The following is a 56,745-nucleotide window of genomic DNA, read 5'->3' as shown; positions in this document are numbered from 1 at the left end:
GGTGCGATGTCGGCCTGTGTCAGCAGGCTTTCCATGTCGGGATGCAGGCCGCGCAGGCTTGCGCGAAGCATCTTGCGTCGTTGATTGAAGCCGGCGGCCGTAATCTGCGACAGGGTGGCCGCATCGGCGGGAAAGCGCGGTTCGGGCAGCGCATCCAGATGTACCACCGCCGAATGGATCGAAGGCGCGGGAACGAACGCCTCGGGTGGCAGGGTCATGACGATTCTTGCGTCACTGCGCCATTGCGACAGCAGGGCAAGCCGGCCATAGGCCTTGCTGCCGGGCTTTGCGACGATCCGCTCGGCCACCTCTTTCTGGAACATCAGCGTCAACGATTGCCAGAAGGGCGGCCATTCGCGCGGGGTCAGCCAACGGATCAGCAATTCGGTTCCGACATTGTAGGGCAGATTGGCCGCAATCCGGATGGGCGGTGTCAGGTGTTCAAGCGGATCAATTTCAAGCGCATCGCCATTGATAACCCCTAGACGCCCCGGATAGGCTTGGGCAATCTCGTCCAGGGCGGGCAGGGCGCGCGCATCTTTTTCGATGGCAAGAACGCGCCGTGCCCCTTCGGCCAGCAGGCCACGGGTCAACCCGCCCGGCCCGGGCCCGATTTCGAGAATGTCGCATTGCGAAAGGTCGCCAGCCTGACGCGCGATCTTGGCGGTCAAGTTTAGGTCCAGCAGAAAATTTTGTCCAAGCTGCTTTTTCGCGCGCAGATCGTGGCGCGCGATCACCTCGCGCAGCGGGGGAAGGTTGTCGATCGTGCTCATCCGCGCGCCCTTGCCATGTCCTGCGCCATTTTCAGGGCCGCGATGGTCGAGGTGGCATCCGCGCGGCCTTGTCCGGCAATATCAAAGGCGGTTCCGTGATCGGGCGACGTGCGCACGAAGGGCAGACCCAGTGTAACATTGACGCCACCGGCGAAATCCAATGTCTTGATCGGGATCAACGCCTGATCGTGATAGGCGCAGATTGCCGCGTCATATCCGGCCCGCGCGGCGGGGTGGAACATCGTGTCCGCAGGCAGCGGCCCGGAAATATCCATCCCTTCGTCGCGCAAGCGCGCAAGCAGCGGGCGCAGGAACAAATCCTCTTCGTGGCCCATGGCCCCACCTTCGCCGGCATGCGGGTTCAGACCGGCGACCGCCAGCCTTGGCGCGGAAATGGCGAAGTCGCGCTGCAGGCCCGCATGGGTGATGCGAATCGCCTGTTCCAGACGCTCTGGGGTCAGGCTGGCGGGCACGGATGCCAAAGGGATGTGGATCGTCGCGGGCACAACCCGACAAGGCGGTTCGACCGCTGTGGATGCCAGCATCATGGCCACCGGAACGTCACCCGCCAGATCGGCCAGATATTCGGTATGCCCCGGAAAGGCGAAACCGGCACCTTCCTTCAAGGCCTGCTTGTTGATCGGCAGGGTTGTCATGGCCAGCGCTTCGCGACGCATCACCAAATCGACGGCGCGGGCGATGACCTCGATCACGGCCTGTGCATTTTCGGGGTCCGCGCGGCCCGGTGTGGCCGGGGCCGGAAAGTCATGGCGCAGCACCGGCACCTGACCATCAGGCACGGCATCTCCGGGGGCCGCGATTTCGCAATAGGGGGTGCCAGCGGGCAGGTGGGCGGGGTCGCCGATCCAGGCGAAATCCACGCCCGAGGCCATGGCCGGTCCGACCAGTTCGGGGCCGATTCCGGCAGGCTCGCCACAGGTCAGCAGGACACGACGGGCCATCGTGTTACGGACGCCGGATCACGGCATCGGCGCGCAGTTCCGCCAGATAGGCCTCGGCGGCGGCGTTTGCCTTGCGGTTGAAGATGTCCTCGCGCACCATTTCCCGGCTTGGAATTCCCTGTTGGTCGGGAACGGCGGCTTCGACCCCGTCGTCGGGAAGTGCGGTGGTCGCCACATCTGCCTGCGCTTCGGCCAACAAGGCCGGCTGGCGAGAACACAGGACGACGACATCCGCCGCATTGCCGTAATTCACAATACCCGCTTCGTCGTCATCCATTGATGCCAGCCGCGTTGCGATCAGCGTTGGAATGGCATTTTGCGACTGGGTCTGGCGGTTGACCATCGGCGCGGCTTCGCTGCCCGCCTGCACATAGAGGTCATCGCAACTGCGCGTGCGTGCGGCCAGTTGCGCGGCCTCGCTGGCCGAAGGCATGCGCAACGTCATGTATTCCAGAACCTGTTCCTTTGCGCCGGGTCGCAAGGTGCCTTGGGAATCGCGCATGAAGAACAGCACCACGGCCCCGGGCACCGTCAGCGGTTGTGTGATCTGGCCTGTGGACAGATTGGTCAGGACGGGGCGCAGTGAAGGTGGCAGGTTGTCCAGCGCCACCCAGTTCAGCCGCCCACCAGCCGCGGCGGAGCCGGCGGCCGAATACTGGCGTGCGGCGGCTGCAAACTGGGCCTCGTTCGGCTGCGATGCGGCAATCGCGTTTGCGCGATCCATCGCAGCCTGTTCCTGACCGGGAGGGGTCGGGATGATCAGCTCGGACAACAGAACCCGGTCGATGATCGGTGTTTCGATCTGGCGTTTCATTTCCTGATCGATTTCGGCGTCGGTCACGTTCAGCTGTGGCAACAGGCGTTGACGGATCACGGCCCGCCATGCAACGCCGGCGCGCACGAAATCGCGATAGGCTTGCGGTTCGACCCCCGATTGTTCCAATGCGGCCGTGAACTGCGCGGCGGACATTCCGGCACGGCTGGCGAATTCCTCAAGCCCCGTTTGCAGGCCCTGATCGGTGACTTCGATCCCCAATTGCTGGGCGGCATACATGCGCAGACGATCCAGAACCAGCGCATCTTCGGCCCCGGCTTCATCCGCAGGTGATCCAAGGATCTGCATGAAACGCATCCGCTGCTGGACCTCGTAGCGGGTCACGGCCTTGTCATTGATATACACGACCGGAGCGAAAAGATTCTGCGCAATTGTCGGCTGCGCCGCGCCGAGGATCAAGGTCGCCGCCACGGCGACGCCGGAAAGAATGTGCCGCATCTGCTGGCCCCCAAATCACTTGTCGCGGCGAGACTAGCGCATGCAACTGCGACGCGCCACCGTGCCTTGCCCGTCTTTCTGGCTGCCAAAGCCGCCCAGACGCACGGACAGGTCGAAGCTGGTTTCCGGGCGCACGCTGTAACTGTCGGTGAAACGGCGTGAAAGCCCCATCTCCAGCGTCAGGCATTCATTGCGATAGGCGACATCAAGCGTGGCCTTTTGCGCTTCGTCTGCGACGAAATCATAGCGGGTTTCCGCATTCGCCCACCAGCCGTCTGCAATTTGCCAGCCGATCATCGCGGTCAGTTCATTGGTATCCTCGTCCCGGCCTTCGTCTTCGTCGCTGTCGATCCACAAATAGCCTGCCGACACCTCAAGATTGTTGCGCAGCCAGCCGAGACGCAGCTCGTTTCGCGAAAAATTGAAAGAGTCATTGAACAATGACCGGTTGGCCAGCGCCAGGCCGGTGCCGCTGTCGTAATGCGCGGCCAGCAACCAATCGGAACGTTTGCCTGCCAGCGGCGAATCGACCGGAAAATCCGGATCCGCATGGGCGCGAATGACACGTCCGCCGGTCAGCCCCAGCGACCATCCGTTCGGATCGATACGTGTCCAGCTGACCCCGATATTGGCCCGCAGTCCGGTTTCGCGCGCATCCCAGCCGGGAAAGCGATTGTCCGAGAACAGATTGCCTTCGTCGAACTCGATCAGGCGGCTGTCCTCGTTCGGGATGTCATCATCCTCGCCCCGGGGCGACCACAGCAATTGAACCACCGGTTCGACCATATGCGTGGCGCCTGACGAGGTTGCCATCAGCGGCCAGCGCAGTTCCACCCCCAACAGCGGATCCACGCGGGTGACAATCTCGTCGTAGCGGCTGTCCTGAACGATATGATACAGATCCGCATCCAGTCCGGCGATCGCCGAGCCGACGAAGCCGCCGGGCAGGATTTCGGTCCGCCGCCAATCCAGCCCCAGCGAACCGCGGACTTCGTCCTGGCCGATAATGTCTTCATCGGAGGGCCGGCGATGGGCGTGGACCGACCATTCCATCAGGCCCTCGCCGCCAATTCCGCGCGGCGTGAAACGCCGCTGCCACAGGACATCCGCGACCTGATTGGGCGAGGTGTCGTTGTCTTCGTCGTCGCGCAATGAATGATAATTGCCGACACGCCCGACGAACAGCCGGTCGCGGGTCACGCGTTCCAGGGTGATCCCGCTCCAGAGCCGGTCTGCATCGGTGATGTCATAGTCCAGCAGATAGCCACGATCCGATGCGACCTGAAGCTGAATTCCCATACGATAGCCACGCGGCAGGCTGTAGATGGCATTGCCGAACAGGTAGCCGCGCGTTTCGCCGGGTTCGATGTCATCGCGGCTGACGGCACCGTCCCATTCGGCCACGCCATTCGCCCATGCCTGCCGATAGCGAAATTCCAGCGTCCGGGTGCGATTGGCCGAGACATAGGGCGTGATCGTGACGTCGGCGCTGTCTCCGAGGGTTTGGAAATAGGGTATCTTCACGCCGAAGCCCAAGCCCGATGTCGTGCGAAACTCGGGGCGCAGAAACCCAGAGCGGCGCTCGACCGTGGGGTCGGGTGCGGTGATCGTGAAAGGCGCTGCCGCAATGGGCACGCCAAAGGCACGCAGTTGCGGGCGGTCCAGCGTCAGCAGGCTGGTTTCGGCATCATGAGTGATGCTGCGCGCCCGGATTTCCCACAGCGGTGTCGGATCGCTGGCGCAGACCTGACAGCTAGAGGCGACAACATGGGTCAGGCTGGTCATGCGTCCATTGCTGCTGCGCGTCAGCTCATCCGCGGCCAGTTGCAATTCACGGGCGATCACCAGTCGGGCGCCACGAACGACACCATCCTGCAATTCGCGGTCAAGCTGCGCGGAATCGGCAATCAGGATTGCTTCACTGTCAGGATCGTTCGCCCCGGGCTGGGACAGGTGAATCGGGCCTTCGATGGTCAGATCGCCGGTTGCGCCATCCACGATCAATCGCGACGCGACCAGTCGCGCGCCCTGATACCAGACCACCACACCACCGGCGGCGATCAGCGTGCGATCCCCCTGCAGGATCATGTTGTCGGCCAGTACGGTTGCAGCCTCATCGGTGTTGTCGGAGACCGGGCGGCTGCCGGGCAGGGTGACATTGGCCGTCGGTTCAACTGCGACCAGTTCGGCGCGTGCGGGCGTGCCATCGCCAAGCAGATCATTGTTCAGGGCGGGCGCGGCGGGTGCCAGCGCGGCCTCGCCTGCCGATGTGGCAAGGGGGGCCGCCGATATCTGGGCGTCGGTCATCGGCTCGTCATCGAATATCGTTTGGGCATGCAGGGCTTGTGGCATGCCCTGCCAAACGGCGATGCTGGCGCAAAGGCTTGTCGCTGTCGTCAGACGCTTCAGCATCATCCGTCCTCTCGTTGCAGGATCACCCCCAGCGCCAGCAATCCGCCCACCAGCGGCGGTGCCCACGCGGCCATGATCGGGGTGATCTGACCGTTATCGCCCAGCACCTGCGCCAGATTGCGCAAAAAGAACAGGCCGATTCCGGCCGCAAAGGCGATCAGGACCGCGATTCCAGTGCTGCGGCCGCGGACATGTTGCATTGTGAACGCAGCCGCAATCAGGATCATGGCCCCCATCAGGAACGGGCGCGCCAGTTCCATCTGAAACCAGACACGATGACGCGCGGCGGTGAAACCTGCGCGTTCAAGCCCGGCGATAAAGCCGGGCAGCTGCCAGACCGGAACGGCCTCGGGGCGGCCAAAACCGTCGCGGATGCGCTGAGCTGTCAGGTCTGATGCCAAGGTCAGTGTCTCGCGCGCTTCGGCCAAGGCTTCGGGATTGGGTCGGTTCAGCGCATAGTCGCGCACATCCAGCAATTCCCATTCGCCCGGCGACAATCTTGCTTCGCGGGCCTCGATGCGGCGCACGGGACCGTTATTCTGATCAAAGACCAGGAACGAAGCGTCATACAAGGTCGTGGCATCAGGGCTTGCGCGTCGGGCACGGATCACGATCTGGCCTGCCTCTTGGCCCTGTTCGATCACGGCCTGACGCAACCACATTGCGCTGTCGCCGATTGAAACGGTCTGGCTGCCCTCGCGTTCGATATTGGCCACGGCCTGATCAAAGCGTTTGCCCGTGACCGCGACCATCGGATTCAGAAATGCGACCGTAATCGCGCCAACCAGAATGGCCGCCACCGATGGCGCCGTAACAACCTTCAGCGCCGACCGCCCGGAAGCCCGGATCGCAACCATTTCCGAGCTTCGTGCAAGCCCCAGAAACAGCGCAATCCCTGCCAGCACCGTGATCAGCGGAAGAATGGAATAAAAGCTGCCCGCGATGTTCAGCCCTGCCAGTTCCGCCGCGCCCGACAATCCGATATCGCGATCGGAAAAACGGCGGATCATCTCGATCATGTCGATCAGCAGCAGAATCATCAGAAACACCCCCGCAATCAGCAGGAAGCTGCGCAGAAACCGGCGTCCGACGTAGCGTGCAAGGATCATGCCATGCCCCCCTTGGCCGTCGGTTTGTTGGCCGCCGGTCGATTGGCAAGCGCGACGCGGGGGCAAATGCGCCGCGGTCGCGCGGCCAGCCACAACAGGACCACGCAAAGCACGATGCCAAACAGCGCAGGCACGTAAAGCAGGGGCCACAGTTCAGTATCCCGTCCGACCTGATTTGCCGCCGCGTTGGTCAGGAACTGTACCGCGATCAGCCCGACGATCGCCCATGTCACCTGCCGCCACACCCCGAAACGAGAATAGCTGCCGATCAGCAGGGTGGCAAAGCCGATCATTGCGGCAATTGGCGAAAGCAGCGGCTGGGCAAGTCGCTCATGCGCCTCGCGCCGTGCATCGCCAGCGTCGTCGGATCTGGTCGCGTCCAGCAACGACTGATCCGGCGACAGCAGCGCAAGCGTGCCGAATTCTCGCAGGTCACGCTTTTTGCTGCCGGTCGTGGACAGCATCGCCCCCAGATCGTAACTCAGCTGTTCGAACCGGGTTACTGACAGGTTTCTCTTGTCATGCTGATATCGCAGGTTTTGCGTCATTCCACGCAGCAGGATCAACACCGGCCCCGTATCGTTGCGCACCACCAGCGCCTCTTCCGAGGTATAGGTCGTCTGATCCTCGGGATTGCGTGCATCCTCGATGAACAGATCCAGCAACCGCCCGTCGCTGGCGATGTCGCGAATGAACAGGGTGATCCCGTCGGTCGGATATTGGAATGTGCCCGCCCGCAGGAATTGGGCGGTGATGTTCTGCGTGATCTCGTCCTGTCGATCCGCCAGCTTGGTTCGCGCCATAGGCACAAGGCCGTGCACAAGCACCGCAACCAAAAGCCCGACGAACAGGCCGAAAACCAGAACCGGCCGCGCCATGCGCCACGGCGATAAACCCGCTGCCTGCATTGCAACCAGCTCCGACTCGCCCGACAGCCGGTTGGTTCCATAGGCGGTGGCCGCGAATGCCGCGACAGGCAACACGACCGAGATCACCAATGGCAGGGTCAGGACGGTGAATTCCAGCACCACCAATGCGGATTGGCCGTCATTCAGCAAATCATCAAACAGGCTGACGGCGCGGTTGATCCAGTAGACTGAAACCAGCACCAACGCGAAGAAGCCGAACAGGGTCAGCAACAGGCCAAGTAAATAGCGATCAATCCGGGGCATGATGGGCATGGGCTTTCTGCGCGGGTGTTCCGCCCTGATTAGCCCGAAGGGAGGCTCTGGAAAAGGGTCGGCAGTGTGTCTAGGTTCCATGACAACAACTCTTGAGGAGCAGACATGACCAAACCTGTCGAAATCGCATTCACCGAAACCGACGCCGATCAGGTCGCCGCGCATGACGGTCGTGTGGCCCTGATCATGACGCCCGAAGCCAAGTTGCCCAAAGGCCTGCCGCGCCACGCACGTGATGCCGTCAAGCGCGCGACCCAATCGGAAGCCTGGAAAGCGCTCAAGCCCGGCGCGGCGCTGGAACTGGCCTTTCCCGCAGGCATGTCAGGTGACGCGCTGCAATTGGTGATGCTACCCAAAAACGCCTCGGTCATCGAGGCCCGCAAGGCCGGCGCAACGATCGGGGCCGGGTTGGGGCATCTGCACACGCTGGTCCTGGCCGGAAATCACAAACGCGCCGATGAGGTCGCACTGGGCATCGCGTTGCGCGGATATGATTTCGGCGTGTACCAGACCTCTGACAAGGCCGATGACGCCAAGGTGGCGCCACGCGTGACTTTCATGTCCAGGGATCCCGAAGCATTGGCCAAAACCGCCGGCGCGGCGGCTGCCGTTGCCGAAGGGGTGTTTTTTACCCGCGATCTGATCAATGAACCGGCCAATGTCCTGACCACCAGCGATTTCGCCGACCGCCTGAAGGCGATGGAGGAAATCGGTCTGAGCGTCGAGGTTCTGGACGAGGACGAACTGGCCAAGCTGGGCATGCGCGCGCTGCTGGCGGTGGGGCAGGGCAGCGAAAGCCCGTCCAAGGTCGTTGTCATGCGCTGGAACGGCGGCGGCGACGAAGCGCCGCTGGCGCTGGTTGGCAAGGGCGTGGTTTTCGACACCGGCGGAATTTCGATCAAGCCCGCGGCCGGCATGGAAGACATGACCATGGATATGGGCGGCGCGGGGGTCGTTGCGGGCGTCATGCGCACGCTGGCCCTGCGCCGGGCCAAGGCGAATGTTGTCGGTCTGGTCGGTCTGGTCGAAAACATGCCTGATGGCCGCGCACAGCGCCCTGGCGACATCGTGAAATCGATGAAGGGCGACACGATCGAGGTTATCAACACCGATGCCGAAGGGCGCTTGGTGCTGGCCGATGTGCTGTGGTATGCCCAAACCCGTTTTGAACCTGCCGCCGTGGTCGACCTTGCGACGCTGACGGGCGCGGTCATCATTGCGCTGGGACATGACAATGCCGGCGTGTTTGCCAATGACGACAAGCTGGCAAACAACATCCTCAAGGCTGCGGATGCCGAAGGCGAAGGCGCATGGAGACTGCCATTGGCTCCATCCTATGACAAGCTGATCAAATCGCGCCTTGCCGACATGAAGAATACCGGAGGCCGTGCCGCCGGATCGATCACGGCGGCGCAGTTCCTGCAACGCTTTATCCGCAAGGATCAACCTTGGGCGCATATCGACATCGCCGGCGTCGCCTTGCCGCCATCCGCCACGACCCTGGCCCCCAAGGGCGCGACCGGCTGGGGCGTCATGACGCTGGATCGCCTGGTGCGCGATCAGTTCGAGGCAGATTGATCCGACACCCCCGCCGGGACATATCATGGGTAACGCACTTTTCTATCACCTGACCCGTTCGCCGGCCGAGCAACTCTTGCCGATCCTGATCGGAAAATCGTTGCAGGCCGGCTGGCGGGTCGAACTACGCGGAACCCATGCCACCCGGCTGGACCGTCTCGACCTGCATCTCTGGCAGGGCAGTGGTTTCCTGCCTCATGGGCTGGCAGGCGGTCCGCATGACGAACGCCAACCCGTCCTGCTGACGCGTGTCGGGCAACCGGCCACGAACCGACCCGAATGCCTGATGGCGCTGGACGGGGCCGAGGTCGACCCCTCGGAATGCCCACCGCTGCAACGTTGCTGCATCATCTTCGACGGCGGTGACAGCCAGGCCACCGCCCATGCGCGCGGGCAATGGAAAAAACTGACCGCGGCAGGAATTACCGCTGAATACTGGTCAGAAGAATCGGGCCGCTGGGAACGCAAGCGCTAGGCTTCTTCTTCGCGACAAATACCCATGAACGGGGGCAACGCCCCCGTTCCTCAGGCCGCCGCGTGCCCCGCCAGCCGGGCGTGCAGATCCTCGCGGCGCAGCGCGGATTTCGGCCCCTGCGCCACCGCGCGCCCGCGTTCCAGAACCAGAAACGCATCGCCCAGATCCCAGGCGAAATCGAAATACTGTTCCACCAGCACGATGGCCATGTCGCCCCGGTCGCGCAGGGCGGCGATCACCCGGCCGATCTGGGCGATGATATTGGGCTGGATCCCCTCGGTCGGCTCATCCAGCAACAGAACCCGCGGGCGGGTGATCAGCGCCCGCGCGATCGCCAGCTGCTGTTGCTGGCCGCCCGACAGGTCGCCGCCGCGACGATTGGCCATCTCGGCCAGCACGGGAAAGCTGTCGAAGATCTCGTCGGGGATCGCACGGTCCGACCGGGGCAGGCAGGCAAAGCCGGTTTCCATGTTCTCGCTCACGGTCAGCATCGGAAAGATCGCGCGCCCCTGCGGGACATAGCCAACGCCCAGCCGCGCCATCATCTGGGCGCTTGCACGCCCCAGATCCCTGCCGTCGAAACGCAGCGTCCCGCCTGATCGTGGGTGCCGCCCGGCAAGCAGGTTCATCAACGAGGTCTTGCCGACCCCGTTATTGCCCATCACGCAGGTCACCGATCCGGGCTGCGCGGCGATGTCGATGCCATGCAGGATCTGGCTGCCGCCATAGTGAAGGGTCAGGTTTGTCGCGTCCAGCATCTCAGCGCCCCAGATAGACTTCGATCACGTCGGGATTTCGGGTCACATGGTCCAGTGACCCCTCGGCCAGAACCGCGCCCTGATGCAGCACGGTCACCTTGCAATCCAGCCTGCGCACGAAATCCATGTCATGTTCGACGACCACGACCGCCCGCGTCTGTGCCAGACGTTTCAGCAGGGTCGTGGTCTGTTCGCGCTCGGCCAGCGTCATCCCCGCGGCGGGTTCATCGACCAGCAGAAGTCGCGGCTCCTGCGCCAGCAGCATGCCGATTTCCAGCCATTGCTTCTGGCCGTGGCTCAGTTCGCCCGCCCTGCGGTCGGTCTGATCGGCCAGTCCGACCTCGTCGGCCAGTTCGGCGACGCGGCGGGCGGTGTCGCGGGAGGGCTTCCAGAACAGCACCGCGAAGGGACCGCGATTGGCGCGCAGCGCCATGGTCAGATTGTCGGCGACGCTTTGATCCTCGAACACGGTGGGGCGCTGAAACTTGCGGCCGATCCCCGCGCGGGCGATCTGCGCCTCGTTCAGCTTCAGCAGCGAGATCGAGGTTTCGCCCCACAGCACGCGGCCCTCGTCGGGGCGGGTCTTGCCGGTGACGATATCCATGAAGGTGGTCTTGCCCGCGCCATTGGGGCCGATCACCGCGCGCAATTCCGCAGCGCCGATGCTGAAGGACAGCCCGTTGATCGCCTTGAACCCGTCAAAACTGACCGATATCCCGTCCACTTCCAGAAGCGCGCTCATGCCTTGGCCTCCTGTTCCTGCAAGGCACCCTGATCGGGGCCCAGATCGCGCCCGTGACGGCGCGGCGGCATGACGCCGCCCAGCCAGTCGACGATCCCGGCGATGCCGCGCGGCGCGAACAGCGTCACCAGCACGAAGGCCACGCCCAGCAGGACCTGCCACCAATCGACCCAGTTCACGCTGTAGAAGGGCAGCTCGATCGCGGGGGCCCGCCCGCCGGTGAACCAGCTGGACAACAGCGACACGACGACCGCGCCGATGATCGCGCCATATAGCCGCCCGCGTCCGCCGATCGCCACCCAGACCGCCAGATAGATCGAGGCGATGGGCGCCAGCTCGGCCGGGTTGATGATGCCTGCCTGCGGGTAATACAGCGCGCCCGCAATCGCGGTCATCATCGCGGCCAGCGTAAAGACCGCCAGCTTGAACCCTTCGACCGGATAGCCAAGGAACCGCACGCGGGTTTCGTCATCGCGGATCGCCCGGACGACGCTGCCGAACTTGCCGCTGATCACCCAGGCCGCCAGCAGATAGGCCAGCCCCAGCGCAAGGGCCGAGGCCCACAGGAACCAGACCGACAGCCGCGCCTGACCGACGCCTTCCAGACCGGGAATGTTCTGCAGGCCCGACAGCCCGTTATTGCCGCGAAAGCCGCTGTCGTTCTGAAACAGCCACAGCGCCAGCGCCAGCGTCATCGCCTGTGTCAGGATCGACAGATAGACCCCGTTCACACGGCTGCGGAAGGCCAGCCAGCCAAAGACCAGCGCCAAGACCCCCGGCACCAGCACCACCAGCGCAAGCTGGATCGGCAGGGAATGCGCAAAGCTCCAGACCAAGGGCAGGTCCGAGGATCCGACCACGCCGAAAATCTGGTTGGCTACGCCGGTCTGAAGTTCGGCCGGGGTGGGCGGGATCGGGTTCTGGGCCATGGACGCGGCCACGATGGCCTCGGTCCGCGCATACATCAGCCACTGGCCGATCATGTAGCCGCCAAGCGCGAAGAACGCCATCTGACCAAGGCTGAGAATGCCCAGATAGCCCCAGACCAGATCCATCGCCACGGCAGCCAGCGCAAGGCACAGCGTCTTGCCCAGAACCTTGACCATCGAGGTGGGGATCACCCCGCTGCCATAGGCTTGACTGAGAAGGGTGACGGTCAGGGTGAAGCCGGCCAGAACCGCCAGCACGATCAGGATCGAGGGGTTGCGCAGGATCAGGGGTTTGCGGGTCATGTCAGGCCTCGGCTGCGCGGCCACGCTGCGGGATGATCCCGCGCGGCCGGAACTGGATGAAGATCACGATGAACAGGATCATGAAGGTCTGCGCCGCCAGCGTGTTCGAGGGGTTGAAGCTTTCGATCACCTTCGACAGCACGCCGATCAGCCCCGCCCCGGCAAGGGTGCCCCAGATATTGCCGACGCCGCCCACGACCACGGTCATGAAGCTTTGGACGATATATTGCTGGCCCAGTTCGGACGTGACCTGCGCGAACAGCCCGATGGCGACGCCCGCGATCCCGGCGATGCCCGACCCAAGGCCAAAGGTCATCATCGCGATCCGGTCGGGATTGATGCCCATGGATGCCGCCATGCCGGGGTTCTGGGTCACGGCCCGCACCTCCAGCCCCAGCCGGGTGCGCTTCATGATGAACAGGAACAGGCCCAGAAACAGCACCGCCAACACAAAGATCGCCACCCGGATCGTGCTGATCGAGATGACGTCGTTTACCGTGATCGCGCCCTCCAGCCAGCCGGGCGCGGTCAGCGGGCGGGCCTGCGTGCCGAAGATGTTCTTGGCCAGCTGTTGCAGCGCGATCGACACGCCGAAGGTCGCCAACAGCGTTTCCAGCGGGCGTTTCGCCAGATGCCGGATCACCAGACGGTACAGCGCGACCCCGGCGATGAAGGTCACCGCAAAGGCCGCGGGCAGCGCCACGATCAGCGACAGCGTGCGGTCGCTGATCAGCCCCTGCACCACATAGCCGGTATAGGCACCCATCATGATGAATTCGCCATGGGCCATGTTGATCACACCCATCACGCCAAAGGTGATCGCCAGCCCGATCGCCGCCAGGAAATAGATCGAGGCCAGCGACAGCGCGTCCAGTCCCAGATCGACGCCCCGCATCGCCAGCAGGCGCGTCTGCGCGCTGCGTTGGGCGGCGGTGGCGGCATCGGTGACGGCGCTGTCCGGTTCGGCATAAACCTCGTAGAAGCGATGGGCGTCGATGGCGGCCTGCGCCTCGGCCTCGGTCGCGGCGGGGGTGACCTGACCGGCAGCCTCCAGCGCCTTGTAGGCGCTGTCGCGGGCGGCGGGGTCGGACAGATCGGCGACCGGAATGCCGCCGACCGTGCCATCCGCGATATGCGCGGCAAGCGCATCGCGTTGCGCGTCCGCGGTCAGGCGCGGCTGGGCGATGCCCTGCGCCTTCAGCAGATCATAGGCCGCGTCGCGGGACAGCGCGTCGTCGCCGGGGGACAGTTCACGCGCGATATTCGCGCCTTCGGGCGGGGCGGTCGCGGCGATCTGACGCATGCTCAGCAGCGGGTTCAGCACCGCGCGAAAATCAAGCCCGACATCCCCGCCAAGCGATTCGATGGCCGCGATCCGGGTGGCGGAATCGTCGTCATGCTGGATCGTCAGCAGGGTCCGCAGCCGGTCGCGCCGCGCCTGCAGGGTCGGGTCCGGATCGGCCGCTGTGGCGGTCAGTGCGGCCAGATGATCCGCCGTCCCCGACCGGGCGATGCTGTCCAGTGCGGCGCTGCGAATGGCGGGGTCGGGGTCGGAAATCTGGCTGGCGACCAGCGCCGATTCGATCACCCCGCGCACGCCGGAATTGGGGCGCAGCATCTTGGGGTCGGCACCGGGCACCGGCGCACCGGTGACGGCATCCGTCACGTTGTCGCCATCCACGATCAGCACGCGCCCATCCGTGGACAGGCCCAGCCGCCGATCCGCCCAGGCGCCCAGCAGGGCCACACCTTCGGCCCCGGTCGCGGCGATCTGGTCGATCAGCGGGCCGACCGTCCGCCGCGACGGCTTTTCGATCTGATCCATGTTCTGCGCCACAACGGCCCGCAGCGCGTCATTGGCACGGGCGGGCAGGGCCGGGATCAGCAGAAGGAAGGCCACAAGGGCCGCAATCAGCGGGCGGGTCGCATGGGTCACATCAGCGTCTTTCCAACAGGGAAAAGGCGAAGGGGCGTGGCCGCCCCTTCGGGTCGCGCGGGATCAGTAATTCGACTGAACCTGCACGCAGCTTTCGGTTTCGGTGTTGTACATGCCGCAGTCCTTGCCCGGCCAGTCGGCGTCCAGAACGGCGGATTCGGGCAGGAAATCGGTCCATGCGTCACCGGGCACCGGTTCGGTCTGGCTGACGATGTCGAACTGGCCGTCCTCGCGGATTTCACCGATCAACACGGGCTTGGTCAGGTGGTGGTTGGGCAGGACCTGTGCGGTGCCGCCGGTCAGGTTGGGCACCTCGACACCGACGATGGCGTCCAGAACCGGATCGACATCGGTGGTGCCGGCCTTTTCGACCGCCGCGACCCATGCGTTGAAGCCGATCATCGTCGCCTCCATCGGGTCGTTGGTCACGCGGCTTTCATCGGTGAACTTCTGCCATTTCTCGATGAAGGCGGTGTTTTCATCCGACTCGGCCGTCTGGAAATAGTTCCATGCCGCCAGGTGGCCGACAAGGTTCGCGGTATCCAGACCGGACAGTTCCTCTTCCCCGACCGAGAAGGCCATGACCGGGATGTCATCGGCGCTGACGCCCGCCGCCGCCAGTTCCTTGTAGAAACCGACATTGGCATCGCCATTGATGGTCGAGACGACGCCGACCTTCTTGCCATCGGCGCCAAGCGCCACGACATCGGCGACGATCTTGGACCAGTCGGAATGGCCGAAGGGGGTGTAGTTGACGAAGATCTCGTCCTCGGCCAGCCCGTTTTCCTTCAGATAGCTTTCCAGAATGTTGTTCGTGGTGCGCGGATAGACATAGTCGGTGCCCAGCAGCGCCCATTTCTCGACGCCCAGTTCCTCGGCCATGTAATCGACCGCCGGGATCGCCTGCTGGTTCGGGGCGGCACCGGTATAGATCACGTTCTTCGAGGATTCCTCGCCCTCGTATTGCACGGGATAGAACAGCAGGCCGTTCAGTTCCTCGATCACCGGCAGCACGGACTTGCGGCTGACACTGGTCCAGCAGCCGAAGATCGCGTCAACCTCGCTGACGGTCAGCAGTTCGCGCGCCTTTTCGGCAAACAGCGGCCAGTCGGATGCAGGATCGACAACCACGGCTTCCAGCGGGCGGCCAAGCACGCCGCCCTTGGCGTTCTGCTGTTCCACCATCATCAGGACGGTGTCCTTCAGCGTCGTTTCCGAAATCGCCATCGTGCCCGACAGCGAATGCAGGACGCCGATCTTGATCGGTTCGCCGTCCTGCGCATGGGCCGCGCCGGCCATGGCCATGGCGCTGGTCATCATCAGAATCTTCGTGAATCTGGTCATCTTCATCACCCTTTCCGCACGGCGCATTGGCCGGGGTCCCTGTTGTGATTTTCGGGAAGGTCGTTGCCTTCGCAGATGCAGAAAATGACGAAATGGTGATGCTGAACAGGATTCGGGCAGGTTTCGCACGGCGTCCTTCAGTAGTGGCGCGATGCTGGGCAGGCAGGGACGCCACTGCCTGCCGCGCGGGCAGTTTCAGGCCGCCTGCGGGGCCAGCCCGCCTTCGCGGATCAGAAAATCGACGATCTGATCGACGCCGGTGCCGTGGCGCAACGCGGCCATGATCACCGGACGCGCACCGCGCGAGGCGCGCGCATCTTTTTCCAGCAGCGCGGCATCCACGCCGACATGCGGGGCCAGATCGGTCTTGTTCACCACCAGAAGGTCGGACCGCGCCAGCCCCGGCCCCCGCTTGCGCGGGATGTCCTGCCCGGCGGCCGTGTCGATGACATAGATCGTCAGATCGGCCAGTTCGGGGCTGAAGGTCGCGGCCAGATTGTCGCCGCCCGATTCGATCAGCACCAATTCCAGGTCGGGAATGGTCGCGTTCAGATCGGCGATGGCGGCCAGGTTGATGCTGGCATCCTCGCGGATGGCCGTATGCGGACAGCCGCCGGTTTCCACGCCCCGGATGCGGTCGGCGGGCAGGACCTGCGCGCGCATCAGGGCCTCGGCATCCTCGCGGGTATAGATGTCGTTGGTCACGACCGCCATCGACAGGCGGGGCGCAAGGGCGCGGGCCAGCTGTTCGGTCAGGGTGGTCTTGCCCGCGCCGACGGGGCCGCCGATGCCGACGCGCAGGGGACCGTGGTTCGGGGTAGCGTTCGAGCTCATGATCGGAAGATCCTCGTGGTCATGGTTTCGTGGCGCATGGCGGCGATGTCGGCCCCCCATGCGGCGCTGTGCAGGTCGTCGCGCGTCGCGGTGGCGGCACGGTCGGCGCAGGCAAGGATCGCGGGTTGCAGGCCGGTCAGCATCGCCTGCCCCTGCATGGGGCCAAGCGGAAGGAACCGCACGGCGGCGCTGATCAGGGCGGCGGCCTGCGCCTGCAGGAAGACCGCGATGATCTCGGGCGCGGGCAGGGGCATGTCGGCGCAGGCGCGACCGAAGGCGACGGGCAGGGTGGCGGGCAGGGCGGCGGGGGCCGCATCGCCACCCGTCAGCGCGGCGATATTGGCGGCAAAGGCCGTGCCTTGTTCCACCGTCTCGGTCAGGCGCTGAGAGGACGGGCAGGCTGCGCGGGCCAGGTCGTCCGGTTCGGGACCGGCATCGCGCAGGGCCAGCGCGACCAGCACGGCATCGGTCCAGCCCGCACCGTGATCCAGCCAGTCGGCCAGCCATGCGGGCAGGGTCGCGCGCGTCGCGATGCCCTGATCCATCGCGTATTCCAGCCCCTGCGACCATGCGAAACCGCCCACCGGGAAGGCGGGCGACAGGTATTGCGCCAGCCGCAGGCGGGCGGCCTCAGGCGTGTTCGTGATGGTGGTCATGGTCGTGCCCGTGCCCATGTCCGTGGTCATGCGAATGGCCGTGATCATGTCCGAAGGTGCGACCATGGCCATAGGCGCCGCCTTCGGGACTGAAGGGCAGATCGGCGCGTTCGACCGCCGCGCCCAGCTGGCGCAGCATCGCTTCCAGCACGTGGTCCTGACGGATGATCAGACGGTCGGCCTCGATCCGGCAAGGGGTGTGGCGGTTGCCGATATGCCACGCCAGCCGCGCCAGATCGCCGGTGACGACCAGCACGGGTTCAGGGGCCGCACGCATGACGACCAGCCGCCCGTCGGACAGGGCGAAGGCATCGCCATCCTCGACGCTGACGACCTCGGGCAGGTCCAGCATGAAATCGCCCGCCGCGCTGGTCAGACGCTTGCGGCGCAGCAGGCGGGATTCGTAATCCAGCGCGATTTCCGCGGCGAAGGGGCCTTGGGCGTTACGGATGATGCGGTGGCAGTGAAGGGTCATGGCGAACCTCAGAACAGGAAATAGCGCTGCGCCATCGGCAGCTCGGTCGCGGGTTCGCAGGTCAGAAGCTGACCGTCGGCGCGGACCTCGTAGGTTTCGGGATCGACCTCGATCTGAGGCATCCGGTCGTTCAGCGCCATGTCGGCCTTGCCGATGCCACGCGTATTCTCGACCGCGATCAGCGATTTCGACAGCCCGTCGCCCGCGCCAGCCTCCAGCCCCGCCTGGCTGACGAAGATCGACGAGGCGCGGCCCGTATGCCCCCACATCGGGCGGCTGAAGACCGGCTGCACAGGGATCGAGCCGTTGGGATCGCCCATCTGCGCGACGGCGATTTGGCCGCCGACCAAGACCATCTCGGGCTTGACGCCGAAGAAGGCGGGGGACCACAGGACCAGATCGGCGCGCTTGCCGTCCTCGATGCTGCCGATATGACGCGAGACGCCATGCGCGATGGCCGGGTTGATCGTGTATTTCGCGATATAGCGGCGGGCGCGCAGGTTGTCGTTATGGCCCTGCTCGTCCTCCAGCCGTCCGCGCTGACGGCGCATCTTGTCGGCGGTCTGCCAGGTGCGGATGATGACCTCGCCCACGCGGCCCATGGCCTGGCTGTCGGACGAGATCACGCTGAAGGCGCCCAGATCGTGCAGGATATCCTCGGCGGCGATGGTCTCGCGGCGGATGCGCGATTCGGCGAAGGCGACGTCTTCGGGAACGCGACGATCCAGATGGTGGCACACCATCAGCATGTCCAGATGTTCCTCGATCGTGTTGCCGGTATAGGGCCGCGTCGGGTTGGTGGACGACGGCAGCACGTTCGACATGCCGACCATGCGGATGATGTCGGGGGCGTGCCCGCCGCCCGCGCCCTCGGTGTGATAGGCGTGGATCGTGCGCCCGCCGATCGCGGCCATCGTATCCTCGACAAAACCGGATTCGTTCAGCGTGTCGGTATGGATCATCACCTGCACGTCCATTCGGTCGGCGACGGTCAGGCAGTTGTCGATCGCGGCGGGCGTGGTGCCCCAATCCTCGTGCAGCTTCATCGCGCAGGCGCCCGCGCGGATCTGTTCCTCCAGCGGTGCGGGGACAGATGCGTTGCCCTTGCCCGCGATGCCGATGTTCACGGGCAGGTCGGCCACGGCCTCGATCATGCGGGCGATGTGCCAGGGGCCGGGGGTGCAGGTCGTGGCCAGCGTGCCATGCGCGGGGCCGGTGCCGCCGCCCAGCATGGTCGTGACGCCCGAATGGATCGCGTGATCGACCTGCTGGGGGCAGATGAAGTGGATATGGCAGTCGAAGCCGCCGGGCGTCAGGATGCGTCCCTCGCCCGCGATGATTTCCGTGCCGGGACCGATGATCAGGGTCACGCCGGGCTGGGTGTCGGGGTTGCCCGCCTTGCCGATGCCCGCGATGCGCCCGTCCTTCAGGCCGACATCGGCCTTCACGATGCCTTGGTGGTCGAAGACGACGACCCCGGTGATGACCGTGTCCATCGCGCCGCCCTCGCGGGTGACCTGCGACTGGCCCATGCCGTCGCGCACGACCTTGCCGCCGCCGAACTTGACCTCTTCGCCGGGGATGGTCAGGTCGCGTTCGACCTCGATCAGCAGTTCGGTATCGGCCAGCCGGATGCGGTCACCCTTGGTCGGGCCGTAAAGCGCCGCGTAATCGGCACGGGACAAGGTCTGGGCCATGGTTACAGCGCCCCCATGATGTCTTGGCGGAAACCCTGCACGACGCGCGCGCCGGCAAGGGGGATCAGGCGGATTTCCCGCGACTGGCCGGGCTCGAAGCGGACGGCGGTGCCCGCCGGGATCGACAGGCGCATGCCGCGCGCGGCATCGCGGTCGAAGCGCAGGCCGGGATTGGTCTCGGCAAAGTGGTAGTGGCTGCCGACCTGGATGGGACGGTCGCCGGTATTGGCGACCATCAGCGCGATCTCGTCCCGCCCCTCGTTCAGGGTGATGGAACCCTCGGCGGGCAGGACCTCGCCCGGGATCATGACCGGCTCCGGATCCACAGCCACGCACCCAGAGCTACGACGACCACAACGCCGATCACGCCCAGATGGTCGGGCTGCGTCAGCAGGTGATCGGGGCCGACATGGCTGTGATCGCCGACATGGGCCGAGGCGAGGGTCGGCAGAATTGCGGCAGTAATGGAAAGCTTTTTCATTCAGGCCTCGTGACGGATGGGGTGATGGACGGTGACCAGCTTGGTGCCGTCGGGAAAGGTCGCTTCGACCTGCACGGATTCAATCATTTCGGGGACGCCGGGCATGCATTGGCCTGCGGTGATCACATGGGCACCGGCCTGCATCAGGTCGGCCACGGTGCGGCCGTCGCGCGCGCCCTCGACCACGAAATCGGTGATCAGGGCGATGGCCTCGGGGTGGTTCAGCTTGACGCCGCGCGACAGGCGGTTGCGGGCGACCATCGCGGCGACCGAGACCAGCAGCTTTTCACGCTCGCGGGGGGAAAGATTCATGTCAGACCTGCCAGATACGGGGAAGGGGATCGGGGCGCAGCGCCCCCAGAAGGCGGTTCACCTGCCGCCGCAGGGGCCAGTCGCCCTGCGCCAGAAGGCGGATGACCAGGCGTCCGGGCGGGGCGCTGGCCGCGCCCGTCACGCCGGGTTCGTCCAGCACGTCGCGCGCACGGGTCAGAAGATCGGGCGCATGGGGCGCGATCACGGCCAGCGTCGCCAGCGCGCGGGCGGTGCCGGTCAGCGCGGGCCCGGTCAGGCGCGGCAGGGTGGCATCGTCCAGCGCCAGCGCGTCGTGATGCAGGATGCGACCGTCGCGCCAGACCTCGCGGCGGTCGCGCAGATGCAGGCGGGTCGGAACCTCGTCCATGGCGATCCGGCCAAGAACCACGGTTTCCAGCAGCATGCAGCCCGCATCACCCGAAAGGTCGATCCGCGTGTGACGGTCCAGCTTCGATCCGTGAAACAGGATGGTTTCCTGCGGCAGCCAGTCCAGCCAGCCGCCCGCGCCCACGGTCAGGGTCACCTGCGCCTGTGCGGGATCGTCTGTCGCGCGATAGGCGCGTTCCGCCGTCTGGGTCGTCGCAAGGGCGCGCGTGCCGGGGCGCAACTCGACCGCGAAGGCCAGCCTGTCGCCTGATGCCAGCCCCCCCGAGGTATTCAGGAACACGATTTCGGGCAGGCCCGCCGTCATGCGCGGCAGCATCGCCTTGGCCGAGCCGCGCTGCGACAGGTCGATCAGGCCATGCGACCCCATGACCACGGAGGCATTGCCGCGGCTGCGTTGCATGACTGGATCGAGGGCATCGCTGTCGAACATATGGGCAGAGGGCGCGTCCGCATGGGCCGGGTCAACGATTGGCGCGCCCTAAACTGCGTGTCAGACAAGCAAAGCTGCAACATCTGCCCCTTTCCGGGGCTGGCTGCTGAATAAATGAGCGGAATCCGAAAATCAGGTTTCGTCAGCCAGCCACTGCCCGCATCAGGCGGCGGCGTCCGGGGGGAATCGCGCGGATCTCGACCCCGGTAAAGACATGCATGGTGCGTAAGGCCGGATCGACCACGGCGTGATCGCTGACCCAGCCGCCCATCGCCAGATAGCTGCGCAGCAGGGGCGGCATCGCGGCCATGGCGCGTTTCGGATCGGGCTTGCGCAGGCGCAGAGCGCGGGCAAAGCGGAACACCTTGGGCGCCTTGACCCGTGGCAGCCAGCGGCGCGGGGCCAGATGGCGTTCCTTGAGCATGGCGAAGGCGTCGGCATGATCTTCGGGTTCGGTGCCAACAAAGCTGGAACAGCCGAACAGCATTTCGATCCCGGCTTCGTCAACGAAGCGTGTCATGGCCGCCCATGCCGTGCGGATGATGTCGGGGTCGCGAATTTCGGGATGGATACAGAAGCGCCCCATCTCGACCATCGGACCATCAAAGCTTTCGAGCGCGGCAAGGTTGTAGAACTGGGCCGAGTAGCTGCGCGCGATCTCGGATCCGCCCGCAAGTGGCAGGAAACGAAAGCAACAGATCAGTCGGCCGGTTTCGACCTCTTCGATCAACATGTGCCGACAATGGGAATCGAGATCGTCGCAATCGATCTGCGTGCCGTCGTCGGACACATCATTGCGGGCCACAAAACACAGCCAGCGCAACCGCTGCGCGGCAAGGATTTCATGGTCCGTCCTGGCCAGTCGCGCCTGATAGCGCCCCCTGATGAATGGCTGCATGGCGGCAACCCCTCTGCTGTCACGTGGCGGACATTAACGTTATCTTGTGTCGAATTTACGAAAGATCAATGTCAGAATTGCATCCAGGTTCATGATCAGGCGTCTCCGCCGCCTTGAAAATCGCCAAGCACGTCCTCGACATACAGGCGCTGAACCAGAATGATCGAAACCAGCAACAGCGGTGTGGCCAGAATGACGCCAAACAGTCCGAACAACCCGCCAAAGGCCACGATCGCCAGGATGGTCAGCACTGGTGGCAGGTTGGCGGCATATTGCTGAATCATCGGCATCAGGATGTTGCCCTCGATCTGTTGGATCGCGATGAACAGCAATGCGACCGAAACCGCCTGATCGACACCCTGGGTCAGGGCGAACATCACGGCCGGAACGCCGGACATGAACGGGCCGACCACCGGAATGATGTTCGTCAGCCCTGCGATCAGACCCAACACCATTGCCAAGGGCACGCCCAGCAACCAAAGCCCCAGCCCCGTCAGCAGAGCCACGATCACCATGTCCAGCAGCTGCCCGCCCATCCAGCGCGCCAGCGCCGTGCCGCATTCGTGCAGGATCTCGGTTGCGCGGTCGCGATATGACAGTGGCACCAGGCGCAGAAAACCACCTGAATAGACGGGGGCGTCCAGTGCCAGAAAGATCGCCATGGTCAGCATCAGGACCACATTCGCCAGACCGCCAAACACGGTCGTAATGGTTCCCGTCAGATAGCCGAAGATCGACGGGATGCTGGTGCCGCCGGAATTGCCACCCCCGTTGCCGCTATTGGTTTCGATCCTGCGTTCGATGAACTGGCCCACGCTGCTCATGTCCAGCCAGTCATTCACCTGCTTCCATGCCGAAGGCAGGCTTGCGAGTAGCTGGCTGAATTGCTTGGAAATGGCCGGCCCGATCGCCCCCAGGATCGCGATCAGCAGCGCCGATACGATGATGGCGGTCAGCAGGATGGCCATCTTCAACGGCACGCCCAGATGTCGATGCAGCATTGCGGCGGTCGTGCGCAGCGCGATTGCCACCAGAACCGCGGCGAAGCCCAGCAGCAACACGGAGGACCATGTCCATATGGCCGCGACCAGCAGGCCCAGGCCAAACACGGTCAGGATGGTGGCAAAGGGCACGCCATATTTCTTTGACAGGCTGAAATGCACCACTGTCTCGTTCTGATCTGTCGATGAGTTTTCGGCCATGTTCTGCCCCTGTGCCGGTTCTCTGGCTGTCGCGTCTGTTCCTTGGGACTGTGCTATCACGGCAGGCGTGACGCAACAGTGTCTCTTTGCGTGCAATCGACCCCGGGGCGGGTGCTTGTTCTTGCTGCCAGCGGGCAAGCCTGCTAACGGGACGCGGATTTCAGAACTGGCGGGCCTGCCCCGCCGCAGTCAGACAAGGTAAAGCCATGGCCACCGAACGTACCCTTTCGATCATCAAGCCCGACGCCACCAAGCGCAACCTGACCGGCAAGATCAACGCCAAGTTCGAGGATGCCGGCCTGCGCATCGTCGCACAAAAGCGCATCAAGCTGTCGTCCGAGCAAGCCGGCAAATTCTACGAAGTCCACAAAGAGCGTCCCTTCTATGGTGAACTGGTGGAATTCATGGCCTCCGAGCCGGTCGTGGTGCAGGTTCTGGAAGGTGAAGGCGCGATCGCCAAGAACCGCGAAGTGATGGGCGCAACCAACCCGGCGGACGCAGCCGAGGGCACCATCCGCAAGGAATTCGCCCTGTCGGTCGGCGAAAACACGGTTCATGGTTCGGACGCACCGGAAACGGCCGCACAGGAAATCGCGTTCTTCTTTTCGGGCCTGGAACTGGTCGGCTAAGGCTGACAGGTATCGTTGAACGTGGAAAAGGGGCCTTTGTGGCCCCTTTTTCGTGGCCCGGGAACGGGTTCAGTTGCGGCGCAGGCCCCTGCAGGGTAAGGGCTGGGACAAGGGAAACCAGAACAGGGGGCCGCGATGCGGGCATTCGTCTTTCCGGGACAGGGGGCGCAAACCATTGGCATGGGGCGCGAATTGGCCGAGGCCTATCCGGCTGCGCGCGATGTTTTCGATCAGGTCGATGACGCATTGGGCGAAAAGCTGTCGGATCTGATCTGGAACGGCGATATCGAGACATTGACGCTGACCCAGAATGCCCAGCCCGCGTTGATGGCTGCGTCGATGGCCGCGTTCCGTGCGCTGGAAGCCGAGGGCATCGGGATCCACGACGCCAGCTATGTCGCGGGTCATTCGCTTGGCGAATATTCGGCACTTTGTGCTGCAGGGGCACTAACCCTGGAAGATACTGCGCGGCTGTTGCGTCTGCGCGGGCAGGCAATGCAAGAAGCCGTGCCTGTCGGGCAGGGCGCGATGGCGGCAATCCTTGGGCTGGAATTCGAAACGGTGGACCGAATTGCGCGTGATCTGGCCGGCGACGAGGTTGTTCAGGCCGCCAATGACAATGATCCGTCTCAGGTGGTGATTTCGGGGCATAAGGATGCCGTCGAACGTGCTGCCGCCGCCATGAAAGAGGCCGGTGCGAAGCGGGCATTGATGCTGCCGGTATCTGCGCCGTTCCACTCGGTGCTGATGCAACCCGCGGCGGCGGTGATGGCCGATGCCCTGGCGGGTGTCGATATTCAGCCCCCCGCGGTTCCACTGATCGCCAATGTTCGTGCCGAAGCCGTGATCGAGCCGGGTGCGATCCGCCGGCTGTTGGTCGAACAGGTGACGGGAACCGTCCGTTGGCGCGAATCGATGGCCAAGCTGATCGAAGCTGGCGTGACCGAATTCTGGGAAATCGGCTCTGGCAAGGCATTGTCGGGCATGATCAAGCGAATCGCCAGGGACGCACAGTTGCGCAATATCGGCACTCCGTCAGATATTGCTGCGCTGAAGGGCTGAACCGGACCTGAAAGTCATGACACAACCAAAGAGGCAGACATGTTTGATCTGACGGGTAAGAATGCACTGGTTACCGGTGCTTCGGGCGGTATCGGCGGCGCGATCGCCAAGGCATTGCATGCGGCCGGGGCCTCGGTCGCGCTGTCGGGCACGCGCGAAGCACCGTTGCAGGAACTTGCGGCTGAATTGGGTGAACGCGCCCATGTGGTTCCCGCGAATCTGTCCGACGCCGATGCCGTGGCAGCATTGCCCAAGGCGGCGGCAGAGGCGATGGGATCCGTGGATGTGCTGGTCAACAACGCAGGTATCACGCGCGACAACCTGTTCATGCGAATGTCGGACGATGAATGGCAACAGGTTCTGGATGTGAACCTGACCAGCGTTTTCCGCCTGTCACGCGGGGTTTTGCGCGGCATGATGAAGGCCCGCTGGGGGCGGATCGTCAATATCACGTCGGTGGTGGGAACGACCGGCAACCCGGGGCAGGGCAATTACGCGGCTGCCAAGGCGGGCCTGGTCGGCATGTCGAAATCGCTGGCCTATGAGGTTGCAAGCCGGGGTATCACCGTCAACTGTGTTGCGCCGGGCTTTATCGCGACGGCCATGACCGACAAGCTGAACGACGAGCAGAAGGGCAAGATTCTGACCCAGATCCCCGCAGGTGCCATGGGCGCCCCCGATGATATTGCGGCGGCGGTCACATATCTGGCAAGTCCGGCGGCAGGTTACGTGACAGGGGCCACTTTGCACGTCAATGGCGGTATGTCGATGGTCTAGACGGAATGTGCCGCGCTGCAGCGCGGCGCGAGAATCCGTTGAAAACAGGTTGCAAGAGGGTTCTAGGGTGCTATATCCCCGCCCTTAGCTGCAGGGGAACCGCCCTGTGCTGAACCGGGCAATGTGCCCGCGCAAAACTTGGGCGGATGCCCGTGAGAATGAGGATGTGACATGAGCGATATCGCTGATCGCGTAAAGAAGATCGTTGTCGAGCATCTGGGCGTCGACGAGGACAAAGTGGTTGAATCCGCTTCGTTCATCGATGATCTGGGCGCAGACAGCCTCGACACCGTCGAGCTGGTCATGGCTTTCGAAGAAGAGTTCGGGATCGAAATCCCTGACGATGCTGCCGAAACTATCCAGACCGTGGGTGATGCGGTAAACTTCATCAAAGGCGCGGTCTGAACTGTTTCGACGGTCTGATCGACAGCTTTTAAGAAACGGCGCTTTCCTGTTTGGGAAAGCGCCGTTTTTCTTTTCGGGGGATGCATCGCCAAGCACGGAACCCGATCGCGGCGGGTGGGTTGTCTGGGCGGATGAATAACAAGGAGCTGACAATGGCTGTGAATGTCAAAGGTCTAAGCGACAACGCCCGGAAAACCGCTATCTCGGAACTGAATGCCCGTCTGGCCGACAGTCTGGCGTTGGGATTGGCGATCAAACAGGCGCATTGGAACGTCAAGGGTCCGAATTTCATCGCCGTGCACGAGCTGTTCGATACGGTCTATGCAAATCTGCAGGAACAGATCGACGTGATGGCGGAACGAGTGCAAATTCTGGACGGCGTGGCGCTGGGGACCGCCGAACTCGTCGCGAAGAATGCAACACTGGATGAATATCCGACCGATCTGACCAAGGTGGCCGATCACCTGACCGCCATCTGCGCCCGCCTGCGCGATCACGGCGCAAATCTGCGGGCGGCGATCGACGCCACCGACGACGCCGGAGATGCGGATACCGCCGACATCTTCACCGCTGCATCGCGCGTTGCGGACAAGGATCTGTGGTTCATGGAAAGCCACCTGGAATGACGGCCTGACCCATGGCCGGAACAGGCGCGGCCAAACGGCTGCGCCTTTCTTCTGTCTAGCGACCCAGCTTGGCGTGAACTTCGTCCAGATCTATGTCCGAAATGGGCAGCTTGTTGTCCGGATTGTCAAAGTCGTAACGGAACAGCTGGAAATCGTTCTTGTAGATTTCCCAGATCAGGTGCCGCGACAGATCGTCGAAATATTCGCTGACCTTATGCGCGCGTTTGGGACCGTGGCCCTCGGATTCGTTGAACCGGGGCACCGTGTCCAGATCGACCTGCACCGGTGTTTCGCTGGCGTCCAGAACGGCCTGCATGCCCGCGTTGAACTTTTCGGTAAAGAAGATCTGGTCGTAGCGACCACCATTCACGATAAAGGTCGATATATGACCCGACATGGCGGACCAGTGAATATCGGGCTCCATCGGGCGGCGAAAGCGGATCGTGTCACGTGCGAACAGCAGGAACCTGCGAAAGCTGGCGATCTGGTCGAATTCAAAATTGTTCTCGGGGCTGCCGACATCGATCCCATAGCGTTGGATCAGCTGTGGCACCAGATTGCCGCGATAGCGCCGCCCATTGCGCTGGATGCCTGCGATCTTGTCAAAGAAAGATGACAGGATGCGGTTATATGGATTGCGCACGCAGGTATAGGTCAGCGCCGCATGATTGCGCACGGCACGCTGGATCAGCGGTTGGCTTTCGTCTTGGGACCATTTGTGAAGGCCGGCGGTCGAATCGTGGATGTCTCCGTCGAAGAACCGACCATGATCCGAATAATACATGATCTGACCGATGGTCGAGCAGGCGCATTTGGGCACCACGCGATAGATCATGCTTTCGCTTTCTGTCATCCAGACGCCGGGAAATCCCATGATTGCAATACTCCTTTGCGCGTAAAGCCCCGGTTCGGCGGTCGGTGCGGTTCGCGCGCCTTGTTCACGCGCTGAAAATGGTTAGAGACAGAAAGCAAATGATGGAAGGATTATCAACGCCTTCCGAATAACCGATACGATTTGACAGGAAAAATGATCCGTCATGGCACGCATCGCCTTTATCCTGCTGACCCACAAGGACCCGCAGGGGGTTATCGATCAGGCACGGCGTCTGACCGCTTCGGGCGATTTCGTTTCGATCCACTATGACAAGAGTGCTCCGACCGAGGATTTTCGGATGATCCGCGAGGCACTGGCCGGAAACCCGTCGGTGGTTTTCGCGCGCCGGCGCCTGAAATGTGGTTGGGGTGAATGGTCGCTTGTGGCCGCCACGTTAGAGGCGTTGCGCGCGGCCGAGCGCCAGTTTCCGCAGGCGACTCATTTCTACATGCTTTCAGGCGATTGCATGCCGATCAAATCGGCAGAATATACCCATGATTTTCTGGATGCCGATGATTGCGACTATATCGAGAGCTTTGACTTTTTTCGCAGTGACTGGATCAAGACCGGGATCAAGGAAGAGCGTCTGATCTATCGGCACTGGTTCAACGAGCGCAACCAGAAGGGCTTGTTCTATGCCAGCATGAAACTGCAGCGACGCCTGGGCCTGTCGCGGCAGGTGCCCGAAGGATTGCAGATCATGATCGGATCGCAATGGTGGTGTCTTCGCCGCCAGACCATTGAAGCGGTGTTGCAGCTGATCGAGGAATGGCCAGCGCTGGTGCGCTTTTTCCGGACGACCTGGATTCCGGACGAGACATTCTTTCAGACGCTTGTGGCCCATGTCGTGCCAAAGACGCAGTTGCGCAGTCGGACACTGACATTTCTGTTGTTTACCGATTATGGCATGCCGGTCACCTTTCATAACGACCATTTCGACCTGCTGCTGCGCCAGAACTTCCTTTTTGCGCGCAAGATCTCGGCCGAGGCGCAAGAATTGCGGCACAAGCTGGGCATGACCTGGCAAGAGACGGGGCAAGAGTTTCCGATTTCTGCCGAGGGGCCGCGCCTGTATTACTTTTTGACCGGACGCGGACGGATCGGACGCCGGTTTGCGCCGCGTTTCTGGGAAACGGATGGCAGCCTTGGGCGGTCGCGCGTGGTGCATCTGATCGTTGCGAAAAAATGGCATGTGGCCAAACGGTTGTCGGAACGCATCCGGGCAACCACGGCTATTCCCGCAGTTGATTTCGTGTTCAATGAACAGGAAGCGGCCCTGCCCGATATGGGTGGTATCGCCTCGACTGTGGCCAAGCGGGAAAGGCATCGCCGGGCGCTGATCAAACTGTTGTTCGAGCAATTCGAAACCACGAATCTGGTGTTGTGCCTGGACCCGTCAGCATTGAACCTGATCAGCGATTTCGCCGCGGACCGCGCCGAGACCCGCATCCTGTTTGTCGAAACCGAGTTTGATGACACCTATCTGCGGGGCCATACCCGCCGGATTGGCCTGGCAAATGACACGACGCCGCCGGAATTGTTCGAGCGGTTGTTGCCTGCGGTCAAGGGTGATCTGGACCATGAGGCCGAGCGGCTTCGCGACATGGAATTCGACAATTTCGAAACCATTGCGGCGGATCGCGCGATCGAACGAAATGCAGCCGCACTTGCCCGCTTTCTGGACCTGTCGCCCGAGATGGCGCAGGATCTGGCCGCGATACCCAATCTGTTCGACTGACAAGGACTTAGCGCGCCCATGACCTATGACTATGATGACCAGAATATCTTTGCCAAGATTCTGCGCGGCGAAATTCCCAATGATACGGTTGCCGAAAACGACCACGCATTGGCGTTCCGCGATATCGCGCCCAAGGCACCGACCCATGTCCTGGTGATTCCCAAAGGACAATATGTCAGCTTTGACGATTTCTCGGCAAATGCATCCGAGGCCGAGATCGTCGGCTTCATGCGTCTGTGTGCCAAGGTGTGCGCCAGCGAGGGTGTTTCACTGGGCGACGGGCATGAGGGCTTCCGGGCGATCGCGAATTCCGGGCCGCATGGAGTTCAAGAGGTGCCGCATTTCCATCTGCATATCATGGGCGGGCGCATGATGGGACCGATGGTCAGCCTGCGTGACTAGCAGCGCGGCCTAGCGGCCGCGTGTCATTTCGACAAAGACGTCTTCCAGATCCGGTTGTTCGGTGGCCACGTCAATGATTGGCACGCCACCGGCCCGCAAGGCGTCGAGCAAGGCATCCGCGCGTATCGCGGAAGGCGGATAGCTGATGGCGAGCCTGCCGTCATCGCGCCATTCGGGGCGCGCGCCTGTCGGCAGGTCGGGCAGTTCGGTCGTGCCGCCCGTATCGATGACAAGGGTCTTGCCGTCGGTGCGGGCCAGCAGGTCGCGGGTGCCTTGGCGGACGATCAGTTCACCGTGATTGATGATGGCGATTTCGTCGCACATTTCCTCGGCCTCTTCGAGGTAATGCGTGGTCAGGATGATCGTCATGCCGGCCTGATTGAGCTTGCGCACATTGTTCCACAGCATCTCGCGCAGCGTAATGTCGACGCCCGCCGTAGGTTCATCCAGCACAAGGATATGCGGGCGGTGCACCAGTGCCTTGGCCAATAGCAGGCGTCGGCGCATTCCGCCCGAAAGATTGCGCGCATAGGCGTTGGCCTGTTCGGTCAGGCCGACCAGTTCCAGCAATTCATCGGTCCAGCGTTCGGATTTCGACACTCCGTAAAGGCCGGCCTGCACTTCGAGGCTGGCGCGCGGGGTGAAGAACGGGTCCATGTTCAGTTCCTGGGGCATCACGCCGATGGCGGCACGGGACTGGCGCGGGTTCACGTCCTGATCGAAACCCCAGATCGACACCTTGCCCGCAGTTTTATTGACCAGCCCGGCCAGAATGTTGATCATCGTCGATTTCCCGGCGCCGTTCGGACCCAGAAGGCCGAAGATGCTGCCGGTCGGGATGGTCAAATCAACGCCTTTCAATGCCTCTTTGGCGGGGGCGTTGCCCTGGGCGGCATAGACCTTGCGCAGGCCCGAAATTTCGATCGCATTTGTCATTGGTCTTCCTAGCAGAGCTTGCGAAGGCAGGCGGCGCTGCGCTAATGGGGTTAGAGCAGATCACGCACGTCGCGACAAGAAGGCCAGACATGACCGAATATGTGATGCCCGAAAACCCGCTGTCGACCGGCCAGGACGCCGACGCGCTGAAGCGACCCGCGCCCGAAGAAGTGATCGTGACCAGCCGCCGCGTCGCCTGTGACGGCGATGACGCCGCCGGTTTGGGCCATCCGCGGGTCTGGCTGGCGATTTCGGCGGATACGGGGTTTGTCGATTGCGGCTATTGCGACAAACGCTTTGTTCTGGATCGCGACCATGCGGGCGACGATCACTGATCAGGCCGTTGCCGCCGGGTTCCGTCCCGGGGCGGCGAAGCCTTGACGCCCCCCATTGAGGGGGACGGCAAGGCTGGGGCTTGCGCCCCGCGCATACGCACCCGAATGACATTCGCGACTGTTGCTGCCCCTTTGCGCCCGTCGAAGGATTCTGTCAGAACGGTCGGCGACATCTCGTAAAGGATCGCCTTATGACCTCGGACGCGCCTGCCTTTGGCAAGGGTTGCCATCTGCATCTGATCGATGGCTCGGCTTTTATCTTTCGCGCCTATCATGCGCTGCCGGCCTTGACGCGCAAGTCCGACGGGTTGCCCGTCGGGGCTGTTGCCGGGTTCTGCAACATGTTGTGGAAATATGTCTCGGACGAACATGGCAGTGCCGCGCCGACCCATGCCGCAGTGATCTTCGACCATTCCTCGAAGACATTCCGCAACGAGATCTATGATCTTTACAAGGCGAACCGTCCTGAATTGCCGGAAGATCTGCGCCCGCAATTCCCGCTGACGCGCGACGCGACGCGGGCGTTCAATATCTCTTGCATCGAGTTGGAAGGATATGAGGCTGACGACATTATCGCGGCACTGTCCTGCCGGGCACGCGAGGCCGGGGGATCCGCGACGATCATCAGCAGCGACAAGGACCTGATGCAGCTTGTCGGCGAGGGTGTGGACATGCTGGACCCGATCAAGGGCAAGTTGATCGGCGTTGAAGAGGTGCAGGCCAAATTCGGGGTGGGCCCGGATCGTGTCGTGGATGTCCAGGCGTTGGCCGGTGATTCGGTGGACAATGTGCCGGGTGCGCCGGGCATCGGGATCAAGACCGCCGCGCAGTTGATCAATGAATATGGCGATCTCGAAACGCTGCTGGAACGCGCGGGCGAGATCAAGCAGCCCAAGCGCCGCCAGACATTGATCGATCATGCCGAACAGATCCGTATTTCCAAACGGCTTGTCGAATTGGACCGGAACACGCCGCTGGATTTCACCCTGCAAAGCCTGGAAGTGCGTGACCCGGATGCCGATGCCTTGCTGGGTTTTCTGACGCAGATGGAGTTTCGCACCCTGACCAAGCGCGTGGCCGAGCGGCTGGGCGCCGAAGCGCCGGTGGTGGCCGCGCCGGCGTCGGCGGTCGCTGTGACTGCCGCCCCGGAAATGCCGGGGTTCGATCATGCTGCGTATGAATGCGTGACCGATGCCGAGGCTTTGGAGCGTTGGGTCGGACGCATTCGCGACGCCGGTCACGTCGCCATCGATACCGAAACAACCTCGCTTGACGAAATGCAGGCGGATCTGGTCGGCGTGTCGCTTTGCGTACGTGCGGGTGAAGCCTGTTACATTCCAGTGGGACATGTCGAGGGCGGGGACGACCTGTTCGGATCTGCCGCCCTGGTTCCGGGACAGCTTGGCCTGACCGGGGTGCTGGGCGCATTGAAGCCCGTGCTGGAAGATCCGGCGATCCTGAAAATCGGGCAGAACATCAAATATGACTGGAAGATATTCGCGCGTCTGGGGGTTCGCATGGCCCCGATCGCGGATACGATGTTGATGTCATATGCGCTGAATGCAGGCACCCATAATCATGGCATGGACGAGCTGGCCGATCGCTATCTGGATCACAAATGCATCCCGATCAAGGAACTGATCGGTTCGGGCAAGTCGCAGATCAGTTTTGATCAGGTCGCCATCGACAAGGCTACGCCCTATGCTGCCGAGGATGCGGATGTCACCCTGCGGCTTTGGCAGCATTTCGCGCCCCGGCTTTCTGCGCAGAAGGTCACCACCGTCTATGAAACGCTGGAACGCCCGATGGTGCCGGTGCTGGCCGATATGGAAATGGCCGGTATCCGCGTCGCGGGCGAGACGTTGAAGCGCATGTCGAACGCGTTTGCCCAGAAGATGGCGCAGCTCGAGGATGAAATCCACGAATTCGCCGGCGAAAAGTTCAATGTCGGCTCCCCCAAGCAGCTGGGCGAGATCCTGTTTGACAAGATGGGGCTGCCGGGCGGGAAACAGGGCAAAACCGGCGCCTATTCCACCAGCGCGGATGTGTTGGAGGATCTGGCGGCCGAGGGCACCGACCTGGCGGCGCGGGTGCTTGACTGGCGTCAGGTCAGCAAGCTGAAATCCACCTATACCGATGCGCTCCAGACCTATGTGAACGCGGAAACCGGCAGGGTTCATACCAGCTATTCCATCGCCGGGGCGCAGACCGGGCGGTTGGCTTCGACCGAGCCGAATTTGCAGAATATTCCCGTGCGCAGTGAAGAAGGGCGACGAATCCGCGAGGCTTTCGTTGCCACTGAAGGGCACCGGCTGGTCAGTCTGGATTACAGCCAGATCGAGCTGCGCATCCTGGCGCATGTTGCCGATATACCGGCGTTGAAACAGGCTTTCAGCGAGGGCGTGGATATTCATGCCATGACCGCCAGCCAGATGTTCGGCGTGCCGGTCGAGGGGATGGACCCGATGATCCGCCGTCAGGCCAAGGCCATCAATTTCGGCGTGATCTACGGCATTTCGGGCTTTGGTCTGTCGCGCAACCTGCGGATTCCGCGGGCCGAGGCACAGGCGTTCATCAATACCTATTTCGAACGGTTCCCCGAGATCCGCGCCTATATGGACAAGACCGTTGCCGACGCCAAGCAGGATGGCTTTGTCAGGACATTGTTCGGTCGGCGGATCAACACGCCTGCGATCAATCAGTCAGGTCCGGCGGCGGGCGGGGCCAAGCGCGCGGCGATCAACGCGCCGATTCAGGGGGCCGCGGCCGATATCATCCGGCGTGCGATGATCCGCATGCCTGCCGCGATCAGCGATCTGCCGGCACGAATGCTGTTGCAGGTGCATGATGAACTGGTTTTCGAGGTCGAGGAAGGCGCTGTGGACGCACTGATTTCTGCGGCCCGGCAGGTGATGGAGACGGCGGCGGAACCGGCGGTGAAGCTGTCGGTTCCTCTGGTTGTCGACGCGGGCAGCGGCGACAACTGGGCCGAAGCCCATTGATCTGACCTGGTTGGGCCGCCCCGGGGGCGGCCTAGATCGCTTGGGAATGGCTATCGGGGTGTGTGGCGTAGGTATCGAAATGCTGTGCGATCATGCGGGTCAAGGGCCGGCCTTCGGCGGTGATTTGCAATGCATGTGGGGTGATTCTGACCATGTTCTTGAACCGCGTGCGCAGTGGCGCGTAAAGATGGGCCAGCTGGCTGGGGGATATCCCGAAATCGCGCAGCATTTCCCCATTGTCGATGTGAAAGTGGCACATCAGTGATTCGATCATTCTGGCGCGCCAGCGATCTTCGCGGGTGAAGGCGTGGCCGCGGGTTGCGGGGATGCGCCCTTCGCGGATCCGTGCCGTATAGGCCCCCGTGGCCGGCGCGTTCTGGGCGTAACCCTGCGGAAAGCGGGAAATCGACGATGCGCCCAACCCTAAAAGGACCTGGCTGTGATCGTCGGTATAGCCCTGAAAGTTCCGTCTCAGCTGACCAAGATTGCGCGCGCGCGCCAGATTGTCGCCGGGCCGGGCAAAGTGGTCGATGCCGATTTCGGTGAACCCATCCGCGACGAACAGATCACGGGCGGTTTCGAACAGATCCAGGCGATTGCGGGCGTCGGGCAGGTGTTGTTCGGGTATCATCACCTGCCGTTTTGGACATCCATGGCACATGGGCATAGCCATATAGCGCCACCCGATCCGGCGACAGCGCCATCAGCTTCTGAACGGTTTCGGACATGCGCGACCGGCTTTGATGGGGCAGGCCATACAGGATATCGGCATTCAGGCTGTTGATGCCCGCTGCCCGGATCATCTCGACGGCTTTGGCCGTGACCTCATAGCTTTGCGGGCGCCCGATCGCGGCCTGAATGTCAGGGTTGAAATCCTGCACCCCGATCGAGGCGCGGGTCATGCCCGCCGCCGCCAGGGCGGACATGCGGGCCGGGTCGATTTCGGTCGGGTCGATCTCAACCGAAAACTCACCGCGTTCTGTCAGCGGAAAGGCGTCAAATATCGCCGTGGCAAGGCGGGTGATCTGGTCGGGGGGCAGCAAGGTCGGTGTGCCGCCGCCCCAATGCAGGCGCGACAGCCGCACGGCGTCGGGCATGCGTGCGCGCAATTGCCGCAATTCATCCAGCAAGGTTTCAACATAGATCCGCACCGGATCCAGCGATTGGGTTCCCTGCGTGCGGCAGGCGCAAAACCAGCAAAGTCGGCGACAGAATGGCACATGCACATAAAGCGAAACCTCGCTGCCCGGCGCGATTGAGGCGATCCAGTCACGGGCAAGGTCGGATATGCCATCTGTGGCAAAGTGATTGGCGGGCGGATAGCTGGTGTAACGCGGCGCTCGCGCGTCAAACAGACCATAATCCTGTAGTTGCGAAACCTGTTTCATGACCATACAATTATCAATGATGAGCGCGCAGTCCTTGACCCAGATCAAAATGCCTGGACCCGGGCGGGCGCCTACGGGGGTCGAAAGCTGTGACACCTGCCCGATCCGGCATCGCGCTGTCTGTTCGCATTGCGTGGACGATGAACTGATCGCGCTTGAGAAAATCAAGTTCTATCGCAGCTTCGAGCCAGGGCAGGTCATTGCCTGGGGCGGCGATCGCATGGATTTTGTGGCATCGGTCGTGTCCGGTGTGGCATCCTTGTCCCAGCGGCTTGAAGATGGGCGCACGCAGATGGTCGGGCTGCTTTTGCCCAGTGATTTCATGGGCCGTCCGGGACGCGATGTCGTGCCCTATGACGCGGTTGCCACGACCAAGGTCAAGCTTTGCTGTTTTCGCCGCGCTCCGTTCGAGGACATGATTCGCGATATTCCGCACCTGTCGCAGCGCCTGCTCGAAATGACCATGGACGAACTGGACGCCGCGCGTGAATGGATGTTGCTGCTGGGGCGCAAGACCGCGCGTGAAAAGATTGCGTCTTTCATCGCCATTATCGCCCGCCGTCAGGCATCCGGCAGTCCCGTGCCGATGAATGGCCAGATCGAGATTGAATTGCCTTTGACCCGCGAAGCGATGGCCGATTATCTTGGATTGACGCTGGAAACCGTCAGCCGTCAGATCAATGCGCTGAAACGCGAAGGCGTGGTCGAACTGTCGGGCAAACGCCATGTGACCCTGCCAGATTTCGCCCGTTTGCTGCAGGAAGCGGGCGATGATGCCGATGGCGGCTGGATCGGTTAAGCCGTCAGGCTCAGTGCGCCATCAATATCGGCAAGGTGGTTTTTTCCAGCATGTTGCGGGTCGCGCCGCCCAGGATCGCTTCGCGAAAGCGTGAATGCCCATAGGCCCCCATCACGATCATGTCGGCGCCGATCTCGGTCGCGCGGCGCATCAATTCATCGCTGATCGCCGGTTCCATCCGGGCAAGCACCGCGATCTCGGCGCGCACCCCGTGACGCGCCAGCATTTGCGTCAGCGCACCTCCGGGATCGGAACGTTCCGGGCCGCTGCGCCGGGGATCGACCAGCGTGACCTCGACCGTTTCCGCCTGTTTCAGCATGGGCAGTGAACGGCGCACGGCGGTCATTGCCTCGGCGGATTGGTTCCAGGCGATCATGATATGACGTGGGGCAGGGGCGGGCAGGCCGGATTCGGGCACTACCAGAACCGGGCAACTGCCTTCGAAAAGGGCGGCTTCGACAACGGCCTCGGTATCGGCGTCAGCGCCATCGCAATAGGGGCGCCCCAGCACCGTCAGATCCGAGAACCGCGCACGCATTCCCACCAGTGACGAGATGCTGCCGATCTGGGCGACGGCAGATTCGGCCGCCCATCTGAGGTCTGTCGAGGGGGCCAGATGGGTTCGAACGACCTCTTCCAAACGCTTTGCGCGAACTATCGCCTGATCTATCACATCCTGATAGGCATAGGGCGTCGCGCCGGGAAAGTAATACCCGGCATGGCTGTGATCGATACCGATGCACATGACGTCGAGATGGGCATCCTCGCGCGTGGCCATGATCGCGGCGGCGTCCAGTTGCGGGATCTGTTCGGGTGCCGTCAGCACCGTCAATATGGTCTTGTATGCCATCATGCTCTCCTGTGCCTTTATCCGGGACCACTGTGGCAGGTTGGTCGATTGCGTCCTTGATCCGTGTCAAATCGCGACCTTGACCCAGATCAAGGTTTGTTTCCCGAAACTGTCCTAATCGTGAACAATGCGAACAGCAGGGCCAACACGCGTGATTCGTGCGGGCCGGAACACATGGGAACGGGACGCGGAGTATCATGGGGAATTACGTCAAGCTGATACTGCTTGGGGTTGTCGCCTTTGCGGCAGCGATCGGAGCAAACCTGGCGCATGATCCGGCCTATATGGTCAATGCGCTGATCATCATGGTTGTGGCAGCCGGCATGTTCATCTGGGTGCTTCGCCAGATAGACGAGCCGGTGAAGAAGCCAAATCCGAACGAATACATGGATGACGTGGTGCGCGCCGGGGTGATCGCGACCACATTCTGGGGTGTGGTCGGATTTCTGGTCGGCGTGGTCATCGCCTTTCAGCTTGCCTTTCCGGCCCTGAATTTCAGCGATCTGTTCAACGGCTATACCAATTTCGGCAAGCTGCGGCCGCTGCATACCAGCGCGGTCATTTTTGCGTTTGGCGGCAACGCGTTGATCGCCACGTCTTTCTATGTCGTGCAGCGGACCTCGGCGGCGCGGCTTTGGGGCGGAAACACGGCCTGGTTCGTGTTCTGGGGTTATCAGCTGTTCATCGTGCTGGCGGCGACCGGCTATATCGCCGGGGCAACCCAATCCAAGGAATATGCCGAGCCGGAATGGTATGTCGACTGGTGGCTGACGATCGTCTGGCTGGCCTATCTGGCCGTGTTCCTTGGCACCGTCGTCAAGCGCAAGGAACCCCATATCTATGTCGCGAACTGGTTCTATCTGTCCTTCATCGTGACCATCGCGATGCTGCATGTCGTCAACAACCTGTCGATTCCGGTCAGCATCTTCGGCAGCAAATCCGTGCAGGTATTCTCGGGTGTGCAGGACGCGATGGTGCAGTGGTGGTATGGCCATAACGCCGTGGGCTTTTTCCTGACCGCAGGGTTTCTGGGGATGATGTATTACTTCATCCCGAAACAGGCCGAGCGACCGGTCTATAGCTACAAGCTGTCGATCATCCATTTCTGGGCACTGATCTTCCTGTATATCTGGGCGGGTCCGCACCACCTGCATTACACCGCTTTGCCTGAATGGGCTGCGACGCTGGGAATGGTGTTCTCGATCATGCTGTGGATGCCCAGCTGGGGCGGCATGATCAACGGTCTGATGACCCTTTCCGGTGCCTGGGACAAGCTGCGCACCGACCCGATCATCCGCATGATGGTGGTGGCCGTGGGCTTTTACGGCATGGCGACATTTGAAGGGCCGATGATGTCGATCAAGGCCGTGAACAGCCTGTCGCATTACACCGACTGGACCATTGGTCACGTGCATTCCGGTGCGCTTGGCTGGAACGGCATGATCACCTTTGGTGCATTGTACTATCTGGTGCCGCGTCTTTGGGGTCGTGAAAAGCTGTACAGCCTGAACCTGGTCAGCTGGCATTTCTGGCTGGCGACGATCGGACTGGTTCTTTACGCGGCGTCGATGTGGGTGTCGGGCATCATGGAAGGGCTGATGTGGCGCGAGGTCGACAGTCAGGGCTTCCTGGTCAACGCCTTTGCCGACACCGTTCAGGCCAAGTTCGCCATGAACGTCGTACGTGCACTGGGTGGTGTGCTGTATCTGACCGGTGGCATCATCATGGCATGGAACCTTTGGGCAACCGTCGCGCGTCAGCCAAAGGCGCATGTCACGGCCATCGCCGTGCCGGCCGAATAAGGGGATCCGAACATGTCAATTCTGTCCAAGCACAAGATCCTCGAGAAGAACGCATCGCTTCTGCTGGTGTTCTCGTTTCTTGTCGTCACCATCGGCGGCATCGTCGAGATCGTGCCGCTGTTCTATCTGCAGAACACCATCGAAAAGGTCGAGGGCGTGCGGCCCTATACGCCGCTCGAACTCAAGGGGCGTGACGTCTATGTCCGCGAGGGTTGTTATGTTTGTCACAGCCAGATGATCCGCCCGATGCGCGACGAGGTCGAGCGTTACGGTCATTACAGCCTGGCAGCGGAATCGATGTATGATCACCCTTTCCAGTGGGGGTCCAAGCGTACCGGGCCGGATCTGGCGCGGGTCGGGGGACGCTATTCGGATGAATGGCATATCGACCACCTGGTCGATCCCCAGTCGGTCGTGCCGGAATCGATCATGCCGAAATATGCCTTCCTGCGCGATCGCGTCATCTATCCCGATCATATCGAGCAGCGGTTGAAAACCGATGCCCTGGTCGGCGTGCCCTATGACGAAGAGATGATCGCCAATGCGGTTTCGGATTTCCGGGCACAGGCAAATCCCGATGCCGATGCCTCGGGTCTGGAAGAACGTTATCCGGGGGCGCAGCAACGCAATTTCGACCGGCAGCCGCAACTGACCGAGATGGACGCGCTGATCGCCTATCTTCAGGTGCTTGGCACGATGGTCGATTTCTCGACCTTCGAGCCGGATGACAACCGCTGAGGAGGTCGCGATGGAAACCTATAGCTTCCTGAGACAACTGGCCGACAGCTGGGCGCTTCTGGCTTTGACGCTGTTCTTCGTGGGGGTGATCCTGTTCGTTTTCAGGCCGGGATCGCGCGCCCTTCAAAAGGACGCCGCCGAAAGCATCTTTCGCAATGAAAGCCGTCCCGCCGAGGCGGAACACAAGGAGGACCGCTGATGGCCGACGAAAAGGACCAAAAGCCGGGCAAGGACGATCAGATCAGCCTGGGGCGCGAAGCCGCCGACAGCGAACATGCCGCCAAGATCGCGGGCGAGATCCCGCCGCGGGCCGCACCTGACAAGCCCGAGGCGCCCAAGCACCGCCGCAAGGGCCGTCATGGCGTGGCGATGCACGAGGTTCCCTCGACCGGTCACGAATGGGACGGGATCACCGAATACGACAATCCGATGCCGCGCTGGTGGCTGTGGACCTTCTATGTCACGATTGTCTGGGCGATCGGCTATGTGATCGCCTATCCGGCCATTCCGTTGATCACCGGTGCGACGAGCGGCTTGTTGCAAACCAATACGCGCAAACAGGTCGCCGCCGAGATCGAACGATTTGATCAGGCAAACGCTCCTGTCGCCAACAGGCTGGCCTCGGTCGAGTTGACCGAGATCGCAGGTGATGACGAATTGTCGAACTATGCCACCAATGCAGGCGGGGCGGTGTTCCGGACATGGTGTGCGCAATGCCACGGTTCGGGCGCTGCCGGGGCAAAGGGTTATCCCAACCTGCTGGACAATGACTGGCTGTGGGGTGGAACCTTGGAAGACATTCACACCACTATCCAGCATGGCATCCGCGATCCGCTGGATGATGACAGCCGGTATTCCGAGATGCCGCGCTTTGGAACCGATGGTTTGCTGGATCGTGGTCAGATAAGCCAGGTGGTGAACTATGTGCTGTCGCTGTCGGATCGTCCGCATGACGATGCCATGGCCGCCGCCGGGGCCGAGATCTATGCCGATAATTGCTCGGCCTGCCATATGGATGACGGCACTGGCGATCGGATGCAGGGCGCGCCGAATCTGGCCGATGCCGTCTGGCTTTATGGCGACGACCCGGCAAGCATTACCCGCATCGTGGCCGAAGGGCCGTTCGGGGTGATGCCTGCCTGGGCCTCGCGGCTGAGCGAGGCTGATATTCGCGCCGTCTCGGCCTATGTTCACGGGTTGGGCGGGGGCGAATAGTCCGGCCAATCCACCAGCTTCACCTCTTGTTCCATGGGGTGAAAAGGGCCGCTCCCTGTCCTGTTCGCGCGTTTCATGGGGGCGGCCGTCCATTCGGATCCGGGCTTCGGCCAGAATGCCGCCGCCATGTGATCACAGGCTTTCGCGCAGGCTGGTCCGCGTGAAAGATGCCGGTCCCCTCCTGTTCGCGCGTTCCATGGGGACCGGCATTCTTTTCCGGCGCGTGCTAATGGTTGTGACCGGGTTCAGGTCGCGGAAACGATCTTGCCGTGCAAAGAGTTCGACGCGCTTTCGATGATCCGAACTTGCAGCAGATCACCGATTTGCGCCGTGGTCGTGTCGACAAAGACCGAATGCAGGTAATCCGATTTGCCGATCATCTGCCCGGCCTCGCGCCCCTGTTTTTCCAGCAATACACCGACTGTGCGCCCGACCATGCCTTCTTGGGCGGCCTTTTGCTGGCGCGTCAGCAATGCCTGCAATTCCTGCAGGCGGGCGTCTGCAACCGCGCCATCGACCTCGGCGCGTTCATAGGCGGGGGTGCCGGGGCGGGGCGAGTACTTGAAGCTGAAGGCGGTGCCAAAGTCGACCTGTTCGATCAATCGCAACGTATCCTGATGATCCTGATCGGTTTCGCCGGGGAAGCCAACAATGAAATCGCTGGTCAGCATGATGTCCGGGCGCGCGTCGCGAATGCGATCGATCAGGCGCAGATACTGTTCCGCCGTATGTTTGCGGTTCATCGCCTTCAGGATGCGGTCGCTACCCGATTGCACCGGGAGATGCAGATAGGGCATCAATTGCGGCACGTCGCGATGCGCCTCGATCAGATCATCGGCCATGTCATTGGGATGGCTGGTCGTATAGCGGATCCGTTCGAGCCCCTCGGCCTCGCCCAAGGCGCGGATCAGCCGGCCAAAGCCCCATTCACGCCCATCCTCGCCCATACCATGCCAGCCATTCACGTTCTGGCCCAGCAGGGTGATTTCGCGCACGCCGCGGGCCACCAGATCACGTGCCTCGCGCATGATCCGTTCGACCGGGCGACTGACCTCGGCCCCGCGGGTATAGGGAACCACGCAGAAGGCGCAGAACTTGTCACAGCCTTCCTGCACGGTCAGGAACGCGGCCGGCGCGCGACGCGTGGCGCGCTGTTGGGGCAGGTGATCGAATTTATCCTCTTCGGGAAAGTCGGTGATGATCTTGGGCGCTTCGCCCCGCACCATGGCGGGCAGGCGGTGATAGGTCTGCGGCCCTACGACCAGATCCACCACCGGCATGCGGCGCACGATTTCCTCGCCTTCGGCCTGAGCAACACAACCTGCAACGCCGATTTTCAGATCGGGTCTTTCCGCCTTTAACGGTTTCAGGCGGCCAAGGTCCGAATACAGTTTCTCGGCGGCTTTTTCGCGGATATGGCACGTGTTCAGCAGCACCATATCAGCCTCGGACTGATTTTCGGTCAGAACATAGCCTTCGGCACCCATGGCTTCGGCCATGCGCTGACTGTCGTAAACATTCATCTGGCAGCCGTAAGTCTTGATGAAAAGCTTCTTGGCCGCCTGGGCGGGGGTGTCGTGATCACTCATGCCGTGCTGTCCTTGAGGTTCCGGGGCTGATACAGGAAAGCAGAGGATTTGGGAAGGTCGGGATGGATAGCGATCTGGTCACAATCAAGCATATCGGTCCATCGACTGCCAGGGCGTTGATCGCGGCCGGGGTGTCCGATGCGGCGACGCTGCGCCGGATCGGCGCGCATGAGGCATATCGGGCGCTGTTGATCGCCGGGGAAAAACCTCATTTCATCTGGTATTACGTCATGCATATGGCGTTGCAGGGGCGCCCGTGGAACGATTGTCGCGGCGATGAAAAGAAAGCGTTGCGGCAGCGATTCGATAGTCTGGTGGCGGAAACGCGCGGGCCGTCGCTGACCGGTATCGAAGCGGCGCTTGATGAAATCGGGTTGCGCAAACCCTGATTATCGATCCTGTGTCTGCGGGGAATCCGTCTGGGTCAGGATCGGCCCCGATTTGCCAAAGTTGATGGCAATCGCGCCGGTCTGACGCATTTTTCTGGGATCGAGCATCAGACAAGCTGCATCGGCGGGAAGGTCGAGCGGCTCGGTGGAAACCAGGATGGTCTTTTCACGACATTTCGGTCTGGCCCGTTCGCTTGCGCCCTTGCCCGTCAGGTGCCAGATTTGCCAGCCGTCCGGCAACCCTGCCTGGCGGTCGCGTTTGTCGCCCCGCCAGGCAGGGCGCTGCGCGGCCTGCGCCTGCAGGGCGGTGTCCCCGTCCTCGCGAAGCCACGACTTGACGACGAACGCCCCCCCACCCGGTTTGGAAATTGCACGGCCCGCTGGTGTCATCAAACCGACGGCCTCCCCCTGTGGCGCGATCAGCAGCAAGGGACGTTCGGCGCCAAGCCAAATCACGGCCGAGGTCAGCATCATGGCTGTTCCGCAAACAAAGCCCGCGCGCAACAGGCGTGAATGGCTGCGTGACAGGTTGTGCCGCCAACACAAGACGCAAATCACCGCGCCGAATTCCATCAAGGCGACGGTCGGGCCGGGGGGCAGGGGAATGGCCGTCACCGCCCCCCCAAGCCCGGCAACGAATTCGGCGACTTTCAGCATCCATGCCGTGCCAAGCCCCATCACCCACAAGGCTGGTCCCGCCAACCCCAACGGCGCCAGAATTGCGCCGATCACACCGGCCGGCATCACGAATGTGCCCATCACCGGCACGGCCAGCAGGTTGGCCAGCAACCCGTATTGCGCCATTCGGTTGAAATGTGCCGCCGCAATCGGCGAAGTCGCCAGCCCCGCCACCAATGACGATACCAGCAGCATCGCCACAGGGCGCAGCCATATCGGAACATGTGGGGCAAGCCGCGACCAGGGGCCGTAGGACAGGATAAGGGCGACCGTGGCGGCGAAGCTCATCTGAAAACCCGGCGAGGTCAGGGATTCCGGACTGTAGATCAGGATAATCGCCGCCGCGACCGCCACTGTGCGCAACGAGATCGCGCGCCGATCCACCAGAATGGCACCCAGCATGACCGCGACCATGACAAAGGCACGCTCGGTCGCGACACCGCCGCCCGACAGCCACAGATAGGCCGTTGCCGCCAGCAATGCGCCACATGCCGCAATCTTGTGCGCCGCGAGGGACGCAAAAGCCCCCCAGGCCATCGCCATGACCAACCCGATGCGCAGCGCCGCATAGACAAAGCCGGCCAGCATGCTCATATGCAGTCCCGAGATCGAAATGATGTGATACAGGTTCGATGCCCGCATGATCTCATTCGTGGATTCGTGAATGCCGGACCGGTCCCCGGTCATCAGCGCGGCGGCGACCGCACCCTCTTGACCGCCGATCCGGGTGGCGATGGAGTCGCTAAGTGCAAGGCGCGCGCGGTGCATCCACCACATGCCGTCTTGCGCAGGTGCAACCGCCAGAACCGGGGTTCGGGTGTAACCGACGGCACCCAGCCCCGCAAACCGGGCATGGCGGCGAAAATCGAAGCTGCCGGGCGATGCAGGCCCCGGCGGCGGCCCCAGATGCCCGGTCATCATCGCCCGCTGCCCCAATGATGGCAGGCTGTCCTCATCGACGCCGATCAGTGACAGGCGAACCCGCCTAGGGGTGCGTTCCGGCGGCAGGTCACGCAGGTGCACCTGATCCAGCGTCAGGCGAATCCGGTCGCGCGCAGAGCGGTCGATTTCAACCAGCCTTCCCTCGACCGGCCCGTAATAGCGCCATTCCAGAACCGGCGCGGCGACGCGTGCCGAGCGCAGCTCGGACAGGCCGATGCCGGTTGCGACAAGGGCAATGCCCATTGCCCCTATCCGCAGGCCGTCTGCCATTCCTGCACCGATCCAACCGCGCTCGGCCCATGGCATCGCCCTTTGCGCGCAGAGACCAGCGCACAGGATCACCACGGCGATTGCGAACCACAGGATCGCGCCCCTTGGCAATGGCAGTCCTGACCAGATCGCGATTCCCAGCGACAGACAAACCGGCAGCCACGCCACAAGCCCCGCCCGGCCGGCGGCAGGCGGGCGGGGCTTTCGCGGCGTTTCATGCCCGGCCCTGCCGACCCCGACCGGAGCAAAGCCGGGGCCGGTGCCGAGCGTGGCATGGGGTTGGGCCGCCCCGCCCGAACCGTGCTTCGTGCCGGTCTGGGTGGTCATTCTTGTCCTTTCCACAGCGGTTAATTATGTCAGCACCAGAAAGATGGCATGGCCTGCTTACCAAAGCGTTAATGACGCCATGTCCCTCAGTGAAATTGTCCCATGAAGGTCCAAATGTCCGACAACGCCCAGATCGTTACCCGTTTCGCTCCGTCACCGACGGGTTATCTGCATATTGGCGGGGCCCGCACGGCCTTGTTCAATTGGTTGTATGCGCGCGCACGGGGGGGCAGTTTCCTGTTGCGGATCGAGGATACCGATCGTGCCCGCTCGACCCCCGAAGCGACCGAGGCGATTTTGCAGGGGTTGAAATGGCTTGGGCTGGATTGGGACGGCGAGCCTGTCAGCCAGTTCGCCGCCAAGACCCGCCACGCCGAGGTTGCCCAGCAGATGCTGGACGCAGGCAAGGCCTATAAATGTTTCTCGACCGCCGAGGAAATCGCGGCCTGGCGTGAAGCCAATCCCCGTCAATCCTTTCAAAGCCCGTGGCGCGACGCCACCGAGCTGCCCGATACCCCTTTCGCCATCAGGCTGAAGGCGCCACGCGATGGCGAGACCGTCATCGCCGATGCCGTGCAGGGCGATGTGCGCGTTGCCAATGACCAGCTGGACGACATGGTTCTGTTGCGCAGCGATGGTACACCGACCTACATGCTGGCGGTTGTTGTGGATGATCACGATATGGGTGTGACGCATGTCATTCGGGGTGATGACCACCTGACCAACACCGCGCGCCAGATCCAGATCTATGACGCAATGGGGTGGCCGCGCCCGGTTTTCGCCCATATCCCGTTGATCCATGGTGAAGACGGCAAAAAGCTGTCCAAGCGCCACGGAGCGGTTGGTTTGCACGAATTTGCCCAGCTTGGCTATCCGCCGGCGGCGATGCGGAATTATCTGGCGCGGCTGGGCTGGAGCCATGGTGATGATGAGCTTTTTGACGACCGGCAGGCCCGCGAATGGTTCGATCTGGACGGGATCGGCAAGGCCCCGGCGCGGCTCGATTTCAAGAAGCTGGAACATGTCAGTGCCCATCATTTGAAAACCATGCCCGAGGCCGATCTGCTTCAGGCGTTGGAAGTTTTCCTGTCCGATACCGGGCAAGAGCCCCTGACCGCCGAGCAAAAAGGGCGGCTGGTCGCGGCGTTGCCGGCGTTGCGCGAAAAAGCCAGGACTTTGCCGCAAATGCTTGATCAGGCGCGCTTTGCCCTGACCGCCCGGCCGATAGAAATCGAACCCAAGGCGGCCAAGTCGCTGGATTCGGTATCCCGTGGTATGCTGAAATCATTGACTGCCGCAATGCAGCATGCTAGCTGGACGCGAGACGAGCTGGAGCAGGCGGCCAAGCAGGTTGCCGAAGAGAACGGCGTCGGGTTGGGCAAGGTTGCGGGGCCCCTGCGCGCCGCCTTGGCTGGCCGAACCGCGACCCCCAGCGTATTTGACATGATGACGGCGCTTGGCCGCGAGGAATCGTTGGCACGGCTTCGGGATCAGACAGAATTGGCAGGCTGAAACCTGCTCTCACTCGCCAGGGCTGGTCGATGCGATTTCGCTGCGGTCGGCCCGGCTCAGCCGGAAAGGACGTTTTGGATGGCCGATACGAAGACCGCCAAACTACTGCTCAGGGATTCCGAATACGAGCTGCCGATCCTCAGCCCCACCAAAGGGCCTGATGTTCTGGATATCCGCAAGCTCTATGGCCAGTCGGATGTGTTCACCTATGATCCCGGGTTCACATCGACCGCCAGCTGCGATTCGACGATCACCTTCATCGATGGTGACAAGGGTGAGCTGTGGTATCGCGGCTATCCGATCGAACAGCTTGCCGGTCAGTCGAACTATCTCGAAGTGTGCTACCTGCTGCTTTACGGCGAATTGCCGACCGCAGAGCAGATGCAGGATTTCGAAAGCCGCGTCACCCGGCACACGATGGTGCATGAACAGATGCACAACTTCTTCCGTGGTTTCCGTCGCGATGCGCATCCGATGGCGACCATGGTGGGCGTCGTGGGCGCGATGTCGGCATTCTATCACGATTCGACCGATATCAGCGATCCGTGGCAGCGCGAGGTTGCATCGATTCGCCTGATCGCGAAACTGCCGACCATCGCGGCGATGGCATACAAATACTCGATCGGACAGCCCTTCGTGTATCCCAGCAACGAACTGGATTACGCGTCGAACTTCCTGAACATGTGCTTCTCGGTTCCGGCCGAGAAATACAATGTCGATCCGGCGCTGGCGCGTGCCATGGACCGCATCTTCACCTTGCATGCGGATCACGAACAGAACGCCTCGACCTCGACCGTGCGTCTGGCAGGGTCGTCGGGCGCGAACCCCTTCGCCTGTATCGCAGCGGGCATTGCCTGCCTGTGGGGTCCGGCGCATGGCGGCGCCAACCAGGCGTGTCTGGAAATGCTGCGCCAGATCGGCAGCGTGGAAAACATCCCGGAATACATCGCCCGCGCCAAGGACAAGGACGATCCCTTCCGCCTGATGGGCTTTGGCCACCGTGTCTACAAGAACTTCGACCCGCGCGCGAAGGTCATGAAGGAATCGGCGGACGAGGTTCTGGACCTGCTGGGCATCCACGACAACCCGACGCTGCAGGTTGCCAAGGAACTGGAAAAGATCGCGTTGGAGGACGACTACTTCGTTTCGAAGAAGCTGTATCCGAATGTCGATTTCTATTCGGGCATCATCCTTGAGGCGATGGGTTTCCCGACCTCGATGTTCACGCCGATCTTCGCGCTGTCGCGCACCGTCGGCTGGATTGCGCAGTGGAAGGAAATGATCGGCGATCCGCAGAACAAGATCGGCCGTCCGCGCCAGCTCTATGTCGGCTCGGACAAGCGCGACTATGTCGAGCTGTCCAAACGCTGAGACGGAAAGATCCGGTTTTGGGGCCCCTTCGGGGGCCCCTTTTCTTTGGGTATCTTGCATGGATGCAAACGCGGTGGCATGGGATGGCGCATGAATGACATGACACAGAAACTGGCGCTGGTGACCGGCGCATCACGCGGGCTGGGCGCGGCAATGGCCGAAGGGCTGGCCGCGCAGGGTTATCACGTTCTGGCGGTTGCCCGCACTGTCGGCGCGCTGGAAGAGCTGGATGACCGTATCCGTTCGGCGGGCGGGTCGGCCACGCTTGCCCCGATGGATATTGGCGAGGCTGCGGCTATGCAGCAGCTTGCGCAGGCCATTCAGGGTCGCTGGGGCGGGCTGGATGTCTGGGCGCATTGCGCCGTGCATGCCGCTCCGCTGTCGCCGGCGCCCCATATCGACGGCAAGGACTGGTCGAAATCGATGTTGATCAATGTCGAAGCCGTGCGCGGCATGATCGCATTGCTGGAACCGGCGCTTCGTGCCCGGTCGGGCATCGCGGTCTTTTTCGACGACAAGCGTGCAGGCGAAAAATTCTTCGGTGCCTATGGGGCGACCAAGGCCGCCCAGATCGCATTGGCGCGCAGCTGGCAGGCAGAAAACCGGAACATCGCGCCGCGTGTCATCATTGCCGATCCCGCGCCGATGCCGACCGCTGTGCGCGCGCGGTTCTTTCCCGGAGAAGACCGCGACAAGCTGGGCAATTGCCACGATGAGGCAGCCAAGATCATTGCCGCGATGTCATGAAAGGCAGGTCAGGCGCGTCGTCATTGCGCCTGACCTCGCCGGACGGGTCTAGTCACGCAAGGGACGTGTTGCCCGATCAAGCCAATCACGTTCGGCCGGGTCCAGATACGGCGACAGGGCATCGCGCACCATGGCATGATAGGCATCCAACCAGCCGATTTCGTGACGTGCCATCGCCCCCCGATCGACACAGCGCGTGTCGATCGGGCAGAGCGTCAGCGTTTCAAAACCCAGCATACTGCGGTTTTCTTCGGCCTCGACCTCGGTGACGATTACCAGATTCTCGATTCGGATGCCGAAGCTGCCTTCGCGGTAATAGCCTGGTTCGTTGGACAGGATCATCCCGGGTTGCAATGCCAGATCACTGGCGCGGCTGATGCGCACCGGGCCTTCGTGAACACATAGGGCCGCGCCGACCCCGTGGCCGGTTCCGTGGTCGTAATCCATTCCTTGCTGCCACAGATACTGGCGCGCCAGCGCATCCAGATGTGCCCCCGTCACCCCGACAGGAAAGCGGGCCTGGGTTAGCCCGATCATTCCTCGTAATACGGCTGTATAGGGCGCAATTGTCTCTGCGGGTGGGCTGCCTATCGGCAGCGTCCGGGTGATGTCGGTCGTGCCATTGCGATATTGGCCGCCGGAATCCAGAAGCAGCATGTCATCGGTGCCGATCTTGCGATTCGATCCTTGCGTGACACGGTAATGGACGATGGCCCCATTCGGCCCGGCGCCACAGATCGTGTCGAAGCTGATGTCGAAGACCCCGGCTACGCGGCGATACTCTTCCAGTTGCTTGACGACATCGATCTCGGTCAGGGTGCCGGCGGGTTGACGATCCAGCCAGGCCAACAGGCGCACCATTGCCACGCCATCGGCAAGATGGGCCTCGCGCATCCCCCGCAGTTCTGCCGGGTTCTTGCGGGATTTTGGCATGATGACCGGGTCGGGGGCGGGCATGATGCGTGTGGATGCACGTTCCAGTAATCTGAACGCGGCCTCGGGCGCGGTGGCGGGGTCAATGCGCACTGGCCCCGTCAGGTCCAGCAGCGCGGCTGTCAGACCATCGGGATGCAGAATCGACACCTCATCGCCAAGAAACCGGCGGAGATCATCGTCGAACTTGGCGGGATCGCTGAACAAGGTGACATGGCCGCTGTCGCTGAGCACTGCGAAGCCCTGCACAACGGGGTTCTTGGGCAGGTCGTTGCCCCGGATGTTCAGCAGCCAGGAAATCGAATCCGGCAATGACAGGAATGCCGCCGCCTGACCATGCTTGCGCAAATCGGCGGCAAGGCGCGCGCGCTTGTCTGCAGCAGTCTCGCCTGAAAACGCGATTTCGTGCGGGCGGGCCTGGCCGACAGGCGGGGCGGGGCGATCGGCCCAGATCGCATCGACAGGGTTGTGTTCCGCGGCGATGAGGCCAAGGCCGCTGCCCGCAAGGCCCCGTTCCATCGCCTCTATTTCCTTGCGGGTATGCAGCCAGGGATCAAACCCGACCCGCCCGCCCGCCGGCATCGATTGGCGCAGCCAGTTCGAGGGCCGGGTTTCAGGCCAGGGAACCGGCGTGAAATGGGCCGGATCGACCTGTTCCTTGACCTGCACCCGATACCGCCCGTCGATGAACACCCCAGCCTGATCGCGCGTGACAATTGCAAACCCTGCGCTGCCGGTAAAGCCGGTCAGCCAGGCCAAGCGCGCATCGGCATCGGCAACATACTCGCCTTGATGGGCGTCCGCGCGCGGCACGATAAAGGCGTCTATTCCGTCTTGCGCCATCTGGCTGCGCAGCTGGGCAAGACGGGCGGCGTGATCGCCCTGTCCGCCGGGGTCGTCAAACGTCTGGAATGTCAAAGTTCGATGGCCTTCATGACTTCGGGTTCGATGATCTGAACGCCGGGCAGGCCGGCGCGCAAGGCATCAGCCGATTGTTCCAGCAGCGGAAAGGTCTTGTAATGGCAGGGGATGACGGTTTTGAAATCAAAGTACTTTTTCGCGGCATAGGCGGCGCGCTTCATGTCCATGGTGAAATGGCCCCCCGCGCAAAGAATACCGATATCGGGCTGGTGATATTCACCCATCCATTCCATGTCGGCCATGATGTCGGTATCGCCGCTGACATAGATCGTGTGACCTTCGCCGGCAATCATGAAGCCCGATTCATGCCCCGCATAGATCGGCCCATCGGCCCCGTCCAGTGAGCTGGAATGGGAGGCATTGACCATGGTCACCTGCGCGCCCCCCAGATCAATCGTGCCGCCCTTGTTAAAGCCGATGCCTTCGATCCCCTGATGATTGGACCAGCTGTTGACCAGATCATAGATGCCTGCCACCGGTATCCCAAGCTCTTTCGCGATGGAAAGCGTATCGCCGGAATGATCGCCATGGCCATGCGTCAGCAGAATATGCGTTGCGCCCCGGATCGCATCGCCACGCTGGTGTTCAGGGAAGACCGGGTTGCCCGAAAGCCATGGGTCGATCAGGATCACGGCGTTTTCGATTTCCAGGCGAAAGCCGGAATGTCCAAGCCAGGTCAGTTTCATGTCTGCCTCCTAGGGGTGTCAGGATGTCTTCGGCAGGTTAGCTGCGCGACCGGATGCTGGCCAGCACCCGATGGTGGATAATTCACGCAGGTGCCGCGTCGTCCAGCCGCAGGCGCAGCCGTTCGCGCCCCCCCCAGGTCGAAAGTTCCAGCTTGCCCGCCAGATGAAAGCGACGCCCCTTGGCACCGATCAGCGCCGGCCCAAGCGGGCTGTTCATCGCCCCCCAGGCCACCGCCTCCATCCTGGCCGACCCAGCACTGCGGAAATTCAGCCGCAAGTGATTTTCGCCCATCGTACTTGCGCTGTCGATCAGCTGATCGGCGAAAACGAAACGAGGCGCGGGCGCTGCCTGGCCATAGGGGCCGGCATCTTCCAGCTGGCGAAGCATCGCGGGTGTCGCCCCTGAGGGTTCCAGCAGACCGGACACCCGCATTTCGCCAACGGCATCGCGATTCTCAAGATCATGTTTCAGCAATTCGCCCAGCCGATCCATTGCGGCCTCGATCTTGTCCGCCTCGACCGTAAGGCCGGCGGCCATTTCATGCCCGCCCCCCTTCAACAGCAAACCTTCGCGGGCGAGACGTTGTATTGCACGGCCGAGATCGACACCCGGCACTGATCGTGCGGATCCCTTGCCGATGCCATGTTCGATGCCGATCACGACAGAAGGGCGGTCCGTGGCCTCCTTGATGCGTGCGGCGACGATCCCGACCACGCCGGGGTGCCAGCCATCGCCCGCGGCCCATGACAGGGCGCTATCGCCGCGCGCCTCAACCTGTGCCAGGGCCTCTTCGCGCACCGCAGCCTCGATCGCGCGGCGGTCGCGGTTCAGGTCATCCAGCTGGCCCGCCAGCCGAACGGCTTCGGTCGCGTCACGGGTCGACAGGCACAGCGCACCCAGATCCGCGCGACCGACGCGCCCCCCGGCATTGATCCGCGGGCCCAGCAGAAAGCCAAGATGAAACGCATTCGGCGGCCCGTCCAGCCGCGCCACATCCGACAGCGCGACCAGACCGGGGCGCTGCCTGCGGGCCATCACATCCAGCCCCGTGCGCACAAAGGCGCGGTTCACACCGATCAGCGGCGCGACATCGGCCACGGTCGCCAATGCGACCAGATCCAGCATCGGCATCAGCGCGGGCTCGGGCCTGCCCAGACGGCGCAGAACGCGCCCGGCCTGCACCAGTGTTAGAAACACCACCCCGGCAGCGCACAGATGCCCAAGGGTGCCATCCTCGTCCGCACGATTCGGGTTCACCACGGCAAGGGCAGGCGGCAGCGTCTCGCCGCCCAGATGGTGATCCAGCACGATCACATCCGCCGCGCTGGCGGCTGCCAGTGCTTCATGACTCAGGGTGCCGCAATCGACGCAGATGATCAGATCGTGCCGTGCTGCCAGATCGGTCATCGCAGGCACGTTCGGCCCATATCCCTCATCGATCCGATCGGGGATATACAGTGTCGCATCGCGACCCTGCTGGCGCAGCCAGTCCAGCAACAGCGCCGCAGAGGTGCCCCCATCCACATCATAATCGGCAAAGATTGCGATCCGCTGATCCTGGGTGGCGGCGGCCACGATCCGCTCGGCCGCCGCTTCCATGTCGCGCAGCGTCAGGGGGTCGGGCAACAGATCGCGCAGCTTGGGTGACAGGAACCCCTCGGCATCCTCTGCTTCGACGCCGCGTTCGGCCAGAACCCGCGCCACGGGAAGGGGCAGCGCGGCTTTCTGCGCCAATCCCTCGGCCAACCGATCCAGCGTCGGCTCCGGCCCGACCCAGCGTCGCCCGGTCAGCGACTGTTCAACGCCCAGAAATGCCACGCGATCTCTTCTTCTTTGTCGAAATACCCTGGGGGAGTCCCGGAACGGGACGGGGGCAAAGCCCCCGATACCCCGCCTTACTTCACCGGGTTGCGATAGATCATGCGACGGACCGATCCGGTCTTGGACCGCATCAGGATCGTCTCGGTCTGCAGATAGCCCGGCTCGCGCTTGACACCTGCCACGATCGAGCCATTGGTCACGCCGGTCGCGGCAAAGATCACATCCGCGGTCACCAATTCGTCACGCGCATAGATCCGGTCCAGATCGGTGATCCCGGCCTTCCTCGCACGGCCCTTTTCGTCGTCGTTGCGGAACAGCAGGCGGCCCCACATCTGGCCGCCCATGCATTTCAGCGCGGCCGCCGCGAGAACGCCCTCGGGTGCGCCGCCGGACCCCATATACATGTCGATGCCGGTCATCTCGGCCTCGGCACAGTGGATCACGCCGGCGACATCGCCATCGGTGATCAGACGGATTGCGGCACCGGTCTCGCGGACCTCGGCGATCATGTCCTCATGGCGCGGACGCTCCAGGATGCAGACGGTGATGTCGCTTTCCTTGCAGCCGCGCGCGGCGGCCAGCGCGCGCACGCGTTCGGCCGGGCTCATGTCCAGGCTGACGACATCGACCGGATAGCCCGGCCCGATGGCCAGCTTGTCCATATAGACGTCGGGCGCGTGCAGCAGCGTGCCGCGCGGGGCCATGGCGATCACGGTCAGCGCGTTCGGCATGTCCTTGGCGGTCAGCGTGGTGCCTTCCAGCGGGTCCAGCGCGATGTCCACCTCGGGGCCCTGGCCGCTGCCGACCTCTTCGCCGATATACAACATCGGCGCTTCGTCGCGCTCGCCCTCGCCGATGACGACGACGCCCTTGATGTCCAGCATGTTCAGCTGGTCGCGCATCGCATTGACGGCGGCCTGATCGGCGGCCTTTTCGTCGCCGCGCCCGATCAGGCGTGCCGAGGCATGGGCGGCGGCTTCGCTGACGCGGGCCAGCCCCAAGGACAGCATACGATCATTGAAATCCTTGGGGGCGGTCATGGGCGTTATCCTCTTTACAACAAATCCGCTGGGGTTCTACGCGCCGCGTGTGACGCGGGCAAGACTGGGGGCGCTAACTGATCAGATTTCTGTCAGTTCCAGCGCAAGCGCATGGATGCGCGGCACGATATCGCCCAATGTGTTGTGGACCAGGCGGTGGCGCTGGATCCGGGTCAGATTTGCCAGTTCGGGGCTGGCCATCCGAATGCGGAAATGGCTCTGACCGCCTTCGCGGAAACCGGCATGGCCGCGATGGCTTTCGCTTTCATCGATTATTTCCAGTTGCGTGGGCCTGAGGACGGCAAGCCGTTGGCGCATCTCGTCAGCAATCATCCGCATAATCCTTAATCAAGACCTTTCATGTCGCTCGAAATAGATTAAACTGCCGCCTCCGAGTCGCAAAGGTGCCTAAGAATGAGCAGTAACGACCCGTTTGGTTTCGACATTTCCGCGGCCAAAGACAAGAAGCGTCGGTCCAAAGGCCGGCGCGGCATGTCCGGTGCCTTCGAGACGTCTACCCGTATATGTGACAAGGCGGGCTGCAACGAGCCTGCGCAATATCGCGCGCCCAAGAACCCGCGAAATCTGGATGATTATTTCTGGTTCTGCAAAGAACATGTTCGCGAATACAACGCGAACTGGAATTATTTCCAAGGCCAGAGCGAGGAAGAGTTCCAGGACTTTCTGGACAACGCCACCGTCTGGGAACGCCCGACCAAGCCCTTCAGCAAGGGGGCAAAGGAACAGGCCTGGGCGCGCCATGGTGTCAATGATCCGCTGGAAATTCTGGGAGCGAACGGCACCTCGGTCGAATCGCGTGCCAAGGTCAGCCGCAAACTGCCCCCGGCCGAACGCAAGGCGATCGAGATCCTCGAAGCCAAGGACAACTGGACCCGTGCCGAGATCCGCAAGCAATACAAGGCATTGGTCAAGGTGCTGCACCCGGACATGAATGGCGGAGACCGTTCCGACGAAGAGCGTCTGTCCGAGGTGGTCTGGGCATGGGATCAGGTGAAGGACAGTCGCTTCATCCGCGACTGATCCCTGTCGGGTCAGGCCGTATCGCGTTTGGCGCCGCGCGATACGCCAATGGCCAGAACCAGCGTCAACAACGCGATCATCACCACTGGCCAAGCCCCCCACCGCAGCCACATTGTCGGTTGCAGAGGGGCGGGCAATGTGGCGTCGATCTTGCCGGTGACGCCAAGGGGCAAGGTTTCGCGCAATTGCCCGCGCGCATCAATCACCGCGCTGACGCCGGTATTGGCGGCCCGCACCAGCGGCAGCCCTGATTCGATGGCGCGCAGCCGTGCCTGGGCTAGATGCTGATAGGGGCCGGAAAACGTCCCGAACCAACCGTCATTCGTGACCTGCAGGATCCAGTCGGGGCGTTCGGGCAGGTTCCGGATATGCTGGGGAAAGATTGCCTCGTAACAGATCAGAGGTTGAAAACCCGGAATGCCGGGCACTGACAGCAGTCGCGGTCCAGCCCCCGCAGAATAACCGTTCCCGGCCTGCGCGGCGAATGCCGAAATGCCCAGTCGCGCCAACGCATCCCCCCAAGGCATGTATTCACCAAACGGCACCAGGTGAAACTTGTCATACAGGGTTTGCAAATTTCCTTGGCGATCCAGAATCGCAAGGCTGTTGTAGAAGCGTGCGCCGTCGCGGCGCTGGATGCCAAGCGCCAGTGGCGCGGCGGCGTTTTCGGTGATTCGGGGCAGCAGCTCTGGCGCGTCATCCAGCAGGAAATTCACGGCCGTTTCGGGCCAGATGACCAGATCGCGCCGACCGGGTTCCGATGACAGGTCCATCAGTCGGCGAAAGAACACCGTGGACCATTCCGGGTCCCATTTCCGGTGCTGTTCGGCGTCGGGTTGGACGATACGCAGGATGACATCGCGATCCGGCGGCATCGACGATGAAAGCCGCGCCAATCCCGAGGCCCAACCCGCGCCCAACAGGATGATAGACATCAGGACACCGGGCAATATCCCAAGCAGGGAAGGTGACATACGCCGCCAGAACAGCCCCGGCAGCAGGGCGACCACCATCGTTATCAGGCTAAGACCGACCGCGCCGGCATAGGAGGCGAGCTGGGCGATCGGCGTGTCGATCCAGATATGCCCGCTGAGCGACCAGGGTAGCCCGGTAAAGATCCAGCCTCGTAACCAGTCCGAGAGAACCAGCGCCGCAGCCAGTGCCAGCATTCGGCTGCGCCAGTGCCCCGCCATGCGGTTGCTCAGCCAGGCCGGCAGGGCCCAGAACATCGCGCCGCCCGAAGCCATCAAAAGCAACGCAAACGGGGCCATCCAGCCATATCGTTCGGGTTCGACCAGAAAAGGTTCGACGATCCAGCTCATTGACAGGCCGAACCAGCCCAGCCCGGCTGCAAAGGCGTGCCAGAATGCGGCACCGGACTGGACACGGGCCAGACGCCACAACAGCACCGAAAAAGCTGCGATTGACGCGCCCCAGACCCCGAATGGCGCCAGACCCAACGCCGCGACCATGCCCAGCAGCAGATCCGGGAACAGTTGCATGGCGGAAGGTCGCCGCCCGCGCGACAGGCGCGGCGGGCTTGTCAGGTTTTTATGCGAAACACGCATTTGCGGGATCAGGCGTCGGCCTGATCCGCGCCTTCACCCGTTGCCTTGTCGGTTTCGGCGGGCGTGTCCTCGGCGGGTTCGGCCTTTTTGCGCCGTGTACGCTTTGGCTTGGGTTTTGCTTCTGCCTCTGTTTCCGTGGTCTCGGCGGCGGGCTCGGCCTTTTTGCGGCGCGTGCGCTTGGGTT

The 56,745-nt window shown here is 62.7% G+C and carries 53 protein-coding genes and 1 pseudogene (1 of these 54 only partly in view); 21 read left to right on the top strand and 33 right to left on the bottom strand.

Features of this window, described 5'->3' with window-relative positions; all coding sequences use genetic code 11:
• The 6 genes in view from rsmA to lptF are tightly spaced (at most 33 nt apart) and all read right to left on the bottom strand, a layout consistent with a single transcriptional unit that may run on beyond the window.
• Window positions 1-773, bottom strand: the 5' portion of a protein-coding gene (gene rsmA, locus PAF17_RS03550; protein WP_271887697.1) for a 16S rRNA (adenine(1518)-N(6)/adenine(1519)-N(6))-dimethyltransferase RsmA. Its footprint begins 82 nt before the window's first position; only the first 773 of its 855 coding nucleotides appear in the window; its start codon is at window positions 771-773; the stop codon falls past the left edge of the window.
• Complete coding sequence (pdxA, locus tag PAF17_RS03545) at window positions 770-1,735, bottom strand: 4-hydroxythreonine-4-phosphate dehydrogenase PdxA (RefSeq protein WP_271887696.1); 966 nt, start codon at window positions 1,733-1,735, stop codon at window positions 770-772. The genes rsmA and pdxA overlap by 4 nt, the downstream gene beginning before the upstream one ends.
• 4 nt (window positions 1,736-1,739) lie before the next feature.
• Window positions 1,740-3,008 carry a peptidylprolyl isomerase gene (locus tag PAF17_RS03540; protein WP_271887695.1) on the bottom strand — a complete coding sequence of 423 codons (1,269 nt, stop codon included), beginning with the start codon at window positions 3,006-3,008 and terminating at the stop codon, window positions 1,740-1,742.
• Between the two features lie 33 nt (window positions 3,009-3,041).
• Window positions 3,042-5,420, bottom strand: coding sequence for an LPS-assembly protein LptD (locus PAF17_RS03535; RefSeq protein ID WP_271887694.1), 2,379 nt, complete (start codon window positions 5,418-5,420; stop codon window positions 3,042-3,044).
• Complete coding sequence (gene lptG, locus PAF17_RS03530) at window positions 5,420-6,529, bottom strand: LPS export ABC transporter permease LptG (RefSeq protein ID WP_271887693.1); 1,110 nt, start codon at window positions 6,527-6,529, stop codon at window positions 5,420-5,422. Before lptG ends, PAF17_RS03535 begins: the two co-directional genes overlap by 1 nt.
• Window positions 6,526-7,701 (bottom strand): LPS export ABC transporter permease LptF, encoded by a 1,176-nt coding sequence (lptF, locus tag PAF17_RS03525; RefSeq protein ID WP_271887778.1) that lies wholly within the window; start codon window positions 7,699-7,701, stop codon window positions 6,526-6,528. Before lptF ends, lptG begins: the two co-directional genes overlap by 4 nt.
• Before the next feature lie 114 nt (window positions 7,702-7,815).
• Between lptF and PAF17_RS03520 the strand changes: the two genes are divergently transcribed.
• Window positions 7,816-9,288 (top strand): leucyl aminopeptidase, encoded by a 1,473-nt coding sequence (locus PAF17_RS03520; protein ID WP_271887692.1) that lies wholly within the window; start codon window positions 7,816-7,818, stop codon window positions 9,286-9,288.
• A gap of 25 nt (window positions 9,289-9,313) precedes the next feature.
• Window positions 9,314-9,763 carry a DNA polymerase III subunit chi gene (locus tag PAF17_RS03515; protein WP_271887691.1) on the top strand — a complete coding sequence of 150 codons (450 nt, stop codon included), beginning with the start codon at window positions 9,314-9,316 and terminating at the stop codon, window positions 9,761-9,763.
• A gap of 50 nt (window positions 9,764-9,813) precedes the next feature.
• Here the strand turns inward: PAF17_RS03515 and urtE are convergent, their stop codons facing one another.
• The 15 genes from urtE to PAF17_RS03440 form a co-directional block, all read right to left on the bottom strand.
• Window positions 9,814-10,521, bottom strand: a complete 708-nt coding sequence (urtE, locus tag PAF17_RS03510; RefSeq protein WP_271887690.1) for an urea ABC transporter ATP-binding subunit UrtE — start codon at window positions 10,519-10,521, stop codon at window positions 9,814-9,816.
• A 1-nt stretch (window position 10,522) separates the two neighbouring features.
• Window positions 10,523-11,263 (bottom strand): urea ABC transporter ATP-binding protein UrtD, encoded by a 741-nt coding sequence (gene urtD / locus PAF17_RS03505; protein WP_271887689.1) that lies wholly within the window; start codon window positions 11,261-11,263, stop codon window positions 10,523-10,525.
• A complete protein-coding gene (gene urtC, locus PAF17_RS03500) occupies window positions 11,260-12,495 on the bottom strand; it encodes an urea ABC transporter permease subunit UrtC (RefSeq protein WP_271887688.1) in 1,236 nt (411 codons plus the stop codon). Before urtC ends, urtD begins: the two co-directional genes overlap by 4 nt.
• Window position 12,496: 1 nt before the next feature.
• Window positions 12,497-14,431, bottom strand: coding sequence for an urea ABC transporter permease subunit UrtB (urtB, locus tag PAF17_RS03495; RefSeq protein WP_408636362.1), 1,935 nt, complete (start codon window positions 14,429-14,431; stop codon window positions 12,497-12,499).
• Window positions 14,432-14,494: 63 nt separating this feature from the next.
• Entirely contained in the window at window positions 14,495-15,775 is a 1,281-nt protein-coding gene (gene urtA / locus PAF17_RS03490) for an urea ABC transporter substrate-binding protein (RefSeq protein WP_408636361.1), read from the bottom strand.
• A 195-nt stretch (window positions 15,776-15,970) separates the two neighbouring features.
• A complete protein-coding gene (ureG, locus tag PAF17_RS03485; RefSeq protein WP_271887687.1) occupies window positions 15,971-16,609 on the bottom strand; it encodes an urease accessory protein UreG in 639 nt (212 codons plus the stop codon).
• The gene (locus PAF17_RS03480; RefSeq protein ID WP_334223656.1) at window positions 16,606-17,265 is read right to left on the bottom strand and encodes an urease accessory protein UreF; all 660 of its coding nucleotides are present in this window, start codon (window positions 17,263-17,265) and stop codon (window positions 16,606-16,608) included. The genes ureG and PAF17_RS03480 overlap by 4 nt, the downstream gene beginning before the upstream one ends.
• On the bottom strand, window positions 17,240-17,740 hold the full coding sequence (locus PAF17_RS03475; protein WP_271887685.1) for an urease accessory protein UreE: 501 nt from the start codon (window positions 17,738-17,740) through the stop codon (window positions 17,240-17,242). Before PAF17_RS03475 ends, PAF17_RS03480 begins: the two co-directional genes overlap by 26 nt.
• Before the next feature lie 8 nt (window positions 17,741-17,748).
• Window positions 17,749-19,437 (bottom strand): urease subunit alpha, encoded by a 1,689-nt coding sequence (gene ureC / locus PAF17_RS03470; protein WP_271887684.1) that lies wholly within the window; start codon window positions 19,435-19,437, stop codon window positions 17,749-17,751.
• 2 nt (window positions 19,438-19,439) lie between these two features.
• Window positions 19,440-19,745: an urease subunit beta gene (locus PAF17_RS03465; protein WP_271887683.1), complete on the bottom strand. Its 306-nt coding sequence runs from the start codon at window positions 19,743-19,745 to the stop codon at window positions 19,440-19,442.
• Window positions 19,742-19,918, bottom strand: coding sequence for a hypothetical protein (locus tag PAF17_RS03460; protein WP_271887682.1), 177 nt, complete (start codon window positions 19,916-19,918; stop codon window positions 19,742-19,744). The genes PAF17_RS03465 and PAF17_RS03460 overlap by 4 nt, the downstream gene beginning before the upstream one ends.
• The gene (locus tag PAF17_RS03455) at window positions 19,919-20,230 is read right to left on the bottom strand and encodes an urease subunit gamma (protein WP_271887681.1); all 312 of its coding nucleotides are present in this window, start codon (window positions 20,228-20,230) and stop codon (window positions 19,919-19,921) included. It lies immediately after the preceding gene.
• Window position 20,231: 1 nt separating this feature from the next.
• On the bottom strand, window positions 20,232-21,047 hold the full coding sequence (locus PAF17_RS03450) for an urease accessory protein UreD (RefSeq protein WP_334223654.1): 816 nt from the start codon (window positions 21,045-21,047) through the stop codon (window positions 20,232-20,234).
• 142 nt (window positions 21,048-21,189) lie between these two features.
• Window positions 21,190-21,945 carry a GNAT family N-acetyltransferase gene (locus PAF17_RS03445; protein WP_271887679.1) on the bottom strand — a complete coding sequence of 252 codons (756 nt, stop codon included), beginning with the start codon at window positions 21,943-21,945 and terminating at the stop codon, window positions 21,190-21,192.
• A gap of 95 nt (window positions 21,946-22,040) precedes the next feature.
• Window positions 22,041-23,147, bottom strand: coding sequence for an AI-2E family transporter (locus PAF17_RS03440; RefSeq protein ID WP_271887678.1), 1,107 nt, complete (start codon window positions 23,145-23,147; stop codon window positions 22,041-22,043).
• A 206-nt stretch (window positions 23,148-23,353) separates the two neighbouring features.
• Between PAF17_RS03440 and ndk the strand changes: the two genes are divergently transcribed.
• From ndk to dps, 5 genes are all read left to right on the top strand, one after another.
• Complete coding sequence (gene ndk / locus PAF17_RS03435) at window positions 23,354-23,776, top strand: nucleoside-diphosphate kinase (protein WP_271887677.1); 423 nt, start codon at window positions 23,354-23,356, stop codon at window positions 23,774-23,776.
• Between the two features lie 135 nt (window positions 23,777-23,911).
• On the top strand, window positions 23,912-24,838 hold the full coding sequence (gene fabD / locus PAF17_RS03430; RefSeq protein WP_271887676.1) for an ACP S-malonyltransferase: 927 nt from the start codon (window positions 23,912-23,914) through the stop codon (window positions 24,836-24,838).
• A gap of 39 nt (window positions 24,839-24,877) precedes the next feature.
• The gene (fabG, locus tag PAF17_RS03425; protein WP_271887675.1) at window positions 24,878-25,615 is read left to right on the top strand and encodes a 3-oxoacyl-ACP reductase FabG; all 738 of its coding nucleotides are present in this window, start codon (window positions 24,878-24,880) and stop codon (window positions 25,613-25,615) included.
• A gap of 171 nt (window positions 25,616-25,786) precedes the next feature.
• On the top strand, window positions 25,787-26,020 hold the full coding sequence (locus PAF17_RS03420) for an acyl carrier protein (protein ID WP_111299847.1): 234 nt from the start codon (window positions 25,787-25,789) through the stop codon (window positions 26,018-26,020).
• A gap of 80 nt (window positions 26,021-26,100) precedes the next feature.
• Window positions 26,101-26,646: a DNA starvation/stationary phase protection protein Dps gene (dps, locus tag PAF17_RS03415; RefSeq protein WP_334223653.1), complete on the top strand. Its 546-nt coding sequence runs from the start codon at window positions 26,101-26,103 to the stop codon at window positions 26,644-26,646.
• A 55-nt stretch (window positions 26,647-26,701) separates the two neighbouring features.
• Here dps and PAF17_RS03410 read toward each other — a convergent pair whose 3' ends face one another.
• Complete coding sequence (locus PAF17_RS03410; RefSeq protein ID WP_271887673.1) at window positions 26,702-27,520, bottom strand: sulfotransferase family protein; 819 nt, start codon at window positions 27,518-27,520, stop codon at window positions 26,702-26,704.
• Window positions 27,521-27,683: 163 nt separating this feature from the next.
• On the opposite strand from PAF17_RS03410, the gene PAF17_RS03405 reads away from it, so the two are divergent.
• The gene (locus PAF17_RS03405) at window positions 27,684-29,258 is read left to right on the top strand and encodes a DUF5928 domain-containing protein (protein ID WP_271887672.1); all 1,575 of its coding nucleotides are present in this window, start codon (window positions 27,684-27,686) and stop codon (window positions 29,256-29,258) included.
• Between the two features lie 18 nt (window positions 29,259-29,276).
• Window positions 29,277-29,660, top strand: coding sequence for an HIT domain-containing protein (locus PAF17_RS03400; RefSeq protein WP_271887671.1), 384 nt, complete (start codon window positions 29,277-29,279; stop codon window positions 29,658-29,660).
• A gap of 9 nt (window positions 29,661-29,669) precedes the next feature.
• Here the strand turns inward: PAF17_RS03400 and PAF17_RS03395 are convergent, their stop codons facing one another.
• Complete coding sequence (locus PAF17_RS03395; protein ID WP_271887670.1) at window positions 29,670-30,596, bottom strand: ABC transporter ATP-binding protein; 927 nt, start codon at window positions 30,594-30,596, stop codon at window positions 29,670-29,672.
• Between the two features lie 146 nt (window positions 30,597-30,742).
• On the opposite strand from PAF17_RS03395, the gene PAF17_RS03390 reads away from it, so the two are divergent.
• Both PAF17_RS03390 and polA read left to right on the top strand, forming a co-directional pair.
• Window positions 30,743-30,931 carry a zinc-finger domain-containing protein gene (locus PAF17_RS03390; protein WP_271887775.1) on the top strand — a complete coding sequence of 63 codons (189 nt, stop codon included), beginning with the start codon at window positions 30,743-30,745 and terminating at the stop codon, window positions 30,929-30,931.
• Window positions 30,932-31,122: 191 nt separating this feature from the next.
• On the top strand, window positions 31,123-33,933 hold the full coding sequence (gene polA / locus PAF17_RS03385; protein ID WP_271887669.1) for a DNA polymerase I: 2,811 nt from the start codon (window positions 31,123-31,125) through the stop codon (window positions 33,931-33,933).
• A 31-nt stretch (window positions 33,934-33,964) separates the two neighbouring features.
• On the opposite strand, the pseudogene hemN reads toward polA, so the two are convergent.
• Window positions 33,965-35,321: pseudogene (gene hemN / locus PAF17_RS03380) on the bottom strand (oxygen-independent coproporphyrinogen III oxidase).
• Window positions 35,322-35,370: 49 nt separating this feature from the next.
• On the opposite strand from hemN, the gene fnrL reads away from it, so the two are divergent.
• Window positions 35,371-36,120 carry a transcriptional regulator FnrL gene (fnrL, locus tag PAF17_RS03375; RefSeq protein WP_271887774.1) on the top strand — a complete coding sequence of 250 codons (750 nt, stop codon included), beginning with the start codon at window positions 35,371-35,373 and terminating at the stop codon, window positions 36,118-36,120.
• 10 nt (window positions 36,121-36,130) lie between these two features.
• Here the strand turns inward: fnrL and PAF17_RS03370 are convergent, their stop codons facing one another.
• Window positions 36,131-36,970 carry a universal stress protein gene (locus tag PAF17_RS03370; RefSeq protein WP_271887668.1) on the bottom strand — a complete coding sequence of 280 codons (840 nt, stop codon included), beginning with the start codon at window positions 36,968-36,970 and terminating at the stop codon, window positions 36,131-36,133.
• A 197-nt stretch (window positions 36,971-37,167) separates the two neighbouring features.
• Between PAF17_RS03370 and ccoN the strand changes: the two genes are divergently transcribed.
• The 4 genes from ccoN to ccoP all read left to right on the top strand — a co-directional run bounded on the left by ccoN (window position 37,168) and on the right by ccoP (window position 40,725).
• On the top strand, window positions 37,168-38,772 hold the full coding sequence (gene ccoN, locus PAF17_RS03365; protein ID WP_271887667.1) for a cytochrome-c oxidase, cbb3-type subunit I: 1,605 nt from the start codon (window positions 37,168-37,170) through the stop codon (window positions 38,770-38,772).
• Between the two features lie 12 nt (window positions 38,773-38,784).
• Window positions 38,785-39,510 carry a cytochrome-c oxidase, cbb3-type subunit II gene (gene ccoO / locus PAF17_RS03360; RefSeq protein WP_271887666.1) on the top strand — a complete coding sequence of 242 codons (726 nt, stop codon included), beginning with the start codon at window positions 38,785-38,787 and terminating at the stop codon, window positions 39,508-39,510.
• A 10-nt stretch (window positions 39,511-39,520) separates the two neighbouring features.
• Entirely contained in the window at window positions 39,521-39,709 is a 189-nt protein-coding gene (locus PAF17_RS03355; RefSeq protein ID WP_271887665.1) for a cbb3-type cytochrome c oxidase subunit 3, read from the top strand.
• Between the two features lie 170 nt (window positions 39,710-39,879).
• Window positions 39,880-40,725 carry a cytochrome-c oxidase, cbb3-type subunit III gene (ccoP, locus tag PAF17_RS03350; protein ID WP_271887773.1) on the top strand — a complete coding sequence of 282 codons (846 nt, stop codon included), beginning with the start codon at window positions 39,880-39,882 and terminating at the stop codon, window positions 40,723-40,725.
• Between the two features lie 245 nt (window positions 40,726-40,970).
• Here the strand turns inward: ccoP and miaB are convergent, their stop codons facing one another.
• Entirely contained in the window at window positions 40,971-42,314 is a 1,344-nt protein-coding gene (miaB, locus tag PAF17_RS03345) for a tRNA (N6-isopentenyl adenosine(37)-C2)-methylthiotransferase MiaB (protein WP_271887664.1), read from the bottom strand.
• A gap of 62 nt (window positions 42,315-42,376) precedes the next feature.
• Between miaB and PAF17_RS03340 the strand changes: the two genes are divergently transcribed.
• Window positions 42,377-42,703 carry a TfoX/Sxy family DNA transformation protein gene (locus PAF17_RS03340; protein WP_271887663.1) on the top strand — a complete coding sequence of 109 codons (327 nt, stop codon included), beginning with the start codon at window positions 42,377-42,379 and terminating at the stop codon, window positions 42,701-42,703.
• On the opposite strand, the gene PAF17_RS03335 is transcribed toward PAF17_RS03340, so the two are convergent.
• On the bottom strand, window positions 42,704-44,920 hold the full coding sequence (locus PAF17_RS03335) for a ComEC/Rec2 family competence protein (protein ID WP_271887662.1): 2,217 nt from the start codon (window positions 44,918-44,920) through the stop codon (window positions 42,704-42,706).
• A gap of 114 nt (window positions 44,921-45,034) precedes the next feature.
• Between PAF17_RS03335 and gltX the strand changes: the two genes are divergently transcribed.
• The 3 genes from gltX to PAF17_RS03320 all read left to right on the top strand — a co-directional run bounded on the left by gltX (window position 45,035) and on the right by PAF17_RS03320 (window position 48,550).
• On the top strand, window positions 45,035-46,432 hold the full coding sequence (gene gltX, locus PAF17_RS03330) for a glutamate--tRNA ligase (RefSeq protein ID WP_271887661.1): 1,398 nt from the start codon (window positions 45,035-45,037) through the stop codon (window positions 46,430-46,432).
• A 78-nt stretch (window positions 46,433-46,510) separates the two neighbouring features.
• Window positions 46,511-47,803 carry a citrate synthase gene (gene gltA / locus PAF17_RS03325; protein ID WP_271887660.1) on the top strand — a complete coding sequence of 431 codons (1,293 nt, stop codon included), beginning with the start codon at window positions 46,511-46,513 and terminating at the stop codon, window positions 47,801-47,803.
• A gap of 99 nt (window positions 47,804-47,902) precedes the next feature.
• Window positions 47,903-48,550, top strand: a complete 648-nt coding sequence (locus PAF17_RS03320) for an SDR family NAD(P)-dependent oxidoreductase (RefSeq protein ID WP_408636365.1) — start codon at window positions 47,903-47,905, stop codon at window positions 48,548-48,550.
• A 48-nt stretch (window positions 48,551-48,598) separates the two neighbouring features.
• Here the strand turns inward: PAF17_RS03320 and PAF17_RS03315 are convergent, their stop codons facing one another.
• From PAF17_RS03315 to PAF17_RS03295, 5 genes are all read right to left on the bottom strand, one after another.
• Window positions 48,599-50,401, bottom strand: coding sequence for an aminopeptidase P family protein (locus tag PAF17_RS03315; RefSeq protein ID WP_271887658.1), 1,803 nt, complete (start codon window positions 50,399-50,401; stop codon window positions 48,599-48,601).
• The gene (locus tag PAF17_RS03310) at window positions 50,398-51,090 is read right to left on the bottom strand and encodes a metal-dependent hydrolase (RefSeq protein WP_271887657.1); all 693 of its coding nucleotides are present in this window, start codon (window positions 51,088-51,090) and stop codon (window positions 50,398-50,400) included. Before PAF17_RS03310 ends, PAF17_RS03315 begins: the two co-directional genes overlap by 4 nt.
• An 82-nt stretch (window positions 51,091-51,172) precedes the next feature.
• Window positions 51,173-52,909, bottom strand: coding sequence for a single-stranded-DNA-specific exonuclease RecJ (recJ, locus tag PAF17_RS03305; RefSeq protein ID WP_271887656.1), 1,737 nt, complete (start codon window positions 52,907-52,909; stop codon window positions 51,173-51,175).
• Window positions 52,910-52,986: 77 nt separating this feature from the next.
• Entirely contained in the window at window positions 52,987-53,952 is a 966-nt protein-coding gene (gene glpX / locus PAF17_RS03300; RefSeq protein WP_271887655.1) for a class II fructose-bisphosphatase, read from the bottom strand.
• An 81-nt stretch (window positions 53,953-54,033) separates the two neighbouring features.
• On the bottom strand, window positions 54,034-54,285 hold the full coding sequence (locus tag PAF17_RS03295; RefSeq protein ID WP_271887654.1) for a BolA family protein: 252 nt from the start codon (window positions 54,283-54,285) through the stop codon (window positions 54,034-54,036).
• 81 nt (window positions 54,286-54,366) lie between these two features.
• Here PAF17_RS03295 and PAF17_RS03290 point away from each other — a divergent pair, with 81 nt between their 5' ends.
• Window positions 54,367-54,993, top strand: coding sequence for a J domain-containing protein (locus PAF17_RS03290; protein WP_271887653.1), 627 nt, complete (start codon window positions 54,367-54,369; stop codon window positions 54,991-54,993).
• An 11-nt stretch (window positions 54,994-55,004) separates the two neighbouring features.
• On the opposite strand, the gene lnt is transcribed toward PAF17_RS03290, so the two are convergent.
• Entirely contained in the window at window positions 55,005-56,495 is a 1,491-nt protein-coding gene (gene lnt, locus PAF17_RS03285) for an apolipoprotein N-acyltransferase (protein WP_271887652.1), read from the bottom strand.
• Window positions 56,496-56,745: the final 250 nt, after the last annotated feature.

Origin of the sequence: Paracoccus onchidii (assembly GCF_028294535.1) — a bacterium.
Lineage (GTDB): Bacteria > Pseudomonadota > Alphaproteobacteria > Rhodobacterales > Rhodobacteraceae > Paracoccus > Paracoccus onchidii.
This window is presented reverse-complemented; position numbering and strand designations above follow the sequence as displayed.

Excerpts from the sequence above, each read along its gene's own strand:
- pdxA (WP_271887696.1), bottom strand. The coding sequence starts at position 1,735 with ATGGCCCGTCGTGTCCTGCTGACCTGTGGCGAGCCTGCCGGAATCGGC.
- PAF17_RS03540 (WP_271887695.1), bottom strand. The coding sequence starts at position 3,008 with ATGCGGCACATTCTTTCCGGCGTCGCCGTGGCGGCGACCTTGATCCTC.
- PAF17_RS03535 (WP_271887694.1), bottom strand. The coding sequence starts at position 5,420 with ATGCTGAAGCGTCTGACGACAGCGACAAGCCTTTGCGCCAGCATCGCC.
- lptG (WP_271887693.1), bottom strand. The coding sequence starts at position 6,529 with ATGATCCTTGCACGCTACGTCGGACGCCGGTTTCTGCGCAGCTTCCTG.
- lptF (WP_271887778.1), bottom strand. The coding sequence starts at position 7,701 with ATGCCCCGGATTGATCGCTATTTACTTGGCCTGTTGCTGACCCTGTTC.
- PAF17_RS03520 (WP_271887692.1), top strand. The coding sequence starts at position 7,816 with ATGACCAAACCTGTCGAAATCGCATTCACCGAAACCGACGCCGATCAG.
- PAF17_RS03515 (WP_271887691.1), top strand. The coding sequence starts at position 9,314 with ATGGGTAACGCACTTTTCTATCACCTGACCCGTTCGCCGGCCGAGCAA.
- urtE (WP_271887690.1), bottom strand. The coding sequence starts at position 10,521 with ATGCTGGACGCGACAAACCTGACCCTTCACTATGGCGGCAGCCAGATC.
- urtD (WP_271887689.1), bottom strand. The coding sequence starts at position 11,263 with ATGAGCGCGCTTCTGGAAGTGGACGGGATATCGGTCAGTTTTGACGGG.
- urtC (WP_271887688.1), bottom strand. The coding sequence starts at position 12,495 with ATGACCCGCAAACCCCTGATCCTGCGCAACCCCTCGATCCTGATCGTG.
- urtA (WP_408636361.1), bottom strand. The coding sequence starts at position 15,775 with ATGACCAGATTCACGAAGATTCTGATGATGACCAGCGCCATGGCCATG.
- ureG (WP_271887687.1), bottom strand. The coding sequence starts at position 16,609 with ATGAGCTCGAACGCTACCCCGAACCACGGTCCCCTGCGCGTCGGCATC.
- PAF17_RS03480 (WP_334223656.1), bottom strand. The coding sequence starts at position 17,265 with ATGACCACCATCACGAACACGCCTGAGGCCGCCCGCCTGCGGCTGGCG.
- PAF17_RS03475 (WP_271887685.1), bottom strand. The coding sequence starts at position 17,740 with ATGACCCTTCACTGCCACCGCATCATCCGTAACGCCCAAGGCCCCTTC.
- ureC (WP_271887684.1), bottom strand. The coding sequence starts at position 19,437 with ATGGCCCAGACCTTGTCCCGTGCCGATTACGCGGCGCTTTACGGCCCG.
- PAF17_RS03465 (WP_271887683.1), bottom strand. The coding sequence starts at position 19,745 with ATGATCCCGGGCGAGGTCCTGCCCGCCGAGGGTTCCATCACCCTGAAC.
- PAF17_RS03460 (WP_271887682.1), bottom strand. The coding sequence starts at position 19,918 with ATGAAAAAGCTTTCCATTACTGCCGCAATTCTGCCGACCCTCGCCTCG.
- PAF17_RS03455 (WP_271887681.1), bottom strand. The coding sequence starts at position 20,230 with ATGAATCTTTCCCCCCGCGAGCGTGAAAAGCTGCTGGTCTCGGTCGCC.
- PAF17_RS03450 (WP_334223654.1), bottom strand. The coding sequence starts at position 21,047 with ATGTTCGACAGCGATGCCCTCGATCCAGTCATGCAACGCAGCCGCGGC.
- PAF17_RS03445 (WP_271887679.1), bottom strand. The coding sequence starts at position 21,945 with ATGCAGCCATTCATCAGGGGGCGCTATCAGGCGCGACTGGCCAGGACG.
- PAF17_RS03440 (WP_271887678.1), bottom strand. The coding sequence starts at position 23,147 with ATGGCCGAAAACTCATCGACAGATCAGAACGAGACAGTGGTGCATTTC.
- ndk (WP_271887677.1), top strand. The coding sequence starts at position 23,354 with ATGGCCACCGAACGTACCCTTTCGATCATCAAGCCCGACGCCACCAAG.
- fabD (WP_271887676.1), top strand. The coding sequence starts at position 23,912 with ATGCGGGCATTCGTCTTTCCGGGACAGGGGGCGCAAACCATTGGCATG.
- fabG (WP_271887675.1), top strand. The coding sequence starts at position 24,878 with ATGTTTGATCTGACGGGTAAGAATGCACTGGTTACCGGTGCTTCGGGC.
- PAF17_RS03420 (WP_111299847.1), top strand. The coding sequence starts at position 25,787 with ATGAGCGATATCGCTGATCGCGTAAAGAAGATCGTTGTCGAGCATCTG.
- dps (WP_334223653.1), top strand. The coding sequence starts at position 26,101 with ATGCATCGCCAAGCACGGAACCCGATCGCGGCGGGTGGGTTGTCTGGG.
- PAF17_RS03410 (WP_271887673.1), bottom strand. The coding sequence starts at position 27,520 with ATGGGATTTCCCGGCGTCTGGATGACAGAAAGCGAAAGCATGATCTAT.
- PAF17_RS03405 (WP_271887672.1), top strand. The coding sequence starts at position 27,684 with ATGGCACGCATCGCCTTTATCCTGCTGACCCACAAGGACCCGCAGGGG.
- PAF17_RS03400 (WP_271887671.1), top strand. The coding sequence starts at position 29,277 with ATGACCTATGACTATGATGACCAGAATATCTTTGCCAAGATTCTGCGC.
- PAF17_RS03395 (WP_271887670.1), bottom strand. The coding sequence starts at position 30,596 with ATGACAAATGCGATCGAAATTTCGGGCCTGCGCAAGGTCTATGCCGCC.
- polA (WP_271887669.1), top strand. The coding sequence starts at position 31,123 with ATGACCTCGGACGCGCCTGCCTTTGGCAAGGGTTGCCATCTGCATCTG.
- fnrL (WP_271887774.1), top strand. The coding sequence starts at position 35,371 with ATGCCTGGACCCGGGCGGGCGCCTACGGGGGTCGAAAGCTGTGACACC.
- PAF17_RS03370 (WP_271887668.1), bottom strand. The coding sequence starts at position 36,970 with ATGGCATACAAGACCATATTGACGGTGCTGACGGCACCCGAACAGATC.
- ccoN (WP_271887667.1), top strand. The coding sequence starts at position 37,168 with ATGGGGAATTACGTCAAGCTGATACTGCTTGGGGTTGTCGCCTTTGCG.
- ccoO (WP_271887666.1), top strand. The coding sequence starts at position 38,785 with ATGTCAATTCTGTCCAAGCACAAGATCCTCGAGAAGAACGCATCGCTT.
- PAF17_RS03355 (WP_271887665.1), top strand. The coding sequence starts at position 39,521 with ATGGAAACCTATAGCTTCCTGAGACAACTGGCCGACAGCTGGGCGCTT.
- ccoP (WP_271887773.1), top strand. The coding sequence starts at position 39,880 with ATGCACGAGGTTCCCTCGACCGGTCACGAATGGGACGGGATCACCGAA.
- miaB (WP_271887664.1), bottom strand. The coding sequence starts at position 42,314 with ATGAGTGATCACGACACCCCCGCCCAGGCGGCCAAGAAGCTTTTCATC.
- PAF17_RS03340 (WP_271887663.1), top strand. The coding sequence starts at position 42,377 with ATGGATAGCGATCTGGTCACAATCAAGCATATCGGTCCATCGACTGCC.
- PAF17_RS03335 (WP_271887662.1), bottom strand. The coding sequence starts at position 44,920 with ATGACCACCCAGACCGGCACGAAGCACGGTTCGGGCGGGGCGGCCCAA.
- gltX (WP_271887661.1), top strand. The coding sequence starts at position 45,035 with ATGTCCGACAACGCCCAGATCGTTACCCGTTTCGCTCCGTCACCGACG.
- gltA (WP_271887660.1), top strand. The coding sequence starts at position 46,511 with ATGGCCGATACGAAGACCGCCAAACTACTGCTCAGGGATTCCGAATAC.
- PAF17_RS03320 (WP_408636365.1), top strand. The coding sequence starts at position 47,903 with ATGACACAGAAACTGGCGCTGGTGACCGGCGCATCACGCGGGCTGGGC.
- PAF17_RS03310 (WP_271887657.1), bottom strand. The coding sequence starts at position 51,090 with ATGAAACTGACCTGGCTTGGACATTCCGGCTTTCGCCTGGAAATCGAA.
- glpX (WP_271887655.1), bottom strand. The coding sequence starts at position 53,952 with ATGACCGCCCCCAAGGATTTCAATGATCGTATGCTGTCCTTGGGGCTG.
- PAF17_RS03295 (WP_271887654.1), bottom strand. The coding sequence starts at position 54,285 with ATGATTGCTGACGAGATGCGCCAACGGCTTGCCGTCCTCAGGCCCACG.
- PAF17_RS03290 (WP_271887653.1), top strand. The coding sequence starts at position 54,367 with ATGAGCAGTAACGACCCGTTTGGTTTCGACATTTCCGCGGCCAAAGAC.
- lnt (WP_271887652.1), bottom strand. The coding sequence starts at position 56,495 with ATGCAACTGTTCCCGGATCTGCTGCTGGGCATGGTCGCGGCGTTGGGT.